The 57,671-nt window shown below is 46.0% G+C and carries 42 protein-coding genes (2 of these 42 cut by a window edge); 25 read left to right on the plus strand and 17 right to left on the minus strand.

Features of this window, described 5'->3' with window-relative positions; translation table 11 throughout:
• The 3 genes from QUA34_RS08685 to QUA34_RS08695 all read right to left on the minus strand — a co-directional run.
• On the minus strand, positions 1-1,636 hold the 5' end (the start) of the coding sequence (locus tag QUA34_RS08685; protein ID WP_333385700.1) for a diguanylate cyclase domain-containing protein. The gene continues 2,006 nt to the left of window position 1, outside the view; 1,636 of the gene's 3,642 nt are visible here — the first part of the coding sequence; it begins with the start codon at positions 1,634-1,636; its stop codon lies beyond the left edge, outside the window.
• 871 nt (positions 1,637-2,507) lie between these two features.
• Entirely contained in the window at positions 2,508-3,782 is a 1,275-nt protein-coding gene (locus QUA34_RS08690) for a bifunctional oligoribonuclease/PAP phosphatase NrnA (RefSeq protein WP_333385703.1), read from the minus strand.
• Between the two features lie 246 nt (positions 3,783-4,028).
• Positions 4,029-4,526 carry an HNH endonuclease gene (locus tag QUA34_RS08695; RefSeq protein ID WP_006633674.1) on the minus strand — a complete coding sequence of 166 codons (498 nt, stop codon included), beginning with the start codon at positions 4,524-4,526 and terminating at the stop codon, positions 4,029-4,031.
• Positions 4,527-4,871: 345 nt separating this feature from the next.
• Here QUA34_RS08695 and QUA34_RS08700 point away from each other — a divergent pair, with 345 nt between their 5' ends.
• Complete coding sequence (locus QUA34_RS08700; protein WP_333213399.1) at positions 4,872-5,336, plus strand: COP23 domain-containing protein; 465 nt, start codon at positions 4,872-4,874, stop codon at positions 5,334-5,336.
• A gap of 230 nt (positions 5,337-5,566) precedes the next feature.
• On the opposite strand, the gene QUA34_RS08705 is transcribed toward QUA34_RS08700, so the two are convergent.
• Positions 5,567-8,341, minus strand: a complete 2,775-nt coding sequence (locus QUA34_RS08705; protein ID WP_333385708.1) for an AAA-like domain-containing protein — start codon at positions 8,339-8,341, stop codon at positions 5,567-5,569.
• A 114-nt stretch (positions 8,342-8,455) separates the two neighbouring features.
• Here QUA34_RS08705 and QUA34_RS08710 point away from each other — a divergent pair, with 114 nt between their 5' ends.
• The gene (locus tag QUA34_RS08710; RefSeq protein WP_333329459.1) at positions 8,456-9,214 is read left to right on the plus strand and encodes a 5-formyltetrahydrofolate cyclo-ligase; all 759 of its coding nucleotides are present in this window, start codon (positions 8,456-8,458) and stop codon (positions 9,212-9,214) included.
• A gap of 13 nt (positions 9,215-9,227) precedes the next feature.
• On the opposite strand, the gene QUA34_RS08715 is transcribed toward QUA34_RS08710, so the two are convergent.
• Positions 9,228-9,824 (minus strand): Uma2 family endonuclease, encoded by a 597-nt coding sequence (locus tag QUA34_RS08715; protein WP_333329456.1) that lies wholly within the window; start codon positions 9,822-9,824, stop codon positions 9,228-9,230.
• A gap of 298 nt (positions 9,825-10,122) precedes the next feature.
• Positions 10,123-11,988 (minus strand): AAA-like domain-containing protein, encoded by a 1,866-nt coding sequence (locus QUA34_RS08720; RefSeq protein ID WP_333385713.1) that lies wholly within the window; start codon positions 11,986-11,988, stop codon positions 10,123-10,125.
• A 276-nt stretch (positions 11,989-12,264) separates the two neighbouring features.
• Here QUA34_RS08720 and QUA34_RS08725 point away from each other — a divergent pair, with 276 nt between their 5' ends.
• The 3 genes from QUA34_RS08725 to QUA34_RS08735 all read left to right on the plus strand — a co-directional run bounded on the left by QUA34_RS08725 (position 12,265) and on the right by QUA34_RS08735 (position 14,424).
• Complete coding sequence (locus QUA34_RS08725; protein WP_333329449.1) at positions 12,265-12,438, plus strand: hypothetical protein; 174 nt, start codon at positions 12,265-12,267, stop codon at positions 12,436-12,438.
• A 31-nt stretch (positions 12,439-12,469) separates the two neighbouring features.
• The gene (locus tag QUA34_RS08730) at positions 12,470-12,802 is read left to right on the plus strand and encodes a hypothetical protein (RefSeq protein ID WP_333329446.1); all 333 of its coding nucleotides are present in this window, start codon (positions 12,470-12,472) and stop codon (positions 12,800-12,802) included.
• 290 nt (positions 12,803-13,092) lie between these two features.
• Positions 13,093-14,424, plus strand: coding sequence for a serine hydrolase (locus tag QUA34_RS08735; RefSeq protein ID WP_333385716.1), 1,332 nt, complete (start codon positions 13,093-13,095; stop codon positions 14,422-14,424).
• An 86-nt stretch (positions 14,425-14,510) separates the two neighbouring features.
• Here the strand turns inward: QUA34_RS08735 and QUA34_RS08740 are convergent, their stop codons facing one another.
• Positions 14,511-14,882 (minus strand): DUF4342 domain-containing protein, encoded by a 372-nt coding sequence (locus QUA34_RS08740; RefSeq protein WP_333385719.1) that lies wholly within the window; start codon positions 14,880-14,882, stop codon positions 14,511-14,513.
• 391 nt (positions 14,883-15,273) lie between these two features.
• Between QUA34_RS08740 and QUA34_RS08745 the strand changes: the two genes are divergently transcribed.
• Complete coding sequence (locus QUA34_RS08745; RefSeq protein WP_333385722.1) at positions 15,274-15,465, plus strand: AraC family transcriptional regulator; 192 nt, start codon at positions 15,274-15,276, stop codon at positions 15,463-15,465.
• A gap of 227 nt (positions 15,466-15,692) precedes the next feature.
• Here the strand turns inward: QUA34_RS08745 and QUA34_RS08750 are convergent, their stop codons facing one another.
• Positions 15,693-18,284 (minus strand): DEAD/DEAH box helicase family protein, encoded by a 2,592-nt coding sequence (locus QUA34_RS08750; RefSeq protein WP_333385725.1) that lies wholly within the window; start codon positions 18,282-18,284, stop codon positions 15,693-15,695.
• 126 nt (positions 18,285-18,410) lie between these two features.
• On the opposite strand from QUA34_RS08750, the gene QUA34_RS08755 reads away from it, so the two are divergent.
• The 3 genes from QUA34_RS08755 (at position 18,411) to QUA34_RS08765 (ending at position 23,132) form a co-directional block, all read left to right on the plus strand.
• Positions 18,411-20,333, plus strand: a complete 1,923-nt coding sequence (locus tag QUA34_RS08755) for an ATP-binding cassette domain-containing protein (RefSeq protein WP_333385728.1) — start codon at positions 18,411-18,413, stop codon at positions 20,331-20,333.
• Positions 20,334-21,006: 673 nt separating this feature from the next.
• Positions 21,007-22,227, plus strand: a complete 1,221-nt coding sequence (locus QUA34_RS08760; RefSeq protein WP_333385731.1) for a hypothetical protein — start codon at positions 21,007-21,009, stop codon at positions 22,225-22,227.
• A gap of 326 nt (positions 22,228-22,553) precedes the next feature.
• Positions 22,554-23,132 carry a TIGR04376 family protein gene (locus QUA34_RS08765; RefSeq protein WP_333082689.1) on the plus strand — a complete coding sequence of 193 codons (579 nt, stop codon included), beginning with the start codon at positions 22,554-22,556 and terminating at the stop codon, positions 23,130-23,132.
• Between the two features lie 467 nt (positions 23,133-23,599).
• On the opposite strand, the gene QUA34_RS08770 is transcribed toward QUA34_RS08765, so the two are convergent.
• The 5 genes from QUA34_RS08770 to cbiD form a co-directional block, all read right to left on the minus strand.
• Complete coding sequence (locus QUA34_RS08770) at positions 23,600-24,496, minus strand: pirin family protein (RefSeq protein ID WP_333385734.1); 897 nt, start codon at positions 24,494-24,496, stop codon at positions 23,600-23,602.
• Positions 24,497-24,651: 155 nt separating this feature from the next.
• Positions 24,652-24,867, minus strand: coding sequence for a hypothetical protein (locus QUA34_RS08775; RefSeq protein WP_333076209.1), 216 nt, complete (start codon positions 24,865-24,867; stop codon positions 24,652-24,654).
• A gap of 305 nt (positions 24,868-25,172) precedes the next feature.
• Positions 25,173-31,052 (minus strand): CHAT domain-containing protein, encoded by a 5,880-nt coding sequence (locus QUA34_RS08780; protein ID WP_333385737.1) that lies wholly within the window; start codon positions 31,050-31,052, stop codon positions 25,173-25,175.
• Positions 31,053-31,765: 713 nt separating this feature from the next.
• The gene (gene guaA / locus QUA34_RS08785) at positions 31,766-33,379 is read right to left on the minus strand and encodes a glutamine-hydrolyzing GMP synthase (protein ID WP_445242808.1); all 1,614 of its coding nucleotides are present in this window, start codon (positions 33,377-33,379) and stop codon (positions 31,766-31,768) included.
• A 335-nt stretch (positions 33,380-33,714) separates the two neighbouring features.
• A complete protein-coding gene (cbiD, locus tag QUA34_RS08790) occupies positions 33,715-34,836 on the minus strand; it encodes a cobalt-precorrin-5B (C(1))-methyltransferase CbiD (protein ID WP_333330749.1) in 1,122 nt (373 codons plus the stop codon).
• A gap of 717 nt (positions 34,837-35,553) precedes the next feature.
• Between cbiD and QUA34_RS08795 the strand changes: the two genes are divergently transcribed.
• The 4 genes from QUA34_RS08795 to QUA34_RS08810 all read left to right on the plus strand — a co-directional run bounded on the left by QUA34_RS08795 (position 35,554) and on the right by QUA34_RS08810 (position 41,753).
• The gene (locus QUA34_RS08795) at positions 35,554-36,987 is read left to right on the plus strand and encodes an MFS transporter (RefSeq protein ID WP_333385740.1); all 1,434 of its coding nucleotides are present in this window, start codon (positions 35,554-35,556) and stop codon (positions 36,985-36,987) included.
• A gap of 610 nt (positions 36,988-37,597) precedes the next feature.
• Positions 37,598-38,629, plus strand: a complete 1,032-nt coding sequence (locus QUA34_RS08800; RefSeq protein WP_333330752.1) for a DUF2235 domain-containing protein — start codon at positions 37,598-37,600, stop codon at positions 38,627-38,629.
• A 75-nt stretch (positions 38,630-38,704) separates the two neighbouring features.
• The gene (locus QUA34_RS08805) at positions 38,705-40,351 is read left to right on the plus strand and encodes a peroxidase family protein (protein WP_333385743.1); all 1,647 of its coding nucleotides are present in this window, start codon (positions 38,705-38,707) and stop codon (positions 40,349-40,351) included.
• A 199-nt stretch (positions 40,352-40,550) separates the two neighbouring features.
• Complete coding sequence (locus QUA34_RS08810; RefSeq protein ID WP_333385746.1) at positions 40,551-41,753, plus strand: catalase; 1,203 nt, start codon at positions 40,551-40,553, stop codon at positions 41,751-41,753.
• Positions 41,754-41,990: 237 nt separating this feature from the next.
• Here QUA34_RS08810 and rpsD read toward each other — a convergent pair whose 3' ends face one another.
• On the minus strand, positions 41,991-42,599 hold the full coding sequence (gene rpsD / locus QUA34_RS08815) for a 30S ribosomal protein S4 (RefSeq protein ID WP_172190738.1): 609 nt from the start codon (positions 42,597-42,599) through the stop codon (positions 41,991-41,993).
• Positions 42,600-42,795: 196 nt separating this feature from the next.
• Here rpsD and QUA34_RS08820 point away from each other — a divergent pair, with 196 nt between their 5' ends.
• Positions 42,796-43,425 carry a hypothetical protein gene (locus QUA34_RS08820; protein ID WP_333330760.1) on the plus strand — a complete coding sequence of 210 codons (630 nt, stop codon included), beginning with the start codon at positions 42,796-42,798 and terminating at the stop codon, positions 43,423-43,425.
• 152 nt (positions 43,426-43,577) lie between these two features.
• On the plus strand, positions 43,578-43,925 hold the full coding sequence (locus tag QUA34_RS08825) for a rhodanese-like domain-containing protein (protein WP_333330763.1): 348 nt from the start codon (positions 43,578-43,580) through the stop codon (positions 43,923-43,925).
• 92 nt (positions 43,926-44,017) lie between these two features.
• Here the strand turns inward: QUA34_RS08825 and QUA34_RS08830 are convergent, their stop codons facing one another.
• On the minus strand, positions 44,018-45,742 hold the full coding sequence (locus tag QUA34_RS08830; protein WP_333385750.1) for an AAA-like domain-containing protein: 1,725 nt from the start codon (positions 45,740-45,742) through the stop codon (positions 44,018-44,020).
• 310 nt (positions 45,743-46,052) lie between these two features.
• On the opposite strand from QUA34_RS08830, the gene metK reads away from it, so the two are divergent.
• The 5 genes from metK to QUA34_RS08855 all read left to right on the plus strand — a co-directional run bounded on the left by metK (position 46,053) and on the right by QUA34_RS08855 (position 53,614).
• Positions 46,053-47,315 (plus strand): methionine adenosyltransferase, encoded by a 1,263-nt coding sequence (gene metK, locus QUA34_RS08835; protein WP_333330769.1) that lies wholly within the window; start codon positions 46,053-46,055, stop codon positions 47,313-47,315.
• Positions 47,316-47,522: 207 nt separating this feature from the next.
• Positions 47,523-48,698 (plus strand): family 10 glycosylhydrolase, encoded by a 1,176-nt coding sequence (locus QUA34_RS08840; protein ID WP_333385753.1) that lies wholly within the window; start codon positions 47,523-47,525, stop codon positions 48,696-48,698.
• A 459-nt stretch (positions 48,699-49,157) separates the two neighbouring features.
• Positions 49,158-51,074 carry a HEAT repeat domain-containing protein gene (locus tag QUA34_RS08845; protein ID WP_333385756.1) on the plus strand — a complete coding sequence of 639 codons (1,917 nt, stop codon included), beginning with the start codon at positions 49,158-49,160 and terminating at the stop codon, positions 51,072-51,074.
• 88 nt (positions 51,075-51,162) lie between these two features.
• Entirely contained in the window at positions 51,163-51,366 is a 204-nt protein-coding gene (locus QUA34_RS08850) for a hypothetical protein (RefSeq protein WP_333385758.1), read from the plus strand.
• Between the two features lie 283 nt (positions 51,367-51,649).
• Positions 51,650-53,614, plus strand: a complete 1,965-nt coding sequence (locus QUA34_RS08855) for an ATP-binding protein (protein WP_333330777.1) — start codon at positions 51,650-51,652, stop codon at positions 53,612-53,614.
• 316 nt (positions 53,615-53,930) lie between these two features.
• Here QUA34_RS08855 and QUA34_RS08860 read toward each other — a convergent pair whose 3' ends face one another.
• Entirely contained in the window at positions 53,931-54,116 is a 186-nt protein-coding gene (locus QUA34_RS08860) for a ribbon-helix-helix domain-containing protein (protein WP_333330572.1), read from the minus strand.
• A 209-nt stretch (positions 54,117-54,325) separates the two neighbouring features.
• Here QUA34_RS08860 and QUA34_RS08865 point away from each other — a divergent pair, with 209 nt between their 5' ends.
• From QUA34_RS08865 to QUA34_RS08875, 3 genes are all read left to right on the plus strand, one after another.
• Positions 54,326-54,808 carry a hypothetical protein gene (locus QUA34_RS08865; protein ID WP_333385763.1) on the plus strand — a complete coding sequence of 161 codons (483 nt, stop codon included), beginning with the start codon at positions 54,326-54,328 and terminating at the stop codon, positions 54,806-54,808.
• A 190-nt stretch (positions 54,809-54,998) separates the two neighbouring features.
• Complete coding sequence (locus QUA34_RS08870; protein ID WP_333330578.1) at positions 54,999-55,415, plus strand: XisH family protein; 417 nt, start codon at positions 54,999-55,001, stop codon at positions 55,413-55,415.
• Positions 55,403-55,741, plus strand: a complete 339-nt coding sequence (locus QUA34_RS08875) for a XisI protein (RefSeq protein WP_333085469.1) — start codon at positions 55,403-55,405, stop codon at positions 55,739-55,741. Before QUA34_RS08870 ends, QUA34_RS08875 begins: the two co-directional genes overlap by 13 nt.
• A gap of 138 nt (positions 55,742-55,879) precedes the next feature.
• Here QUA34_RS08875 and QUA34_RS08880 read toward each other — a convergent pair whose 3' ends face one another.
• A complete protein-coding gene (locus QUA34_RS08880) occupies positions 55,880-56,770 on the minus strand; it encodes a hypothetical protein (RefSeq protein ID WP_333385767.1) in 891 nt (296 codons plus the stop codon).
• 81 nt (positions 56,771-56,851) lie between these two features.
• Between QUA34_RS08880 and QUA34_RS08885 the strand changes: the two genes are divergently transcribed.
• Positions 56,852-57,442, plus strand: a complete 591-nt coding sequence (locus QUA34_RS08885; RefSeq protein ID WP_333330584.1) for a hypothetical protein — start codon at positions 56,852-56,854, stop codon at positions 57,440-57,442.
• Positions 57,443-57,610: 168 nt separating this feature from the next.
• Positions 57,611-57,671 carry the 5' portion of a tetratricopeptide repeat protein gene (locus QUA34_RS08890; protein ID WP_333385770.1) on the plus strand. The gene runs 2,642 nt beyond the window's last position, so only the first 61 of its 2,703 coding nucleotides appear in the window; the start codon lies at positions 57,611-57,613; its stop codon lies off the right edge, out of view.

A 57,671-nucleotide genomic window follows, 5' to 3' on the forward strand; every position in this document is an offset into this window, starting at 1 on the left:
GCTCTCCGTGAGTGAGCGCTCGTTGAACTACCCGGTGTAGCTGTTTGGCACTTTCGGGATGGTAAAGCCGCAAGTTTTCTTCATAAGTAGGTTCGCCTAGGGCCCTAGATCGTCCCAAAATCTCGAATAGTTCGGGAGACCAGGTAATTTTACCCGTAATCACGTCCCACTCCCAGTTACCGATGTGGGCAACCCGCTGGGCTTCTGACAACCGGGTTTCACTCTTTTGCAGGGCTGTTTCTGTCTGCTGGCGGTCGGTAATGTCCTTTTCGTTCACGAGCAACATCGGGTTGCCTGTTACCGGGTCGTTGGTACACCGCACGTCCATCCCATGCCAGCGAATTCCCGCCAGAGTAATCACTTGAGCCTCCGTGCTAAATACCTCACCGGACTGAAGAACTGCCATTGCTCGCTCTGCTACCTGAGAGTCAACAAAGTGACTCACAAAAGCATTATCTGTCGCAGAGCCACGGTGCAGCGCCTCCCCGTAACAGCGCAAGGCCGCCGGGTTTTGCAGCAGCGGCACACCTTCGAGGGTGTATAGCGAAACCATCAGTGTGGTGTGTCGGATTGCCTCGATCGATCGCAGGGTTTCTGGTTCGATTTGAGGAGCGGTTTCGACCTTACCCTCGACCAGGATTGCCAAACGCCCGCTATCAATCCTGATGCCAGAGCACCGACAGCCGACAGAAACAGCCTCACCGGCCGGGTAAAACGTCCACTGCTCGGACAAGGTTTGGCCTTGCTCAAACTGCTGCAGATAGCTCTGCAAGCGAATCCGAGTAGACTCTGACAACATATCCCTAAAGTTGCGGATCGCGAGTTGCTGGCGCGTCGAAGCATTCCAGAGGTACAAGGAAGCTTGGTTTGCCCACGGCATTTGCCAATCCTCAATATCAAATATCCAGATCGGGTTTTGCAACAAGTCAAAGGCTTTGAGGTGGACAATATCGCCGCTCAGGGAACAGGCCAAGTCTGGTGGTAGACAATTTTGATGACTGACTCTGGGCGCGCTTTCTGTATTGGGATCAGTTTGATTCGGTGCTGTTTCGAGTTCCGGCGGTTGATTTGGTGGCAGCACCGGGGGGTGAGATTCCAAGTGCCATATCTTCAACCCGATCTGCATTGCAACCTGTTGCAGGATCTCAAGGTCGAGAGGTTCCCACTGACGCGGACTTCGGCATTGATGAGCAATCAACAGTCCCCAAAGCTTCGGAGATTGCTGTTGTTGGCCATCTAGAAAGATTGGCGCAACTAAATTTGCCTGAACTTGGATGCGATCGAGCAATTCGACATCACAAGCTTGAAGATCACCAGCGTGAATATCAGAAATGCTGCTCGTTTGTCCCTGGCTGTAACGATCTACCCAGGTGGCTTCTAAGCAAGGATCATAAATCTGTTTTCCTAGGGTTGGCGGCCACTGAGCATCAACCGATTCTGCAAATACTACGCCATCTCTATGCGATAGGAAGCGATAAATAATTACGCGATCGGTTTGCAGCAGCACCCTGGTTTCTTCTAGCACACATTGCAAAATTGTCTCCAGAGCCACGAACTCGTTGATTTTAAGTGCAATTTCTGAAACTTTTTCTAGGCTTTTCTCTAACGACCAAGAGAAAGTCTGTTTTGTAGACATCTCCGTGTTCCTTGTTTTTTTAAGCTATTTTCTACTATCCTAACCCGCGGCAAATAAATATAATAATTTGTTTGAAATTGTAGGAATCGCTACATGGGCTTAGGAAAAAAACCATATTTATGTGAAAAGCAAAACTTTTTTTGACTGCTACAATTACTTTTTTCATATCATTTAGCCAATGGCTTAGGTTGTTGGGTATCTATTTTGATTCTTTTCAAGGTTTTTTTTACTAATTATTATCGAAACTTTCCTGCACCAACTATAACAAATTGTGATTGATTTAGCGAACAAACACTAAAATATTAAAAAATCAACCTTGCATAATTGTTAAAAAGTAAGAATTATTGTGACTTTAGTAAACTCGATAAAACTAAATTTGCTCCGCAACCTGGTTTTTTTGAGCAAAATACTTCGTTGCCTCCCTTGACAATAGTTAAAATACCCAGTTTATTTGGTGTGTATTTTGGGGACATGGGGATAAAATTTATTAGGGTTAGTCCTGGAGAAGTCAACAGGGTTTTTTAACCTCCTTACTTCGTTAAAAGTGGCATCTTGCAGGATTTTCAATAAACTTTTTATGGGCGGATTCTCCTGCCCAACCCCTACTCCCCACAAGAAAATACAGTTGTTGTGGAACAGGCCGGAAAGCCTGTTGATGGCAGAAGCGCACTAGACGTGAGTTCAAACCCTCAATAAAACTTAAAAAAGCCGGTTGACTAGAGTTAGAGTGCGGGCAGGACTGATTATCAAGTTAAGATTTTGCCCGGACTCAGAAAAAAACACGGCAACACCTGGTAGCAAGCGGAGGTCAAAAAGCGATCGCATTCCCAGGCTGTTGCTGGAATTAAGACTGCACCTAAAAACTCCAGAGTTAATGATCGTAAACAGGATTGTCTTTAGGACTAATTAAATTTAGCAATTTTTGCTTAATCTGAGCATCAAATACTTCCCATTTCAGCCTTGCATAATCGCTCTTCTCATTCCCGCCGGAAAGAAATCCCACCGGAATTTCAAAACCTCCAGCTTGACTTCTGCCGCCCCCAAAAAAGCGTCCTTGAGCATCTTGACCGAAGGCTTCTTTAATAAATTCGTCGGGGTCGAGAGTAAGTTTATTAGTTCGCAGGGAGCCAATTACCACTTCAATTTCTTCGTCTTTGTCGTGAACAATTGCGTAGACAACTGCTGTGTGTACGTTCTCTTCTGTTACTAAAAAGTCCGCCGCTTGGGGAATAGAATCCCGATCGTCATAGCGGAGGTAGCCGATGCCGGCGATCGAAAAATTGTTCTGGACAGTGCGGTGTTTGAGCGATCGCTCGATCGCGTCCATCACCCACTTAGAACGAGACGACTGTAACACTGCATTCAGCAACTGCGGGTCGTAAAACCGGCTCAAATAAGCCGCAGCTAAAAAGTCCTCTTCCTGAGCTTGTCTGAGGGCGATCGTATCCGAGCGCAAACCGTGCATCAAAGCTGTAGCACACTTGATGTGCAGACTGACGCTGGCGTCGAGAGCTAACATTCCAGACTGTAAATACTCGGCAAAAATGGTGGCTGTAGCGCGGATTTGAGGGCGCAAATCGGTAAATTCTGCGTTCATTTCCCCCTGCAAATTGTGATGATCGATGACGGCGGCGATCGGAACTCCAGCCGCTAAAATATACTGGGTTAAGTTACAAGTCGTCCCTTGATTGTCAATGAAAGCGCAGCCCTGAAACACCGACAAATCCTTAGTCTTTACTGTTTCCAGCGTCCACCGCTGCAACGGCAACCCTGTCAATTTAACTAAGGCAATATTTTCTTGGTGGCTGAGGGCGCCGGCGTAGATAATCTCGCATTGGATATCGTATTGTTCGGCAATTAATTTGTAAGTCCAAGCGCTGGAAAGTGCGTCGGGATCGGGAAAATCTTGCAGCAAGATTAACTGGCGAGTGCCTTTGTGCCGATCGAACATTTGGCGCAATTGCTCGACTTTGCGATCGTGCAATTCCTCGCGGAGACGGCTGCGGTTTTCCTCGGAAACAACTTCGGCTTTGCTGCGCCGTTTCCCAGGCGCATTCACTTCGGCTACAACCTCGCTGCTGGGCTCAAGCTCAACTTTGCGGTTGCCGGATGTTTCATCGGAATTGTTAGGGGGATGGTCTTTCATCGTTAAAAATTAACACTTTAACTATTTCAGGATTTGCGCGACATTCTATCTTAAACCCGGTTTCTTTGTAGATGCTTTGTTGTCAAAGCCCATACTTCTTACTAGAAACCCGATTTAAGAGCGTAAATTCTCTCTTTAACTGTTTAACTTTTTAACTCATGCAGAGAGTGTGCGTTCCCAGGAACGAAGCAATCTCAGGACTCAGAACTTCCGCAAAAAACCCCCGCGCTTGCGCTGACAGGGGTTTTAAAGGCCTATTACATATTTTTGCCATTCTTTGTGCATACCGCTCTTAACGTGTTTAGTGACTTCAAAATAAAGACCGCTGTGAGGTTTCCTAGGCGGATAGCGCAGCGACATTCCCGCTTCTTTTGGCGTGCGGCTGCCTTTATTGACATTGCAGCGGACACAAGCGGTGACGAGGTTTTCCCAACTGTCGCCTCCTCCGCGCGATCGGGGAATGACATGATCGAGGGTTAAATCGTCGCCCGTATAACTACAGTATTGACAAGAGTGTGCGTCCCGGTGCAAGATGTTCCGGCGGGTCAGCGGAATATCCTTATAGGGAACTCGGACGTAATGCCGCAGTCGGATCACAGTTGGTAGCGGGAAGTTTGGCGCAATAAATTTCCCGTTGTGTTCTACCTGTTCTGCTTTTCCTTTCAGCAACAAAACTACCGCCCTTCGCCAATTGGTGATGTTAAGGGGTTCGTAGGAGGCGTTCAGCACCAGAACATTGCCCATTGTTGATTATTAAAGAGAATATTTTTTTCGATGTTAACACAGGTTCCCCTTTAGGTGGGACAACCTCAGAAAGAGCGAGGGGAGCGCAAAAAACGGTGCAAAACCACTCCTTTACCCTATACCTTTGCGCTTGCGCCCCCTGTGGCTGCACCTGTTTTCTGCCTTTGGTGTTTGTCAGCGAGCTTTTTTCCCTAAGTTTTGGCTTAGATGAGGCCAGTGTGTGCGATCGCAAAAATTTGCAGAATAAACTTTATTTTTTTCTCTAAATGCCTAATCTTCCCGGCAACAAACAGTTTAACTTTTTAGACTATTAGTAACCTTAAATGAAAAAGCTTATTACTGCTCATGAAATTTCGGCTCTTAAAGTCAGCTTTTAGCGCGTCAATTATTGCCCTTGTTGCTCCGATTTTAGCAAACAGTCCAGCCTTTGCTCAAACGCCTTCATTCTTCTGTGGCGCTGCTGGCGGTCGCCCAGCTACAATTGCTGTCCAACAAGGCAAAAATATTCCCGTTATTTTGTGGCTAGCTGATAACTATTTCAATGAATCAGGAGAAGACGCGATTACTCGGTGCACCAGAGTCTCAGGAATTCTCAACAACTCACAACCGCAAGGAACTTGGGAGAATATTGTCACAGCAGGTGCATCGCCCACCGGTCAACTAATTATTTGTGCAGCTAATCCTCAAGACGGTTCCTGTAGATTATTATATCAAGTACCCAAAGGCCAAAATCCAGAACAAGCTCGACAAGAACTCTTAAGAAGAGTCACAAATCCTAATGTAAGTGTTTCGCCTGTTAAGGTAAATTGATAGTCATTAGTAGGGACATGGCAATGCCCATAGGTGTCAACTTAAGGTACAACCAATAGTCCGGCAGGGGTTGAAACCCCTGCCTCAAAGCTAAAGTCCTCTAAAAGAGGACTAATGAGTTGAGATTCTTCTCTTCAGTCCTCTTTGAGAGGACTTTCGCTATTAGACAGGGGTTTCAACCCCTGGCGGACTTGATGGATGACTAACGGACTAATGGGCATTGCCGTGTCCTACTTGCAGAGAGTTGAAACTCTGGTAAAATACTTCGGTTGAGTGGCGAAAAAATTGCAGCTTTGCTTCAGCAATTCTTCTAAACCTTCAACCTGCCTCAACCATACAGTGCCGTTGCTTCCAGCTACAGCAATTTGTTTTCCGTCTCGACTCCAACTGACACTAACAACATTCTCCTCGAACTCAAATTGAGCAACCTGCCGCCCCGCTAAATTCCACAGCCGTACAGTCTTGTCAATTCCCACTGTAGCCAGCCGTTCTCCGTCGGGGCTAAAACTAATTGATTTCGCATCAAAATGCAAGGTTTGAAATTCCTTAACTAATTCTTTTTCTGACAGATTCCACAGCCCAACTTTGCCATTCAATGTTACTGTAGCAAAGCGATACTGGTGTTGAGCCGGAGTGAAACTGATCCCAATTGCCTGAACAGGCAGTGTTTTTTTTAGCTTGCCCGACAAATTCCAAAGTCGCACTGTAGATTTGCCATCTAAAGTCGTTATGAAATCGCCCTTTGGGCTAAAATTTACGCTTCTCACTAAGCCGTTGTGACCTGGGAGTTTCTGGCTAGGTGATACTAATTGTGGCAGTTTAGACAAATCCCAAATTGCAGCATAGCTGTCTATCCCTGCCGCGGCTAATAACTTTCCTTCGGGACTAAAACTGATGCTGGTAACAGAGCCTTGGATTCCTTTCAAAGTAGAAATATTTTTACCTGATAAATTCCATATTTTAACCGTGTTATCCCTTCCGGCTGTCGCTAAAAAATTACCGTTTGGGCTAAAATTTACCATATTAACTGACCGCTGTAAAGCTTTCCATTCAGCAATTTTTTTCCCGGAAAAGTTCCACATCCTAACTGTATCGTCTATTCCTGCGGTTGCTAAAATTTGCCTAGTTGGGCTAAAAGTGACGCTGGTAACTGCACCTTTATGAGCTTGCCACTGGATCTTTATTTGCGGACTTGATGAGGCTTTTACCTCCTGTGTTTCACTAATTTCATCGAGAATTATTTGTAAGGCTAACAGCGGTCTAGTTGCTGGGTATTGTTCTAGCTTAGGTTTGTTTTCAACCAATGTTTTTAATTTTTTACCGGAGGCGATCGCCCTCAGTAAAGCTTCTGATAAAGCTTCCGTGTTTTCGGTTTTTTGAGATACCGCTAACAATAAAGCATCGCTGCCATTTTGTTCGATTTCAATACTTGCTTGTGCTAATTTAAACCGCTGGTAAGCAAGAGTTGAAAAGCCGATCGCTGCCAGTAACGATGCTGCCAGTACCGCAGAACCGATGCCGATCCACTGTTTGGCTTTTTGTTTGGCAGAGTGAGCTTCACTCAAAGCTTTTTTGGCATCACAGACAGCTTTTTTAGTTTCTAGTGTAGCTGAACGCAGCAGTTGATTTTGGTCGCTCAAAATAACTTTCTGGCTGGCTGTCAAAAATTGAAAATCTTCGTTTCTCAAACTTTTCCCTGTCGCCCAAACTAATGCTGACTGCAAATCATCTCCTCGCAACAGTTGGGAATCATCTTCACAGCTAGAATTGAGCCAGAGTTTGATGGCTTCGGAGTAAGGCGAGAGTTTTTCTAATTTTTGTTCAATTAAGTCTTGGTTAAATACAGCTTGATAAATAGGATTAGAAATTGTTAATTTTTCCCTACGCTTAACGATTAATCCGCTTAATCGTAATTCCATTTGTTCGGCACTACCATCGGGGACAATTTCAGCTTGTTCTAAAATTTGCTGATACAATCCGAGTCTCCTGACAATCCGTTGGTTTTCTCTGAAAAGCCGATCGCGAATTGTGGACAAATGTTCGGGCACATCTTGAGTTTCCCAATTCTCCACGATTTTCAAGCGCACTACTTTCTCCACCCACTCTTGAGAAGTGTGAATTTTATCTTTCTCCCCCTCTTGGCAAGCGGTGGCAGCATCTTTCTCCCCCCCTTGGCAAGGGGGGGCTGGGGGGGGTAAATTCGGGATTAATTGTGGATTTTCCAGCAGAAGTTTGCACAGCTTTTGAGTCAAAAAAGGTTGCCCGCCCGTCCAATACAAAACCTCTCTCAAAACTTCATGAGGGCTATCTGTCAGGTCTGCCAACCCTGCTGCTAGCGGTTGAGCTTCTGTTTCGTCAAAACCAGTTAATTCGATCGCCTTGCCAATATTAAAAGGGGTATTGCTGCTGGCATTTTGCTCGCGGCACAAATCCGTCGGCGATGCTACACCTAAGAGGGCCCAAGTTAGGCGATCGAACTCTGAATTGTTGGCGCGCTTGTTGTAGCACGATCGGATTAAGGCTAAAAAATCGTCGGCGGGAAAATCTAGGGCGAGAATGCTGTCGATTTCGTCAATAAAAATGACAATATTGCTGGTAATGTTGGGTAAAAGTACGGTTTCGATGAATTCGCTCAATCTTTGAACCGGGGTTAAAAAATTGCGATCGCGCCACCAAGTACGCACGTTGACAATATCCGACAGGTTAAAGTTATTTTCGAGAATGCGTAGCAAACCAGCATACCACTGTTCGGGAGTAACGCCGCGGTTGCCAATTTCCGAAATGTCGATCGCAGCACAAGCAATTCCTTCATTTCTCAGCCGCTGAATTGTCCGCACCTGCAAGCTAGATTTGCCCATTTGCCTGGAATTCAAAACATAGCAAAATTCTCCGGCTTTCAATCCGTTATAAAGGTCGTCGTCGGCTTGCCGCTTCACATAATTCGGAGCGTTATTGGTGAGACTGCCGCCGACTTGATAGTAACTGGGCTTCGTGGTAGAATTCATATAAGTTATTCGGTTGAAACCGTTACTACAAAAACAAAATCCGCCTTCGCGGACTGAAGAAGTGAGGCGGTATTAAAGCATAATTATGTATGATTAATTGTAACACAATACAGTATGAAAACTGATTGGACGGGATATAACGACGACAAAGACAAGTTAAGAGCTGAAATTTGGTCTTTGCTGAAGCAGCAAGCCGCATCTATTGGCGATGCGTTCGGTCATATTCCCAACTTTGTCGGTGCACAGGTGGCTGCCGAAAGATTGGCAACTTTACCAATATGGCAACAAGCAAAAACGATTAAGTGCAATCCAGATTCGCCACAAATTCCGGTGCGGATGCAAGCTTTGCAAGATGGGAAACGCCTGTATATGGCAGTACCGCGATTGACAGACGATCGCTGTTTTGTTGAGTTGACTGCTGAGGATTTGCAGAGACAAAATATATCTATTGCCGAAAGTGCGATCGCCCGCAAAGCACTGAGTTGCGGAAAATTGGTAAGTTTTGCAGAAATGGAGCCGATTGATTTAGTAATAGTCGGCTGCGTAGCCGCGGGTCCCAACGGTGGAAGAACCGGGAAAGGTGCAGGATTTGCGGATTTGGAATTGGCTATGTTGAAGGAATTCGGGTTAGTACAAATCGATACGCCAATTGTAACAACAGTGCATCCTTTGCAAATAGTCGCAGATTCGCGTTTACCAATGCAAGCTCACGATTGGGCGCTGAATTGGATTGTTACTGCCCAGGAGGTAATTGAAACTAATACAACTTATCCGCGTCCAATTGGGTTAGACTGGGATAGTATACGGCCGGAACAGTTGGCACAAATTCCAATTTTGCGAAAGTTTAGAGAGCAATTAACCACTAACAAATAGCTTTCAATCAAAATTAAGGCAAAAGAGAATTCACAGCGATCGCCCCAATTTCTATCCCTTCAATAATCGGTATAACAGCCGATCGCCCGAAATCTAATCTTTGACTGTAATCTGGCTGCTCAACTTCAGCAATTGGTTGAGAGTACACCTCAACCTGTTCTTCCACAAGATTCACAATCCAATAAATGGAAATTCCAGCGCGGGCATAAATCCGTTTTTTGACAGTGCGATCGCGTTGAAGCGTCGTATCGGATACTTCAATAATCAGGGCAATATCTTCCGCACCCGGATGCCGATCGAGATACTGTCGCGTATCTCCTCGGACAACCACTAGATCAGGTTCAGGTTCGCTATTGGATAGCGTGATGGGTTCTTGAGAATCGACATACCAACCAGGGGGTAAAATATTCTCTAAAGCTGTTCTGACAAGACGAGTTGTTGCTCGATGCGGTGGATTTTTTGGCATTTTGAAAACCAGCCAACCTTCCAGCAATTCTACAGAGTCATCATCCGTGAGAATACCAGCTTGAATTATCGCATGATACTGCTCGATGCTCAAGCGGAAAATCAGATCGTTCGGAATTGCTGCAACACTTTCGACGGGCGACATAACTGTATAGCCGAGTTAATTGTTGTCTTATTTTAGTTTTTATTTAACGAACCGTGAAGACGCGTTACGCGAAGCGGCGCGTAAGCGCTAGGACGCGAAGTAAGAAAGAAAAAAAGGAAGAAGGTAACTTCATAATATATCTACTTTGTGGTGAACACGCGCCATGCAATGAAAGCTGTAAAAGCTAGATAACCAAATACGGCTATCCAATCTAGCCAATTATCGGAAGTTATCAAAAAAATATCGTTCATGGCTATCATTCACCTGATTATTACTTACCGCAGTTACTGACCAAATTTTACCCGATCGCGCTCAAGTGCGATCGAAAATATTGTCGATACAGTTCGCACCTCGGAATGCACTCGTTCCCCTGCAATCTCACCAACCCCAAACTGTCCAACTTAAAAGCCTGCATTGCCTTTAATTGCACCGGAGAGTCCGCAGCCACAATCTCTCTCATCCCCTGCGCCAACTCAGGATATTCTTCCAAATTCCACAACTGCCGGCGCAAATGGTCGCTGTAAATTCCCGCATCTGCGATCGCAGTTTCTTTTAATTCATCGAGTGTCAAATTCGATCGCGAAATGTGATATAATGCAACTCGCACTAAATACGGATGTCCGCCGACAATTGCCATTAATTCTTCAACTTCTGCATTAGACCAATTTAAGTTGTGGCGCGCTGATAAATCTTGTATTTGCTGAGAGTTGAATTCGGGCAAATCTACGGGCAGTCCGACGTTGAAAGGCGATTGATTGATGTTCATTGGGATGTAAACTTCGGTGGAGTGAACTACAATTAATCGCAGTTTTTTCCAGATGTCGCGCCGCTTGGATTCTTCGTGCCACGCCCGCAGCAGTCCTAAAAAGTCTTCGGCAATGTCGGGATATTGAAAAACGCGATCGATCTCGTCTAATCCTAAAATTAAAGGACTATCGATTTGTGGTAAAATGTATTTTTCAAAGTAATCTTTGCAGTTGACTTTGCTGCCAAATATCTCGTCCCAATAATCATCTAATTGATTGGGTAAGTGCAACTCGCGGCCGACGTAAGCGCAAAACCACTTTAAGAATTTATCTAAGTTGGCGAATACGGCTTTATCTACTAACTGAAAAGTTAGTGGCACTGTGCAATACCCTTGACGGGCTCCGTGATGCAAAATTCTTGCCATCAAGGAAGTTTTGCCCATTTGTCTTGGTGCTTTGATTCTAATTAAGGCGCTGGGCTGCACAATAGTTTGATAACAGCGTTCTTCGATGGGCGGGCGTTCTACATAAAATTGAGAAGCGACATCCACTTGTCCTCCCGGTAATTCCGGTTCAGCGGCGGGTAGAGGTATTTCGTCGCTGCTAATTTCTAATAGCTGTTTTTGTGTTAAACTTTCCGTTTCTTCGGTAACTGGTGCGGGTTCTTCTGCTAGTAAATTCAGGACTTCTTCGATAATAATTGGAGTGTCGGCGGTGGTTTTCCATTCCCTCTGTTTGATGCGGTACAGATAGCCCCGCAAGTCGTGATTTAGAGGCGCATTCAGCGGAAAACCGACGCGGATGGGGAGAATTATTGGTTTCTTGTCAGGGCGGGAGTCTTGCAGTTCTTTTGCTTGCTGAACTTGATATGTTAGCAGTTCGCTTTGATTTCCCGTTGGTGGCAACAGTAGCAGCAAATAATCGCATTCTTGGAGGAATGAATTAATGCGATCGAACCAATTATCTCCTAATCTAATGTTATTTTCTGCTGTAAAAACTGTATGCCCGATCGCGCTTAAAGCCATTTCCAACTGTTTTCCTAACTCGCGATCGGGTTCGGCGCTGCGATAACTGACAAATACTTTAACAATTCTGTTGCTGGCTGTATCTTCCCCTGCCGGCGAATTGTCCAGCTCGTCTAAATTTGTCGGTTCCTCAAGTTTAGCCGATCGATGGTCGCTAGCAGCCAGAGTCATCTCAAAAGCCGCGAACAACTGGCGAATTTTACTCAAATCCGCACCTTCTCTACCCTGCTTAATTTTGCTGACTGTATCCGCACCGACGCCAGATTCAGCCTCGATTTCAGTCAGAGTACCTCTAATGTTATATCGGTCAGACCATTCTTGGAGCGCCTCGTTAAGTTTCTTTAAGCCAGAGGCAGTGAGAATGCGACCGCGATCGCGTGTTGACTTGAGCACTTCGCTTGCAGTGAAAGGGGAACGAATCTAGAAATTTTAACCCCTTAAGTTCCTATTTTGGGCGATTTTAAGGAAGATAATCAGCCAGCCGGAATTTAAGGAATTTTACTTGGGGAGGTTTTTTTGGCGCTCGACTCCTCAAACTCTGTCCTGATAACGGCTTCAACAGTTGAATATATTTGATGAGAAAAAGTTTTTCTTAACTCCCCAATCTCCGCCGCTACTCACCACTTAACTTTTTAGAGTAGATACACCAAGCAAAAAAGGAGCAGCCAAATGAGCAAAATCTTACACAGACTGGCAATGGCCGCTTTGGGAACCGCCGCCATTTTCACAATTAATACACTTAATAATTTAACAGAAGCATCAGCCGCTGGTAAATTTGACGAACCAGAAATTTATCAAAACACAGTTTTTCCACTTGGTATACCGGGCCAGTTGCATAAATAGGCAAATTCATTCATTTAATTAAGGAGAAATTATGAAGTCTACACTGTGTTCGCCGCAACCTATAGCTACCAAATTTGACTCCGTTGATGCTGAGGCGATCGATGCCTGCACTGCAATTGCATGGATGGAATTGGTAGCATTAGATGCCAGCGCTCTCACGGGGGATGATTGGCTGGCTTTGTGCGATGATATAGATAGCGGGGAAATCTACCGCTGCTGGTTTTTGTGGCGAGATCGCGAAGTTAGCGGTAATTGGGAAGCTTACGATCCTTTGAGCGATCGCCGATTTGTTGCGAAAGGAAAAGTTTTTCTCAAAGCTGCGATCGACTCACTCGAAGATGCTAGAAATCGGGAAGTCGCCTAACTTGAATTCATCTCATGTGAATAAAATTTGTGCCTACAAAACAAGAATTCTGCCCAGAGAATTCGCGACAGTACAAACTTTCGTCCGCCTGCGCGAGACAAGAAGAAAAAGGGGTAATAGAACCGGATCTGATATCAGTCCCGGAAACGCAATACTCTCAAAGCAAATAAAAAACTTACGGCTGCGGGCAAGATTTGACTGTATGATGCTATGTGCTTCGTCTCGAAAGCGGTTGATCAGGTTTTTTCAGCCGCTTTCTCGTTGCAGCCGTAAACTCTTTCTCTTCAAACATGACTCTAAAACTGCGATGGCTGTTGCCGGCCGCCCTTAGTCTTTTCTCGATCGCCCTGCCCGCAAAAGCTGATACACTAACATCTTGGCACTTCGATCCCAAGGAAAACCAACTCAATTTAACCACAGATTCAGGAGTGCAGCCGGAAGTTAAACTCATTGCTAATCCCACCCGCTTAGTAATTGATTTGCCGGGAATAGTCTTGGAGTATCCCGAAAGTCCTCAAAGCTACAATTCAGCTATTCAACAGATTAGAGTCGGGCAGTTTGACACGGAAACTACCAGGTTAGTGATACAATTAACTCCCGGTTATAAGTTAGACCCGCAAAAAGTCCGAGTCATTAGAGAATCTGCCACGCGCTGGTCGTTTCAGTTGCCAAATCCAGAGCAAATAGCGGGGAACGAGTCTTTTATACCAACAGCTATTACCCGGATAGAACAAACAACAGCTCAAGTTACGCCCTCTGTTTCGCCGGGAAATCAGAGAAACTATTCGGCTGATTTGGGGCTGTCAACAGGCTCGGAAATGACAGCCATCAAGCCTCAAATCGAAAGTGCGATCGAACAGTATAGATCCCTGAGCGCCGGAATGTTTTTTCTGGATTTAGATACAGGAAACTATTTGGATATCAAAGGCGATCGAGTATTTCCGGCCGCGAGTACCATCAAATTACCTATTCTGATAGCCTTTTATCAAGATGTAGACGCAGGCAAAGTTAGCCTAGACGAAACATTAGTTATGAAGTCCGACTTAGTAGCCAGCGGTTCTGGAACTATGCAAGACGAACCAAATGGCACTCGGTTTAGCATCAGAGAAACCGTAGATAAAATGATTACCATCAGCGACAATACAGCCACCAACATGATTATTGAACGTTTGGGGGGAATTGCTAAACTCAACGAGCGTTTTCGCAGTTGGGGATTAACGGACACCAGAATTCGCAATTGGCTGGGCGATTTTCAAGGAACAAATACCACAAGTTCTGTGGATATGGTAAAGTTGCTGGCGATGCTATCTCGCGATAAATTAGTTTCTGAATCGAGTCGGGAACAAGCATTAGAATTACTGCGGCACACAACAACTAGAACCCTGTTGCCTTCAGGCTTGGGGCCGGGAGCAGTAATAGCCGACAAAACCGGAGATATCGGCTTTGTGGTTGGCGATGCCGGAATTATTGATATGCCCAACGGTAAGCGTTATTTAGCGGCAATATTTGTCAAACGTCCTTACAATGACCCGATTGTGAGAGATTTTGTGCGTCGGATTTCGCGGATTGTTTACAATTATTTAGACCAACCTGCGGCGAAACTACCGGATAATTTGCGTTGAGCAGACAAGTCGGCGATTGAAATCGCTACTAAACAAACAAAGTCCGCCTTCGCGGACTTGAAGAGAAGATTTTTAATGAGTAATGACTATTCTTGGCGCTCGATGGCTACAGTCAAATGAGCCACAACTGCTCCCACTGTAGCAAGTACAGCAGCAATTGGAAAGACGACTGATCCTGCAACGCCGCCTACCAATCCCGCCATCAGCGGAAAGTCTGCCAAAGTCCGCCCTTGCGAGTTTTTGATGACGAGGCGGCGGAGTTTTCCTTGCTGTATTAGTTCTTTTACTTTACCAATTAGGCTGTCGCCGCTAATCTTAAATTCTTCCACTCTGACTTTTTCCTCTGTTGCAAATTCTGAAGCGTATAAAGGAGTTTCAACTGTTGGGTTGGCTGAATTTCCTGCCGCTGCTGTTTCGTCTTGTAGAATTGTTACTTGTTGTTCTTTTTGTAAGTTCATTTTGTGTAAGGGCGGGTGAAAACCAGCCGTTTAATTTCTATACTCTTATCTTCGGCGATCGCACTTGGGAATGACAGGCAAGGAAACCCTACAATCTGCATTCGTACTTTCCACCCCTGCCTTTTTACTCAAAACTTTATTTTTGTCTGGTTAGATCGGGGCGGGCTTATGTATTCCTGAAGATAGAGAAGATATTGTTGAAACAACCCGTCTCTAGATATAAGTAAGGTGCGTCCTGCTAGCCCTGTCAAAGTGGCTGCTGTGTGTTGGATTTTTAAGTTGGACACCAAGCGAACTAAAGTCAGGGAAAATTATTAAAATTAAAATTTTATATTTCTACAATGACTTCAAAAGTGATTGCTATCTAGGCACAATCGACCTATGTCTTGCAATGCCAGTTCCCAAAAGCATCCCAGAGATAGCATCGCATTGGCAAAGCACAATAAAATCAGAAACGCCAACCGAGTACATCAACGAACATCTGAATCAAGATATTAAGCTTGCAGATTTAGCTCAATTGCTGGGCATGAGTCAATTTCATTTCAGTCATCTGTTGAAGCAGTTTATAGGCACATCTCCCTAAGAATATTCGATCGCGCAACGGGTAAAACGGGAGAAGCAGTTGTTGAAATAAAAAGAGCGATTGATTAAGGAAGCGCGATCGCGGCTATTTGACATAGATAGTTTGAGCAGTAGAGAGAATTTCTTGACGGCGAATCGGGTTGAAACTGCGATCAATCGCCCGTTTACTAATTATAGCCTTTTTCAGGTAGCTGAGGTACAGAAAAATCCTAGAAACTAATTACCGTGCTATTGAACTTGTAGATCTTTCAATTTTATTTTGAGGAGCCGATCTTTGATGTTTTGGAGTGATACACCTTTCTCAGTATAGACTTGTAGGGCTTTGACCTGTAAAGATTCCTCTGTGCTACCACTGGCAGAATTTCGGACTCGCCCAAGTGCTATTGAAGCATCCTGAAACAACTTAACGACTTCTTGATGAGAAATATAATAAATTTCCTCAATATGAGGAATTGACAATTTGTGTATACCAGTGCGTGGAGAAATCACCACAGTGAAGCACGGTACAAATGAAGGAATTAGCTGATCCGATCTCACTCGCTCTTCATGCCTGCGTGCTTGGGTAACTGTATCTAGAGAAATTCCACCATCAGCGCTTTCGTTAGTTTTTGCCTCAAACACCAACGCACACCAGCTACCAAAAATCCATAGTCCATCCGGAGCACCGTCATCTGTCCATTGATGAGTATTAGCACCAAGCATTTGTCCAAGTAAATATAAACCTCTCTCGAAGATTTTAGCCTCCTTATTTTCGATACTTTGTTCAACCTTAGATACTTCTTTTGCGTAGTTGCTACCTACAATCTTCCACTTTTCAAGCAACCTGAATATGATTGAGAACCACTCTTGTGTGGGCAAGTTTTTATAATTATTGTCAACAGCCTTTCCAGAAAGCTGAGAACGTATTTTGTCAAGCCAAGTAATATTTTGTGAAGTAGCTGAAGCTTTTTCTAAATTTGAAATAGCTACAAATTTAAAGGTCTCAATATTAGAATGATTCCAAGCTAAGAAAGCAGAGGTTGCACTTTGATGATACCAGAAGGCTCGATAGGGTTTAAGGTCTTCTCCGCCTTCTAAAGCTTCTAACACCTTAGTAGCCAAGTTGAGAGCATCTTCATGTTGTCCCTTCCATGAAGCATACACATAATCAACTTCATAAGGCATCGATTTCTTAAGCGCTTCTGCTGTAGAGTCTGAAATTTTTGAAAAAGAATCACGCCGCTTACGTATATCTTGTTCTGCTTGCTGCCAATCTGGTAAACGTTTCAAAAGCGTTTCCGCAAGTTCCACAAAATCTGCTGTTTCATGGTCTGTAGAATTGTCTAGCCCGAACGCAATTTCGGCTTGAAGTTCAGGATGTATACCTTGAGTAAAAGAAGTAGTACAGCATCGCTGTGTCAACTTGTCTCCAAGAACTACGACTACTGAGTAATCACTCTCATCGCGAGTACACCTACCTAGTGCTTGAGTGATTCTAGTGCGAATACGGTTATGTAGCTGAGAAGAAGCGCCAAGACCTGTTCGCATATACATTTCTTGTAGCCCTGAAGCTGATGGCTCTCCATCCAGGATCATGAATCTGCAATCATCGCCTGGTAAATCAATTCCATCATAACGAGTAGCCAAAAGTAATACAGATGGTTTTGATTCTTTAGTAAATGCCTCCAAATTTTGTTCGATTTGAGCTGACTTAATAAGTGTGTGTGATTGTGGTAACTTTTCCTCCCATCCCTCAAGTGTTTTGTTGTCCGGGACAAGGACAAGAGCGCGGTCAATCTCTTTGAGCATCGCAATTGCCGTATCCATTGGTTGTTGATTATCTGATAGACCTGGAAATAGAATTAGTCGTCTTCCTGTACTTCTTCTATTCCATTCTTCTGGTATTGGTAATCGAGCAATTTTTTTAACTCCGAATACTCTTTCTATATCTCCATCTTCTCCTAGCGTAGCTGACATATAGATACGTTGTTTTGCGTCTGAAAATGGAGGATGAGTTTGAGTAGGTGGAATTAGAGGACGAACCTCAATCTTTCTGGGAGATATGTAAAGTGAGCAAGCTTCGAGATGAGACGATAATAGGCCCCAGGAATGCCTTAGATCGTCATATTCCGATACAAAGCTTCCCATTATCTTAGTAATTTGATTTATATATTTATGAGAAGCAATCAGAGAAATTAAATCTACTGAATATTCGTCAAACCGACTACTTCCACCTCTTTCAATTTTGTCATTCATGTAGTCAGGAATAACTGACTCAAGTGTTCTATATATAGACATATACAAGTCCTTATGCTTAGTCCGATCAATAGAAAGTGTCCAGAGATCGGCAATGTAGTTATCTGCGGCGTGTGCGTCATCACAAATAATTACTTCAGGATTATTAATACGGGGATTAGTATTAAATACTCCACTATATGTAGTTAAAGCAATTGCCTTACCTTGCTGATATTCATAAAATAATGCTGGATTGTATCCGCTTTGAGAGCCAACGAGTAAAGCAGTTTTTATGCCATAGCGACGAGCCTGTTCATTAACCTGAAAGCAAAGTTGTTTCGTTGGACATAAAAATACGATGCGCTCTTTAAAGGCTCGCCGACGATACTCGGCAATTAGAAGACCAACTAAAGTTTTACCTGTGCCTGTAGGTAACTCAATAGCTAAGTCTTTATTCTGAAGATGTTTCTGATAGTATACTTCTAGAACTTTATCTTGGTGAGAATATAAATACTTTATCGATGGGTCACGTTCAAGATCCCGAAACATGAGAACAATAGACTCCGGTTTAGGGGCTTCAGATGTTGATGTGCGGAACTTAACCATTTAATTCCCTGTATTTAGTAATTTACATACATTTTACCGCAGACAAGGAACGACAGACCATATCGATGCAGCCGGACTCGATCGAACTTGCGTTAAACTAAGTCAGGTAAATGACTTTCTATACAGATGACTATTTTTACTCTGCGATCGATCAAAAAAGACTTCGGCATCAAGGAACTCTTGACAGATGCCAGCTTCAGCCTGGATGAAGGCGATAAAGTCGGACTCATCGGCACCAACGGTTCCGGCAAATCAACCCTGCTGAAAATGATTGCGGGTTTGGAGTCGATCGACTCTGGCGATCGCTGGGTCAATCCAGGGTCTACAATTGTCTATCTCCCCCAGCAGCCGGATTTAGACGAAAATCACACTGTCTTAGAGCAAGTATTTGCCGACAGTGGCGAACAAATGGCTTTGGTGCGCGAATACGAGGAAATTTCCGCTCAACTCTCCCACGGCAAAGGCGATACAGACAAGTTGATGGCGCGTCTGTCTGCGGTATCTGAACGCATTGATGAGGTGGATGCGTGGGACTTGGAAACGAAAGCGAAATTGATTTTGACCAAGTTGGGGATTGAGGATTTTGATGCGAAAATTGCCGATTTGTCCGGCGGCTACCGCAAGCGAATTGCCTTAGCAACGGCTTTGTTGTCCGAGCCCGATGTGTTGCTGATGGATGAACCGACAAACCACTTGGATGCGCTATCTGTGGAGTGGTTGCAGAATTATTTGAATGGCTATCGCGGTGCTTTGCTGTTGATTACGCACGATCGCTATTTTCTCGATCGCGTTACCAATCGCATCCTAGAGATCGATCGCGGCGACCTTTACAATTATGCTGGCAATTACGCTTATTACTTGGAGAAAAAAGCCCTAGCTGAAGAATCCGCCGCCAGCACTGTTCGCAAACACGCGGGTGTATTGCGGCGCGAATTGGAATGGCTCAAACGCGGGCCGAAAGCGCGGAGTACCAAGCAAAAAGCTCGGATCGATCGCATTAAAGATATGCGAGCCCAGGAGTTTAAAACAGCCAACGGCAAAGTCGAAATTGCCACAGCGGGCCGCAGAATTGGTAAGAAGGTGATTGAGTTATTGAATATCTGTAAAGCTTACGGCGATCGCACTTTAATTAAAGATTTTACCTACAATTTCACACCCGAAGACCGGATTGGAATTATTGGTAGCAACGGTGCGGGAAAATCGACGCTGATGGATATTATCACCGGACGCATTCAGCCGGATTCGGGTACAGTCGAAATTGGCACAACCATTCATATCGGTTATTTTGACCAGCATTCAGAGGATTTGACGCCCAACGAAGACCAGCGAGTTATTGAATACTTGAAAAGTGTGGCCGAGTTGGTGCAAACGGCGGATGGGGAAATCATTACCGCTTCTCAAATGTTGGAAAAGTTTCTGTTTCCACCGAACCAACAGTATGCACCGATTAACAAACTTTCTGGCGGGGAGAAGCGCCGGTTATTTCTGTTGAAAGTGCTGATGAGTGCGCCGAACGTGCTGATTTTGGACGAACCGACAAACGACCTAGACGTGCAGACTTTGGCGGTTTTGGAGGATTATCTCGAAGATTTTAACGGCTGCGTGATTGTGGTGTCCCACGATCGCTATTTTCTCGATCGCACGATCGACATGGTTTTCGCCTTGGAACCGGGCGGTAATTTGCGTTTGTATCCCGGCAATTATTCGGTGTATTTAGACTACAAGAAAGCCGAAGAAGCCAAGGAAATCAAAGGGCAAAAGGACAAAGAAAAACTTACACGCACCGTTGAAGCTAACAATTCAAAATCCCAAACTTCCACTCAAAAAACTACTAAAGCTTCCTTCAATGAGAAGCGGGAATACGAACAATTAGAAAGTCAAATTCCGCAGATGGAAGCTGAGAAACAAGAGATTGAAAAGAGGTTGTCTAACAATGCTCCCAGCGGGTTTGCAGAGGTGAAGAAGTTATCGGATCGTTTGGCTCAGTTGACGCAGCAGATCGATCGGGCGACTGAGCGCTGGTTGGAATTGGCCGAACGGGTGGGTTAATTTAGGTTGTCCGAGTGTTGTGTTTAGCTCCTGCTCACAAGGACAGGAGCTAGATGAATTATGACTGAAAAAAATTCATGTTGAAACGAATATATTGACAAACTTAAAAATTTTTTATATTACAAATAGTATTGTAATATATTAGGAAAAATGCTTATTTAACCGACGATTGGGCAACCTTTGACAATTTATTACCTAAGTGTGATGAAGCTATGGTAGTATTAAAGTTATAAAATCGGTTGCTTGTTACTACAGTAAAGCAAACTGACCAACAAACTTAAGACCGATAAAAGTCTGAAATCCTTGTCAAAGCTGCAAGGCGATCGGAAACAGCGACAAAAAACCCGTTTTTTTTGCGATCGCCCCAAGTAAAGCTGTGTGTCAAAAACTGCGAAGGCCCGGAGGGTGGGGTTGACAAAAGCAGTAGAATATGCAGTAAAAGTCAGGGTAAGCAAATAAGACTGGCAGCAGAAAACAGGGGCGAAAAGTCCCAAAACAGGTAAAACAAAAGTCGATCGGGCAAAGTAAGTTGGCCGAGGACTAAAAATATGGTGATGAGTGAGATACAATTGACCTGTTCTGAGCCAAGAATTGTCAACATCACAAGTATCCTGTAGAAGTCTGATAGTTGAGAATCTCAGGGTTGTCGAGGAGCGGGAGCAAACAGAAAACTATGCCTCAAAAAGTAATCGCCAAACAGATGTCTTTGGAATCAGGGTCAGATCCGATCGCCGTGGTTGCGACAGTCGAAACAGTGCCAGCCGAAGCAGTGGCAGTAGAGTCCTACGCCGATCAGTTGATGGACGAACTGTTTGAAGGAGTCGATCGAGCATTCGACGGCAGCGGCGGACTGCCATCCGAGCCCGTGCAGCCAGAATTCGTGGCGCTCAAGTCGATCTCGGTACCTCAAATAGTTTTGTCGCAGTTGCCCCCCCCCCAGCCGCAGCGGGACGAAAAAGACGTAGAAGCGATCGCCCGCCAAGTCGCCCTAGAAACAGCCAAAAAACAGCAGTCCAAACAATCATTCGACAGAATGCTACTGGGAGCAGCATTTGGGTCGCTGCTGCTAGTCATGGGGTTATGGCTCGCAAGCAGGTCGGGACTCGTGCGCTTGCCCGCCGCCCCCGCACCAGAGGCACCCGCAGCAAGTGGCAAAACAGCACCAGATACCCCGTTTGTGGAATACGTGCAGCGCTCGCTAGAAGCGATCGAACAAAAAAAAGCACCCCAAGCTAACCCCCAACTTGCAGGAGTTCCCGCAGCCCCCACCCCAGGGACGCTGCCGAGCATTCCCATTTCCGGCGCGCCGCCGGCAACTGCAGGTCTTTCGACCGCAGTCAACCGCATTGCTAATGCCCTCGAACAAGCTGCCTCACAGCCGGGAGCACCAGCACCCCAAGTTGTAGTCATCCCTCCCCCCGCTCAGGTGACAGTGGCTCCGGCTGCTCCGGTAGCTGCGGCTCCCGCTGCTCCTCAAACCAGCGCAGTTTCCCCCTCACCTGCTGCTCCAGCCTCCGGTCGTGCGATCGCCGCTGCGGGAAATCGAGATCCCCTCGCCGCTTCCCCTTCCCCCTCGGAGTCTCCCCAGCCAAAGATTTTGGCTCGCGAAACCGAACCGGCACCAGCGCCTGCAGCCCAGCAATCCGCGCCCGCGCCGGAGCAATCCGCACCGGCCGTCAGCAGCGCCCCAACTTCCGCGCACACGCTGGTTGGGATTTTGGAGTTGGGCGATCGATCGGCTGCTTTGTTTGAAGTAGACGGCGTAGCCCGCAGAATTTATGTGGGCGAAAGCATCGGCGCTAGCGGTTGGACGCTGGCAGAAATCAAAAATCAAGAAGCTGTGATTCGCAAGGGAGGAGATGTGCGATCGGTTTTTGTCGGCCAAAAGTTCTAATCAGTCATCAATTATGAGTCATTAGTCATTAGTTATGAGTTAGATCATCGGTAATCGGTAATGGGCAGCGATCGGGCTGTATATCACGAGCAGTGAAAACAGTTATAATATAGGAACCGCCAAGACGTTCTTAATTGCTGAAACCATTGCTATTATTGCTTCTTGATTCTATCCGTTAAATCGCTTCCCCAATTCGTTACCGAACTTTCTTCTGCTATAACTAACAACTCAGGATCAATAATCGATCGCCAGTGACTAAGAACCAATGACTAATAACTAATGACAATGACTAATGACAATGACTAATGACTGAGGAATTATAAAAAATGGGCTTATTTGATGATTTCAGCCGCTTTCTAGAAACCAGATTAGAAGAATTTTTGCGTAGCAATCCCCATCTGGAATTGCAGGCAATAGAAGAACAACTGAAGGAACAAGAAGAAGACACTCTGCGGCTGATTCTCGATATCCAAAAACAAGAGAAAAAACTGCAAGCCGAAATTCTCTCCGCCGCCCAAGAAATTCAGCGCTGGAACGATCGCATCAACAAAGCTAAAGCTGCTCAAAGGCTCGATTTAGCTCAAGCAGCCCAAGAGCGGCAAGCAGCTTTGCTGCGTCAGGGAAATCAGCGCTGGGGTCAAATGCAAGGCTGCAAAGAACGGATTGAAAAAGCAAAAGAACTGTACCGCCAAATTCAAGTACGGCGAAAAGAAGTTCGAGCAAAAGCCGCAGAAGCTGCAACTCGAACTACCACCACTAAAACAGAGCCAAATTGGGATACAAAGGGTTGGAATCAGAGTTCAAATTATAATAGTTTTAATGCGGCCGATCCTTTAGAAGAAAAGTTTCAACGCTGGGAAGCAGACGAAGAACTCGATCGAATGAAGCGGAATATAGGCCGATAGTTACGAAAGCCTCCCCATCCTGTAGGGACGGGTTCAGCCGGAACTCGGATTCCTAATGCAAATATTCGTCAACCCCCCATAGGGTGCGGTATGGCGATCGCTCAATCCGACTTGATATAATTACCCTCCTAAAATTCTAGGGACAATTAATCATATCAAATCCGTTAGCATCGGAATAGTAAATTAGAGTTCACTGTTCACTGTTCACCGCGTCAACCGTCAACCGTCAACCGTCAACATCATTCCGGTGTAACCGGAAATGATATCAATCATCCCTACAATATTCTCACCTAATTAGTTGGCGTTGCAGATTTATGGTAGAAACAAAAGGTCTAATCAAGTAAAAAAATCTATGATTTTTCCTGGCTGTCAATCCACCAATCTGACGGGGTGACAACCCCCTCATGTGCAAAAGACAGATTCTGAATCAAAAAACTGTTTTTTAATTTAAATATCGCTGCGGTTATTCACAACGGTTGCTCGGCTTGAGAAGGTGGCTCTTCTGGCAGCGGAATAAACTCTGTCTCTTGAGGAACCTGACCAAACCGCCCCTCTCTCCAATCGAGTTTAGCTTGCTCAATGCGCGAGTGCCGACTCGAAACAAAATTCCACCACTTATGGCGCTCACCAACAGGTTCACCGCCAATCACAATACAACGAGCCTTGCCTGAAGCAGAAATGTTTACTTCAGTGCCGGAAGTGAGAACTGCCAACCGATGTTGTTCCAGAGGCACTCCATCGATAACAAGCCCCTCTGTTACGCTGTAAACCGCCTGTTCGCTGTAATGGCCCGGTAAGGTAAATTCTCTTTCAGCAGTCAGTTGTACGTCCAGATAAATCATGGGTGAAAATATTTGAACTGGGGAAGTGCGACCATAGGCCTCACCCGCAATTAGGGTGAACGAAACTCCTGCATCCTCCCAAACAGGCAGTTCAGTTGCCGGATGATGCCGAAACCAGGGGTCGGTTTCTTCGTATTCATCGGGAAGTGCTATCCAGGTTTGGATGCCATGCAGGATGGCTTCTTTGCTGCGTTCGTCGTCAGGCGTGCGTTCGGAGTGGACAATGCCTCGCCCTGCTGTCATCCAATTCACCGCACCGGGACGGATTTCTTGAACGCTGCCCACACTATCGCGATGCAGCAAAACCCCTTCAAAGAGGTAGGTGACGGTTGCTAAGTTGATGTGCGGATGGGGTCTGACATCCACGCCCCGGCCGGGTGGAAACACCGCAGGGCCCAGATGATCAAAAAAGATGAACGGGCCTACCAGCGCTAGAACGTCTGAGGGAAGCAAGCGACGGGCTTGGAATCCACCTAAATCTTGAATGTGTGGCTCAATGAGATGCTGGATGGTATCCGTCATAATGTTTATGAATTTGGGAACGCTAATCGTCTATCTCAAAAGTGCATTATACAAAAAGCTATCCTGGTAGAGGGCGATCGCAATATCAGTGACTGGTCTAAACTTTCCCCATCGAAAGCTCTTTTAGAGTGTCGAGTTCTCAACGAGCTTTCTGCTTACGAGATGATGGAGAGTTCATCACTGACTTGAATCCGACCTTTGACCAGGGAGCGAATCAGACGATCGAGTGAGCCACGTTCTTCTTCACTGATGGACTCATCAAGGATGGCGGCCATCATGCCGTAGCGGTCAGCCTTGGTAACGCGGTGGGTATCGGTGACAGTGGCAATTAATTCGTTGATAGCGCCGGGGAGAAGATTAACTGGAGACATGAAATTGTTTTGAACTCGACACCTTAATCATCTCGTGGTTTCTTCTAAGAGCAAGTGATGGTGCTAGTTTTTTTCCGTGATAATACTGAAAATATTGGGTGAACCAAGTCCGTGTTACCAGTGATTGAAGTCACAACATTGAAACCAATGCAGCGGTGGAACAATTACAACCCACCTTCAGCCCTTTGACTATCACACCGTAATAATTTTCGTCTTACACGAGTCTGAACTTCCTGCTGTGCAAAAGTTTCAGACCTTCATAGGAAGAACTACCTCTTGACGACAGGAAAATCTGCTTTTCCCGGTTAACGTTTCTCTGCTTCGCCAATGAGGGTAAAAGCGGCCCAATCTACAGGATTAGGATGTTTTACCAATGTCACCAGCATGGCTTTCCGCAGCGCTTGGGCAATATCAGGCGTTAGTTGCATCTGCCGATAAAATTCCGCCATCAAGTCGGCTGTTGATTCATCAGATACTGACCACAGAGAAACTACAACACTCGGAACGCCTGCTGCAATAAACGAGCGTGATAAACCAATGATGCCATCACCTGTAATACGACCGCGACCCGTATTGCAAGCACTCAAAACGACGAGTTCGGCATTCAACCTCAAATTGAAAATTTCGCTAGCAGTGAGTAAACCACTGTCATCCTTGCTTGGGGCAAGTGCGATGACTCCAGGTACCCCCAATCCCTCCACGTCATCCAGGATGCCGTGAGTTGCTAAATGCACGATGCGAGATCGCTCTATTTGCTGTAAAACTGCTACTTTTGTCGCTTTGTCGCCTGTAAGCGGTTCAGCATTCAAAAGTTGAGCGATCGCGATCGCTTCGGTTTCAGAGTGTGGGAGTGATGACAGTTGTTGAGGAGGTTGGTTCGTCGTAAAGGCAACACTTGGCATGGTAGGATTCCCAACGACTAGCGCACCTTTTCCGGAAGCAAGCTGTTGCTGTTTCTTGGTTAAAGACAGCACTTGAATTGAAGGTGCTGTTAAAATAGTATGTTTTTCTATCAAGTAGTTTCCCGAACTATCTTGCAACGCGGCAAAGGGAACTAAGAACAAAGATTCATGAGGAATAAAGGTAATTCGCGACGCTGGATCTTGAGGTAGAAGGTCAGCAATTGGTTCGATCAGTAGTTGATAAAGCTCTTGCAATGACGGGTTTAAAAATCGTTGCTCGACAATAGGCCGGGTTGGCGTGGGATTTGTAGCTGGTTGGGAGCGCTGCTTGTTTCGCAGGCAACTGGGGATGAAGCAACGACCTTCAGTAATCAAGGCTTTTAATGAAGTTTTTTCCTCAACCAAACCTTTCAAAGTGATGCGACGAAAGTCAAATTTTCCGGTCGGCTGCATTACCCAGATATAAAGTTCTGAATCTTGCAGCTTTCTTTGACCATCAGCTTCTCTAACTTCTTTGATAATCGAGTAAGAAACTAAAGTAGAATTTTGTTCTTTAGCAATTTGCTGAATTTCCTGGATGTTGAGGGGTTTTATTTGACTTTCCGATGACTTTAGGGTAGCCTGGGCTGACTGGGAAGAAAAACGGTTGGTCAATAATCTAACAAAAGCTTGCGCCCGTCCCCGCTCTGTTATTTCTAGCGCTTTCTTATGCTGATTTTGATTAGCAAGCACTTCTTGCAACGTACTATAACTTGTTTCTTGGGTTTCAAAAATTGAAACTAAATTGAGGTCGTTATTTTCTAAATCTGACCGCAGAGATTCCCAAATTTCAATGGCTGAAAATAAAGCTTTGATAGCTTCTGCTGGTTGCTTTGCTTTGTATAAAGCGTCACCTAAATTTGTGAGTGCGCGACCTTCAGCGTGGCGATCGCTCAGTTCTCTGGCAATGACTAAACTTTGTTGGTGAGACTCAATCGCTTGACTATAATTTTTGACAGCATAGTAAGCAATTCCTAAATTCTCTAGAGCACGACCTTGAACGAAGCGATCGCCCAGTGCTGACGCGATCGCTAAACTTTGCTTCTGATCATCAATTGCTTTGGCATAATCGGTTAGGGAATAGTGTACTAATCCCAAATTGCTCAAAGCAAGAGCTTCGCCTCGGCGATCGCGCTGCTGTTTAGCGATCGCTAAACTTTGCTCTTGATATTCAACTGCCTTTTTATACTCTTTTTGAGCATAGTAAAGTAATCCCAAATTTCTCAGAACACTCGCCTCTAAATCAGCCGATTTTAGGGCATGCGCTACTTCCAAACTTTGCTGGTAGTATTCGATTGCTTTTTTATAATTGCCAATCGCGCCGTAAGCAGCTCCCAAACCAATAAAAGCTTGTCCCTTGCCCAATAAATCGTCCCTGGATTCAGCTTGTGCTAAGCGCTGCTGGTGATAAGAAATTGCTTTTTCATAATCTCCAATCGCGTAGTAAGTCGCGCCTAGATTGTTGAGCGCGTAGCCTTCCCTAGCGCGATCGCGGGAGAGTCTCGCCAGCTCTAAATTCTGCTGGTAGCAGGCGATCGCTTTGCTGTAGTCTTTTGGCGCAGTCTGGAGAGGCAATCCTGGTTGCTGCCCCAGTAATTGTTCCTCAGTTAAGCATTGAGCGGTACTCGGTGTCAGGCTTGCTAAGTTTTGAGGTTCGCGATTTCGATCGCCATTAAGCTGGCTCAATTGTTGAGCGGCAAGGGCATTAGGATTTCCTCGCTGTGTATTAGAGACTTGCACTGAGACAGGTACAGTGGCTGCTGCAGTTGGTATTGCATCTGAGTTTGCAAGCGTTGGTACCAGTGATGTGGTGGTTGGGAGACGTAATGGTTCTGGCACGCCCCTTTCTGCAGGCAGCGTGGGAGTTAACCCAGGAGAAGGAAATTCTAATGGTTCTAGCACGCCGATTTCTGGCGGCAGGGTGGGAGCTAACCCAGATGAAGGAGTATCAGGATTATCTGGTTGTGAAACACCTAAGCCTAGAGGTGCGATCGCAGGGAATTGAATCGCAGGTGGTGCGAGTGCTGCGAGTGCTGGTGGTTCTGGCGGTAGTGTGGGAGCATACCCACCACTCCCAGAGCCGAAACCTACCCAAATATCTAATCGTGGACTGCCCAAAACAAGGGTAGGAGCGGTCAGAGATATTAATCGGCTGCCACTGGTATCAATGCTGTTGGGGTCATTGCTGCTAGTAGCGAGGCGAATCCTACCCTCATAGGTCAGGATAGTACCCGGAGCGATCGCGTTCCCAGCTTGTAAAGTGATGTTTCCATCTGGTAGGCCAATCTCAGCTACAGAGCTGAGGAAGCTGTTTTTGGCATTAATACTGTCACCAGAGGTGAGCAAACTGATGTTGCCTCCTCCAGAAAGGATAGAACCCGCTACAGTGATGTCTTCGTTGGAGCGGAGTACAATATTACCGCCAACCCCTGCGCTTGTACTCGAATCTATTCTGTCTCCGGTGGCGCTAAGACTGGATTCGGCTTGAAGGAGAATCGCGCTACCCCCAGAAGTTATGTTGCCTACAGTAGTTAAACGACCCGCCCTAATCTCAATATTGCCACCCCTCCCTTGGGCAGATGTAGAATTTAAAGCGCCAATATTAAGCGTGGTTCCCCCAAGTGGCTCATTCCGAAAACCAATCGCGCTATCCCCGGAAATAATATCTCTGACACTAACATCGTATCCTTCAATCTCGATTACGCCACCTTTCCCCGTGCTGGAACTAGAATTTATTACCCCACTGACGTTGAGGTCGCCTTGAAATAAGATCGAGCCACCTCCAGAAATGACATTTCCAAGAGTTACAGGCCCTGTATTTACTTCGATCTCGCCTCCAACTCCACCGCTATAGCTGGAATTTAGGGTACTATTGCCAGCGTTAAAGCTGCGGGCTTCGCTCAACACAGAAATACGACCGCCACCGGAGGTTATATTACCAGTGACAATGTCACCCTCATAATTACCCACAGCAGTTTTGAGTTCGATCGCGCCTCCCACTCCTCTGTTAGAACTCGAATCAAAATTTCTGGCGCTGATGCTGCTGTTGTTCTCGCTGAGACTATTGAGGCCGATATTGCCACCGTTTGAAGTAATGTTGCCGGCTGCAATGCTACCAAATGCCAAAAGCCCGACATCCCCACCTGCACTGCCGCTGCCAGAGTTGAGATCGCCGACGCCGATCGCACCTGCTTGACTGCTGAGGGTAATATTGCCACCGCTAGAGAGAATATTTCCCGTTGCTATATTGCCGTAAGCATTGAGAGAGATGTTACCCCCTCCGCTGCCACCCTTCGCGTTCAGCGTCTCGGCGCCGATGTTGATCGCACCTCGATTGCTAAGCAAGCTGATCTCGCCTGCTGTGATTCCGCTAGTGTCGATGCTGCCGGCACTGATGTTGCCTTCTCCATAAAGGGTGACTTTGCCTCCGTTTCCCAGGAAGCTAGAGGTTGTAATTCCACCGGTGGCGATCGCGTTTGTCCCATATAGGAAAATTGACCCACCGTTACCGATTATCGAGGAAGCGTTCAAGGTGTTGGCGCTCGTATTGATGCTTCCCCCCGCGCTGTAGAGGGTAATATTGCCGGCATTGCTCGTTGTTAAAGTTGAAGTATTCAGGTTTTCCGCTGCGATGTCCCCGGACGCTACCAGCGCGATATCTCCGCCATTTGAAGTAATGGATGCTGCTTGAATGCTGTTTGCCGCGCCTAAAAAAACTGAACCTGCGATCGCGATATTGCCAACTTGAATGTTGGCAGGCGAATAACTGGCGGGTGCTAGAGTGCTTTCTCCAGTGAGGGGAGTGGGTAGGTTGCCAGCAGTAAAAACCAACTGCGGTCGATCGCTAGATGCGGAAGTGATAGCGAGATCGCCGGCTGCGATCGCGCCTTCGGCTTGCACTCCCAGAGAAGCGCCTGCGTAATTACCAAAAGAGACGTTTCCGCCTGAGACGATCGTAGAACCGCCTGAGCTTGTGAAGTTGCCGGGGCTACCTTGAAGTGTGGCAATTGAGAAATCGCTGCCAGCTCTGAATAGGGCATCACCGGATACAGTACCGTTACTGGTAAGTGTGATGCGGCCGTCAGCACTCAGTAAGCTTTGGGAGTGATTGCGCGTCTGGATGTCTATTTGGCGATCGCCCTGCACGGTTAGGTTTCCACCCACATCAGTAACAAAAGAGTTAGCCACGCTGTCGCGAATGCGGACAATTTCCCCCGCTTGCAATTTCAAGTCACCGGTTGTTTGTAGTTGCCTGTTTGTTAGGGTCAGGTTACGCGCCGCTGACACAGTAGCCGTTTGAGCAGACACTGCTAAATTTTGGTTGGCACCTGTTGCCTGAGTGTCGGCAATTGCCACATCGCCAGCTTCTACCCGCAAGTCTGAATTCGTTAGCTGTACGCTGCCGTCGCTGTTAACTGTAACGCCTGTAGCGTTGCTGCTACCCCCTGTCAGCAGTTGGGACAGGGTGAGGGGACTCAACGGCACAGAAGCAGAACCTAGATTAGAAGAGGGGGAAATTTCTAAACTCAGCAAATGCCCTGCTTGAGAAATGCGGACTAAGTTTTCTCCGGGCACTGATGCGATCGCAATTTGCCCGGAAGGTGCTGACAAAGTACCGGGGCTGAGAACTGTTCCGCCTACTAAAGCTAGCGTTTGCCCGTTAGGTACGCTCAGTTGACCGAAATTTGCGATCGCCCCTGGCTGAGCTGTACCAAAATTTAAAATGCTTGGCGTTCCTATCAGCATAGCGTATTCATTAACGCCAACTGCCTGAAACCAATTGTTGCCAAATCCGATTCCGGTTGCTGTCGTTGCCAAAAATGAACCAGGCACGTTCAGTTGAGCGTTGGAACCAAAAACAATCCCCGCCGGATTCATCAAAAATAAGTTAGAACTACCGCCTATTACTTGAATTAAACCGTTAATATAAGAAGCATCGCCACCCACAACTCGCCCTAAAATATTGCGAATATTTGGATCAGAAATAAAGTTAACAATTTGACCGTCTGTGAGTCCAAACTGCTGAAAGCTATGAAAGAGATTAGTGCCGTCTTTTGAGCGCTGTCCGCCGTTGATGTTAAATTGATTGCCGGAGGCATTAACAGCAGTTCCTGTGCCATCGGGAGACGGAGTAATTTGCTGTCCTGTAGCCGCAGGTGAGAATAGTAATAAACCTAAAGATACCACCCAAGTATAAGTCAAAAGTTGCTGTTGATATCTTTGAGTTATTCTTGTTGTAATCATTAGACTTCTCCCTGATTTTTTTTGCTGAACACGCTTAAATTATAATAAAACTTTTTCCTCAAAAAACATGAGTCGAGTTTAATCTCAGCAGGTTAAAAAGTGCGCTCATAGCTCAACTGGCGAACGTTTACAGAACCCATTTGAGATATAAGCGGCTGCAAGCCCGATCGGCATCAGCCTAATAACAATAGTCGGGAGAGTTTTTAGTTCCTAGTCTGAAACCCTTGATTTTTCCTTGGTAGTTCGATTGCCGAATCGCCTTGAAAGCGATATTCTACGGTTGGTTATCAAAAACTGTCCAAAGTCTTGTAATAAAACAAAGATTAACCTTGGCACTTGCATCAACTAGAGTTCTCTAAAAATTACTGACGAGGATTTTGCACGTCTATATCCAAGCATTTACCCGTTCTCTTCCCCTACCTTGCCACAACCGGAAAAAACAAAGATTCGAGGATGATCCACTCTTCGTCTGTGAGGCTGGTAGAGTATGGCATAACTACTTCTTGATACGAATTTTGCAGTCACTTTACTTCAATACAGTAAAAAATGTCAAATGGGTTCTATAAAAGCGATCGCCCTTCCCACCTCCCCACTCCCCCATCCCCTGAAGCCCGTAAAGCGTAGCTATCCCAGAGGGAATCCCCCTTTTATCCAAAATCAAAATAAGTAGACAGACAAAAAATTAGTCCGCCTACTTAATCCCTAACTAGAAATCACTCCCACTCGATCGTTCCCGGCGGCTTAGAAGTAATATCGTAAACCACCCGGTTCACCCCCTTAACCTCATTCACAATCCGGTTCGATATCAGTTCCAACAAATCGTAAGGAACCCGCGCCCAATCAGCCGTCATCCCGTCTTCACTCTTAATAAATCGCAGAACGATCGGGTAAGCATAAGTGCGCTGATCGCCCATCACGCCTACACTGCGAATCGGCAGCAAAACTGCAAAAGCTTGCCAAAGTTCACCGTACAATCCGTGCCGGTTAATTTCTTGGCGAACAATGAAGTCAGCATCCCGCAAAATATTTAGTCTCTCGGAGGTAACTTCTCCGATAATCCGAATCGCCAATCCCGGGCCTGGGAAAGGTTGTCGGTTCACGATTTCTTCGGGAAGCCCGATCGATCGGCCGACTTTTCGCACCTCATCCTTAAACAGTTTTCGCAGCGGTTCAATCAGCTTAAATCGCAAATCTTTCGGCAAACCGCCGACGTTGTGGTGGCTTTTAATTTTAACAGCAACTCGTTCGCCGCTTTTCGGGTCTGCATTAGTGTCAGCCGACTCAATCACATCAGGATAAAGAGTACCTTGGGCGAGGTAGTCGAAGGGGCCCAGACGCTTCGATTCTTCTTCAAATACGTTGATAAATTCGTGACCGATCCGCTTGCGTTTTACTTCAGGATCGGTAATCCCTTCAAGTTGAGCTAAAAAGCGTTCGCGAGCATTAACATACTCAACGTCAATGTGGAATTGCTCTTTAAATAATTTTACCAACCGTTCTGGTTCATACTTCCGCATAAACCCTTGGTCGATAAACATACAGGTAAGTTGGTCGCCGATCGCCTTGTGCAGCAAGAAAGCCAAAGTAGAAGAATCTACACCGCCGGATAGAGCCAGCAAAACTCGTTTATCCCCCACTTGTGCGCGAATTTCGCGAATCGATTCCTCAACAAAAGTAGCTGTCGTCCAAGTCGGTTCGCACTCGCAAATGTGGTAAACAAAATTGCGAATTAAAGCTATTCCCCCGATCGAGTGAACTACTTCTGGGTGAAACTGAACACCGTACAAATTTTTCTCGTGGTGAGCAACAGCAGCACACGGAGTATTGTCCGTGTGAGCGAGGATCTCAAAACCCGTCGGCAGTTGAGTACACGAGTCTCCGTGGCTCATCCACATCGTGCTGCCCTCTTCGACATTTGTCAGCAAATCCGTAGGATCGTCAATAAATAGCGATGCCTTGCCGTATTCCGCTAATTTCGATCGCTCAACCGTGCCTCCGAGCTGCTTGACCATCAACTGCATCCCGTAGCACACTCCCAACACCGGTATTCCCAAATTCCAAATTTCTGGGTCGCAGTGGGGTGCTTTTTCATCGTATACAGAACTCGGGCCTCCTGAAAGAATAATTCCTTTAGGATTGATAGCTTTTAACTGTTCAGCAGTAGTGCGGTAAGAAATAACTTCTGAATATACTTGAGTTTCGCGAATTCGACGAGCAATCAGTTCGGAATATTGCGAACCGAAGTCGAGAATCACGATGATCTGGCGATCAATCTGCTGCATTAAAGAGTTTGTGAGAACGGATTCAGTTTCTATTTTAGTAGTCACGGTTATTGCGTAATTGCTAAGTGATAATTGGGCAGAAAGTAGCGGACGTATCTGTCGCGGTCTCAGTACAATTCTAAGGAAGGCGAGGAACCATTGGTCGCTAGGAATAAATCTTATTTATACTAGATTGCAGTCAGCGATGTTAGTCTATTAATCGGGTACAAGGCAAGCATAGATTTACTTCGCTCCTTACCCTAATTAATTGAATTCTTGCTTCAGAAATAACTTCCAGAAGCAACCTAGTATAATTAAGGTCTAGGGACAGAGAATTATTACTTGTTAAATATTCTCCCTGACCGATGTTTTAAACAGAATTCAGGGGTATTCACACTACATTAACAAATTTGGGTCAAAAATGTATCTCCTATTTCACTTTTAACAATAATTTTGCGATCGCGCCCGAACATCACCGAGCCCACGGGGATGTGCAAGTTAGTGTGAGTAAAAATGCAATCCGATGACCGCAAGTCTATTTGTCGGGCGATGTCGCCGTAAATTTGATCGACCCAATTGCTGCCAGTTTGGGCGTCCAAAGCCCGCAATTGCCCGAGAGCATCTTCGGCTGTCGCTGCGGCAAAAATTGCGGAACACGCATCGGCAGGCATTCCAGCTTTAGCACAGTAAGCTGTGAGAATTTCCCTGCGCCCGTCAGCGAGGTGGTGGTGAGTGTGAAAAATTCCCGCCGCTAATTTCATCAGTTTCCCATGATAGCCAAACAGCAAAATTGACTGCACGCCCTGATATCCTGCTTCTACCAGCAGCGGGCCGAGCCAGTTAGCGGTTTTGACTAGCCTCTCAGGATTAATCCCCAGTTGTCGCGCCAAATCCAAACCGTTTTCGCCGATGCAGAAAACCAAACAGTCAAACAGTTCGGCTTTTTGTTGCAGTTGTTCGCGGTAAAGTTCCAACTGTCCAGGGGCACTGAGGGGTTGAGAAATGCCAGTTGTACCCAGCAGCGAAAGTCCTTCTACCACGCCGAAAGCTTCGTTAGAAGTCCGGGTGGCTAGTTGCCGCCCAGACGGCAGAATCAGGGTGACAGTAATTTTTTCTCCCCCTGCGAGTTCTCGGCTCAGATTCGATCGCAACAGCCGCATTGCGTAATCATAGATTGCCGCTCCTCCACCTGCTTTATGATGTCCAATTCCCTCCCCGCCAACAATCTGTATTTGTTCCCCCTCTCCTTCTCTCCGCAATTCCACCATTGCCCAAACGGGGGTATTGCGAGTCAGATCGAGATTGTCCCCCGGATCGGAGCGAGTCACACCTAAAGCGGTACCAGTTTTGAGTACAGACGCCTGTTCGATCGGAATTTCTACCGTTATTGGCGGTTCCAGTAAATTTACTGATACGCTATCTAGAGAGTGAATACCCTCACGCAAGCACCGCAAAGCTGCAAGTGCGGCCGCACAGGCAAATACTGGCAGTGTATACCCGGATAAAGGTTGAGTTTTGGTCACAATCTAATGCAGAAATCCGTAAATTTGCTGAGAATCGACATCACACCTTAGCAGTGATATCTCTCAAACGTTTAAGTTTAATTCTAGGGTTTGCTATTATCTGCAGTTAGCGTAATTTTTGTCAAGTAATAATTTTGTCCTAGCAGTTCCCGATCTCAGCCACAATTTTTTTGAGGTGCGGTAGCGGAACCCTCGTAGAGGATCGCCAATAACCCACTCCGAAGCCTTGCGAGCACCTGCGGGGGATTTCCATAAACAACCCGGAATCTCGATCGCCAGCGCTAGGACTGAACCAACGGATTCCAGGAATTAGGTACAAATCGTCCTTCAGCAATATTCGGCAAGTCGATCGTCCTTCATTCTATAGATTTAGCTAGCCGTAAAGGTGCCAGAGGCGAGTCGAGGATCGGGCGCTAAATTGCTTGGGCCTTTGGGGGACGTGTTTGAGGCGGAATTTGAGCAATTTTTGGCAGGCAAAATGCTGGGATCGCTTCTTTGTTAAGCCCTACAACCTACTTTTTTACAATTACCCAATTTATATCTCCCAAGCGGTTGATGTCCTAGCGATTGCCAGTCATTTATATTGATATGAATTACCCGGACGTGCCAGTCCTACTTTCGAGCTAGCCTCTTGAAGGTGGGGCTGGTTTTATCTAACCCTATTACTTCAATTCTCCAATCTAAAATCTAAAATCTACAATCTAAAATCGATTGACTATGGTTGAACCAGTTGCAGAGTTAAATGAACCTCTATCTCTTCAGACTCCAGAAATAGTAGACCCGAAAATATTTCAGCTCGTTCTCTCTGCAAAAACAGCTCTCAAAATTTCTAAAAAAGACGTTCGATCGACCCTGAAAGCCTCAACTTTAGACGGCGTTTTCGCGGCTGTCTTCGAGTCGGCGACTGGCGGCGTGCTGCTGAGCAACTTCTTGCTGCAACTCGGGGCGAGCAGCGTGGAAATAGGTATATTCTCGGCTATTCCGATGGTGGTAAATCTCCTGCAACCATTAGGAGCCTACATCGCAGATCAGACAACCAGCCGCCACTGGTACAACCTATTTGTATTCGGCGTGTCGCGGCTGCTGTGGCTGGTGCTGGCGGTGGCAATTGTTTGGGGTTCCCAGCACGCAGACCTCCACCAACTGCTGCAATGGACACTGGTAACAGTCGTAGCAGCTAGCGTGCTGGCAGCTTTTGCCAATTCTAGCTGGTTCAGTTGGATGGCTACTGTGGTGCCTCAGCGCTTGCGGGGACGCTATTTTGGCTTTCGCAACAGTGCTGTCAGCCTCATCACTTTGCTGGGAGTGCCGTTGATGGGATTGGGAGTTTCAACTTGGGACGGCGGTCCAATTTTGGGCTACGGTATTGTTTTATTGGTGGGTGTTTTGGCGGGAATGATTAGTTTGGGGTGTCAATGCTTCATGGTTGATGTGAATCCCCAGGTCTACAAAAAAGATGCACAGAAAGATCGACTTACAGAGAAAAAAGCAAAGCAAATAACAGATTTTGTGCCTTCTGTGCTGAAAGATTCTAATTTTTTAATGTTTATTCTGTACTTCAGTGTGTGGACATTTGCTGTTAATCTCAGCGCGCCTTTTTTTAATATCTACCTGCTGAAAGATTTAAGCTTGGATGTGAGTTTAGTAACGGTTTACACCAGCTTAAGTTCCGGGGCAAATCTACTGCTGCTGATGTTTTGGGGTAAGTTGGCCGATCGCTGGGGAAATCGCCCTCTGCTAATGGCGGTGGGGCTGGTGGTGGCGGTAACGCCTTTGCTGTGGTTGGGTACGGGCAATTACCCGTTTTCGGTGTGGGTGTGGCTGCCGCTGCTGCACTTGTTGGGGGGAACGACTTTAGGGGCGATCGCCCTGTGTAGTAACAATATTCAAATGGAGATAGCGTCGATCGAGCAACCTTCGACTTATTTTGCGATCGCCGCAGCGGTTTCGGGATTAGCTGGGGCTTTGGGAACTACCGCCGGCGGCTTTCTTGCCGAACTTCCGGGCATGAGTTTGGGATCACTGTTTGCCCTCTCGGCTGCTGTGCGGCTGGTAGGCTTGCTGCCTTTGGTTTTGGTGCGAGAACCTCGTAGCCAGTCGCTGCGGTCGATCGTCCCCACTTTTGGACGTTTCAAATTTAACCGGGGCTAGGAAATTTTCGCACAAATTTACTGATCGAGAAACCAGAAAAGCCCACCGCAGAAAATCTGAGAGCGGCTAAAACAAATTTTAATCCAAAACATAGTCCAAAGCTGCCACTTGTTCGTCCCCTACGTCACCATTATCTTGCAGCTAAATGACAAATAGATCAGATATAGCTGTTCTAAAAACTGACCTGGCATAGCGTAAATGTGTTTAAATGTTTCTTAGCTAGGGCGTCGGAGCGCTACTTCTGTTAGGAGAATCGAGCATTTTTCCCTAACCAAAGCTACTATTTCACACTCTGAATTTTTTACGTTTTAGCAGAAACGAGCATTTTCTCCGAACCAAACCTACGGTTTAACGCTCTAAGTTTTGAAGTTAAGAAATATAAATAAGATTCACATTTTAATACAATAAACTCGACTAGATGGTATTTTGGGACTAATATCCGGAGAATCGAAATAGCTAAAGATTGCCCAGCCAGATAACAATAGGGTCGAGCAAGAAATTAGGAGCGATCGCCTGACGCGATACAAAAACGGGAATTGGCAATTCTCTTGTAACCGATTACTAATGACACCTCGCTATCCAATTTCAGATTCAAAGAGAGAATTTAAAAATGAAACGTTTAATCGTTTGCTGTGATGGAACTTGGAACAAACTAGATACTCAGTGCCCAACTAATGTGGTTAGGCTTGCCCAGGCCGTGAAACGGACAGCCAGTGACGGGGTTCCGCAGATCGTGTTTTATGACGAGGGAATTGGAGTAGACAGTAACAAGATTGTGGGCGGAGTCACTGGGCTGGGAATCGATAAAAATATACAAGATGCCTATCGTTTTCTTTCTTTCAACTACGATCAGGGTGACGAAATCTATCTATTCGGGTTCAGTCGCGGTGCTTACACAGTCAGGAGTCTAGCGGGGATGATCTATTGCTCCGGTCTCCTATCCCGCCGTAACGTTACCATGGCATCACAAGCTTACGAGCTTTACCGTAAGCGAGAGATTTCACCAAAGCATCCGGAAGCAAAGAGTTTCCGCGAAAATTACGGCAAAGATAAGGGCGATCGCGTCCCGATTACCTTGCTTGGTTGTTTCGACACCGTTGGAGCCCTTGGTATTCCTCTTGTACCCGCCTTGAAGAAGTTTGAGGGACAGATCAAAACAAGGTACAAATTCCACGACACCACTTTAAATAAGGATATTGAGAATGCGTTGCACGCCGTTGCGATCGACGAAATTCGCGAAGTCTTTGATGTTACCCTGATGAAGAAAAATCCTGATGCCCCGACCCAGAAGCTTCGTCAAGTTTGGTTTCCAGGCGAGCATGGCTGCATCGGCGGTGGTACGCCAGAATACCGCGGGTTATCAGATGCTGTCTTAAAGTGGATGTTGGATCAAATCAGTGACCTTGAATTGAAGCTGGAATTCGAGCCAGAGGCTATTGAGGATATCAAGCCTGATTATAAGGCTTCATTTCAAAACAATCCTGGGTTCTTCAAATTTGCAGGAATCAAGTGGCGCGAGGTGGGGGAGACCCTTGAGGATCTTCATGAAAGCGCGATCGAGCGATTGAAAAAACGCCAAGACTATCGGCCTAAAAACCTGCAAAAGATTCTCTCCAAAGTAATTGAAAATATAGAAAAATAATCAAACTTTATCAATCTCTCAGAACCGAACATAAGAAGACGATCTAATCTACCACAATCGAAAGGAAAAGCAATCATGACAAGAGATACATCTAGAGATGGATTCAGCAACAAAGCTTTAGCATATACGTTGACTCATTTCAAACCAATTTGGGATTTAGTTCAAAGTTACGAGCCTCTGAAACGTAAACTAAACAAATTTTTTCTCAATAGTATCATTTACAAACTTCCCACTCGCCCGCTTCCCTATAGCTTAATGGGCTTAGATCCCAAAATTCCAGGGACAGATATTCCCAAGAAAACTGATACCTACATCTCTTGGGATTCACTTACAGACAAGACTTATACTGGGCGACATTTACCTCCCGACCCAGAATTTAACAAAGAAGGGAATTTACCACCACTGGAAAAAGTAAAGACCTTATTCCAAAAAAGAGATGGAAAAACCATTTATTCAGAAAAATCGACCCTGCTTTTTCCCTATTGGGTGCAGTGGTTTACAGATAGTTTTCTCCGGATAGATCAGCAAAACCGCTTCAAAAATACCTCCAACCATCAGATTGATATGTGTAATGTTTACGGGTTGACCCGCAAACAAACAAATATGCTCAGAGCTTTCAAAGATGGTAAATTTAAAACTCAAAAACTCAAGCGCCAAGATGGCGTAGAAGAAGAGTATCCACTCTTTTATTATGCCGATCCTGAGCAGGGTATTGTCGATCCTCAATTTGAAGGTCTTCATGCACCCCTTAATGATGAGAAAAGACAACCCCCCGAAAAGAAAAGCAAGCTATTTGCAATGGGAGTTGAACGGGCAAACGTCCAAATTGGCTATGTCATGCTCAACACTTTATGTATCAGGGAGCATAATCGAATTTGTGATGTTTTGTCCAAAAGCTATCCGCAATGGGACGATGAGAGGCTCTTCCAAACCGCGAGAAATATTCTCATGGTGATTGTTCTCAATATCATTATGGAAGAGTACATTTTCCACATTACGCCCTATAATTTTAGGTTCTTTGCCGATCCTGAAGCTTTTACCAAGGAAAGCTGGTATCGAGAAAATTGGATGGCGATTGAGTTTAGTTTTGTCTATCGCTGGCATAGTGCGGTTCCGGAAACCTTTATCTATGACGGTAAAGAACAATCCATGTACGATTCCCTCTGGAATAATCAGATGTTAATCGATAAAGGGTTGGGTGCATTGATGGAAGAAACTTGTTCCCAACCAGGCACTAGAATTGGTTTGTTTAACACACCTGATTTTAAGATCGCGGGAACACCCTATACATTTATTGATGCTACCGAACTAGCATCTGTTAAACTCGGACGGCAGGCGCAGTTAGCCAGTTATAACGATTACCGCGAAATGTGTGGTTATCCCAGGGTGACTGATTTCAATCAAATTACGGGTGACGAATACGCTCAACAGAAATTAAAAGAGTTGTACGGTCATGTTGATAAGATTGAATTATTTGTGGGATTGTACGCTGAAGATGTCCGCCAAAATTCAGCAATTCCGCCTTTAGTAGCACGGATAATTGGCATTGATGCTTTCTCCCAAGCTTTAACTAATCCTTTGTTATCGCCTAAAGTCTTCAATAAGGAAACTTTTTCTGAGGTTGGTTGGGAAATTATCCAAAATACCAAAACAGTCTCTGATTTAGTGAATCGTAATGTTCCTCCAAGCGATCCTAAGTACAAAGTCTCCTTCGATCTTTAAGTTGTAGCTGACAACTAAGACTCAAGGTAGTGGGGGGCGCAAACACACCTGCGCCCTCAAAAATGAGGAAGAAAAAGGCGATATTTTCGCAAGCGATCGGCTACTGCAATTCGGAAGCAATTGCACCAGCATTTATACTGTTTAACAGATGCAACGGTTTGTGTAGAGCCTTTTTTAGCGATTAACCGAAGGTTATGTTATGAGCAAGAAGTTATTTACCGAATATCCCGAACAGGACGAACGCAAATATTACGATCTTTTGGTTGAGCAGGCCAAGCTTCGGATGGATAATCTTTACGGGGATAAGGAGCGGGCGCTGCGAGATACTCACGCCAAAGCTCATGCCTGCGTTAAAGGAACTCTGGAAATTTTTGACTTTGATGAGGAAGCGATTAAACGGGAATTGGGCAAACGCGCTTCGTTAAGTTCTTCGCGACTCAATGCTATTTCCCTTAAGCAAGGTTTGCTAGCAAAACCCAAAGAATATCCTGTTTGGTTGCGATTTGCTAACGGGGCTACCAAAGTATACCCTGATTACCAAAAAGATTCGCGCTCAATATCAGTGAAAGTGATGGGGGTGGAAGGGGAACGACTCACGCAAAGCCACGAGTCAAAAACCCAGGACATCATTGTTCACAATTCAGAGCTATTTGTGAGCCAAACCATCAAAGACTACTACGGCTTTTTTTCTGCTCTGGTTGAATCACCAGAGGCATTGAAAAAGTGGCTAATACGACATCCCAGACACTTTCTAGCGGTCTCGACGCTTACTGGTAGCCGGACTCCGAAGAGTTTGCTAACAGCCAAATATTGGAGCGGTTCACCCTCTGCTTTGGGTCTCTATCCCGATTTCGATCCCTCCCAGCCTGGTGTAGTTCCTGTCGAATATCCTGCTGTAATTAAGTATGGGTTTACTCCGGTTTCATCCAAACCACCGCACGAGATAATTCCAGAACAATCTCGACCGGGAATTCCTAAATTTCCCTTTGTCGATCGTGCTAAAGCCTTGGGTTTAGATCCCAATAAACCAGACAATTATTACCGGGACGATCTAATTCAAGCCTTAGCGAAACCTGATGCCCAATACTGGTGGGAGTTTGGCATCCAGTTCCAAACCAGCCTAAAAATGCCGATCGACGATGGCATCAATGTCTGGAAGGAAAAGGATTCACCCTTCTTGAGAGTAGGTCGTCTCACCGTCAAGCATCAGATTATTGATTATGAAAAACAATCGGATTTCAACGAAAACCTGAGATATTCTCCCTGGAACGGCTTAGCAGTTCATCGTCCTGTAGGTGCGATCAATCGCATACGCGGTGTTGTTTACCCCGTTGTAGCGAATTATCGCCTTCAAAAGCGAGGTCTTGTCCACCAAGAACCAACCGGAGAAGAAACTTTTTAAGGGAATAATTTTTGTCGGGGACATCCCACCGGAAACGATATTAACAAGCGAAACCTTCAAAAAATCCCATCCCTTTTTAGGGGGTGGGAATGTTGAAAATTATTAATTTTTAGTGATTCAGTCCTTAGTCCTCATTATTCAGTAGCAATTAATCAATAACTGGGTTCGTACCCAATTATTAATTATTCTGCTAGCAACCAACTGATGACTAATGACCAACGACTGATGACTAATAAATTAAGCTTGCCGTGAGTAGTATTCCACCACTAGCAGTTCGTTAATCTGTAGAGCAATCCACTCGCGTTCGATAACGCCGTTAACTTTGCCAACCAGTTTTTGCTTATCAAATTCCAAGTGATTCGGCAAGTGAGCCAAGCCTGGGTCTTTGAGATTAGCTTCTACCATTGTGCGCGAGCGCTCTCTATTTTTCACAGCAACCACATCACCAGGCTTGCACTGATAGCTGGCGATATTGACTTCACGGTCATTGACAGTTATGTGACCGTGATTTACCAATTGTCTAGCGGACGGAATGGTTGGAGCCATTCCCATCCGAAACACAGTATTGTCCAAGCGCATTTCCAAAAATTGCAGTAACACTTGACCTGTGGAGCCCGTGACACGGCGGGCTTTGCGGACGTAACGGAGCAGTTGGCGTTCCGTCACACCGTAATTGAAACGGAGTTTTTGCTTTTCTTGCAAACGAACCGCATACTCAGAGAGCTTTTTGCGGTTTTGACCGTGCTGTCCAGGCGGATAATCTCGTCTGGGGGTTTTGCGGGTTAGACCCGGCAACTCTTTCAGGCGACGGACGATTCTCAATCGGGGGCCTCGATATCGAGACATTTATTTTCCTCTCTAATATCTGTATGCAATTTTATGCAGACTCTATATTATATGTTGGTAACGGTCAAAATTCAAATAAAGATCGATAAAAAAACGATCGACCGCAGCGCGAGCCATAATGTGAGGTAAATTCTGAAGGAAAAGCCGATCGCTCGATCGCCCCAATCAGCCAAAAGAACTCACTACTCGATCTGCCATGCACAACCGCAATTTTTCCCGCACTTCTTCCCCAAAGCCAGCACCGACAGGCTCAAACCCTACCGCGCGCTGGATATTAGCTCTCGGCACGCAGCTAGCAGCACTCGGTTTGTTGGCAACAGCACTGCCAATCTCACCAGCATCAGCCATCACTATTAGAATCCCTCGCTCTAGGAATCCCTATCGCGTCTGCGCCCTAGAACTAATCGAAGCCGGAGTGGGGGCAGAGGCAGCAGCCGCCGCTTGTGCTGACGCCCTCCGCCCCCGCGACATATCTAAATGCGCCCTCCAAATCAACCGCAAAACCAATATTTCGGGTGTCGAAGCGCTCTCTAGCTGTCGGCGGGTGAGGCGTCCCAAAGAATTGGCTACTTGCGTAGTGAATATTAACGGCAAAAGTCGAACTCAACCTGCTGATCCCCTGGTAGTGCTCGATGGATGCCGCCGCAGTTTATTACCACAACAGTTTTCTGAATGCGTAGTCGGTTTGAGCGGCAGGCTCGACTTTCCCACTGACAGGTTAATCGCCACTTGTCTTGACCCCAGAGACAGCGTGAGCCAGTTGGACGGACGCCCTGCACCGACGCCTCCTGTGGAGCTAATTTCACCGCCTTCGCCCCCCAATTAATTTGTCAGTTGTTAGTTGTCAGTGGTCAGTTGTTAGTTGTTATTTGTTAGTTGTTATTTGTTATTCCACAGCTATTAGCTACTGCCAATCGCCAACTGCCAACTGCCAACTGCCAACTGCCAACTGCCAACTGACTACTTTTTTATAATCAAATGTCAGAAATTTTTGCTCAAATTACAGTCGAAGAATTAGCTCGTCAATTAGCAGAAACCAATGCTGAGAAATTGCAGCTTGTAGACGTGCGGGAACCTTACGAAATTGAACTCGCGGCGCTGCCGGGATTTGTAGCTTTTCCGCTGAGCGAGTTTGCCGAATGGTCTGGTGCAATTGACGCTAGACTCGATCGCGACACCGAAACCCTAGTTCTGTGCCACCACGGAGTGCGATCGGCTCAAATGTGCCACTGGTTAGCCACTCAAGGATTTACTAACGTTAAAAATATCGTTGGCGGCATCGATGCTTACTCAATGGTGGTGGATCGAACCGTCCCCCGCTATTAACATCACATCCAGTTCTTAACTATCGTTTTCTTCAGAGTCCGCGCGGGCGGACTTTGTATCTGTATAAGCGAAATATATTTCCCCCGAATTACCTAATTAACAGCAGCCAATCGAAAATTTAAAAGCTTACTCATAGTGAGCCGATCGCGCCCCTGCCTTTTCGAGTCATAAAGAGCCTCATCAGCCGCCATTAGCAGCGTTATCGCATCATTTTCCTCGCTCGGAACAACGCTGGCAATTCCGAAACTAATCGTTACCACAGAATTAGGTAGACCGTCAAGACTCTGCGGGTTAAAAAGAATATTCAAATCTTTCACTTTCGCTCTAATTTGTTCGGCAACAACCACAGCCGCCGACGCATCAGTTTCAGGTAAAATCACAGCAAACTCCTCGCCCCCGTAGCGAGCAGCTACATCAGCAGGCCGCGGGAGCGATCGGCGAATTGTCTGAGCTACCGATCGCAAACACTCATCTCCTGCTTGATGTCCGTAGGTATCATTATATATTTTGAAATAATCGAGGTCGCACAAAATTAAAGATATCGGAGACCCCTCGCGAGCCATATGTTTCCATTCCGTTCGCAAGCAACTATCAAAATACCGTCTGTTGCCAATTTGAGTAAGTTCGTCCACATTCACCAAAGCTTGCAATCTTTGATTTTCTTGCTGCAACTCCTCAAAACGAACCACCAATAACTTGTCCTGGCACAAATTTTGCCCTTGAAAATACAGGCGATATAATTCGCAAGACAAACTACAGTTATTTCCCTCTAATTTGACCAATCCCATGCTCTCTAACTGATAAGCCATCAAAGGTTCAAGGTGAATGCTATTTTTAGCAGCGACAACTTGTTGGAAGGCGGAGGCGAGTTCGGGCTGCTGTTGAATGGCGATCGACTGATTTTGCAAGTAGTCGCTATAAATTCCGCTGTGAGTAGGAGCTGCTGTTAAAAGTTCTGCCAACTTGGCTAGCCCCAGTTCCTGCCCTGGTTCATCCCGATCGACTGAGAGGCGATTTTGTTGCAAAATTGCCAGGTGATACAGCGCTAAATGCACTAAATAAGGATGCCCGCCTACCATGTTCATTAATTGCTCGATCGGATCGCTATTGCTCCAGTTCAGTCCGTGTCTGCACGCCAAATCTTGAACTTGTTCAGCAGTAAATTCTGAGAGTTTCATCGGCATTCCTACATTAAATGGAGATTGATTAAGCCTCAAAGCAATATAAATTTCGGTCGAATGAATGACAACAATGCGGAGTTTTTGCCAAGTTGTGCTAGCGCGAGCTTGTTCATACCAAAAACGGATAATAGAAAGAAAATCTTGAGCAATGTTAGTGCGTTCAAATATGCGATTTATTTCGTTAATCACCAAGATAATGGGACTATCAATTAGTTCGAGCAAATAGTTTTCAAAGTAAATTGTGCAGCTTACCTTGCTGCCCATATCTTCATCCCAGAATTCATCAATATTTGGTTCGAGTTTGAGTTGCCGAGCGACATTGACACAAAGCCAGCGTAAAAATTTATCTAAACTAGCAAAAACCGCTGCGTCGGCTTGCTGAAAGTCTACAGTTACTGTGCGGTATCCACGATCGACTGCCGCGTGCATTATCCGCAGCATCAGCGAACTTTTGCCCATTTTTTTGGGAGCTTTAATGCGAACAAGGCCTCCGGGTTTGCTAATTTCTGCACAGACCAACGCTTCGGCCCCTGAGCGCTCAATATAAAATGGAGAGTCAAGCGGTATGGGGCCGCCGGGAAAATCTAGGTCGGCAACTGTTTGGATCGAGTTTGGTGATTTTTGGAGTCCAGCCATAGTCATTGTGCAAGGCGATACCCTGACTGTATCTTACTGTGCGTCAACCTTTGTCAGGTTAGGAAGTAGACGAGCGGTGTCCAAGATCGATCGACAATCCTACAAAATCTAAGTTTTTAGGGACTTCCCGGAACTGACTTTGCTATAGTAGTGTCACTTTACCCAGTCTCAAACCCTGCTTCAACACGGCTCTGCAGACCGACAAAAATTCGACGGTAGCCCAGACGCGCTCATTCTTGGCTACCGGAAAAATAACTCGTCGGTCGTCAATGTCGCGCAGGAAGAGCCCCCATCAAAGGAGAAATAATCATTGTCACGTCGCTACCTGTTTACCTCTGAATCGGTCACTGAAGGCCATCCTGATAAAATCTGCGATCAAATTTCAGATACGATTTTAGATGCCTTACTGACTGAAGACCCCAAAAGCCGCGTCGCAGCCGAAGTTGTCGTCAACACCGGCTTAATGCTGCTGACGGGCGAAATTACCACTAAAGCTCAGGTAAATTACATAGAATTAGCCCGGAAAAAAATAGCCGATATTGGCTACATCCACGCTGACAACGGCTTTTCGGCCAATAGTTGCTCAGTGTTGGTGGCTCTTGATTCTCAGTCTCCCGATATTGCTCAAGGGGTGAATACAGCCCACGAAAGCCGGGAACAATCGAGTGAAGAGGAATTAGACGCCATCGGAGCCGGCGACCAAGGTTTGATGTTCGGCTTTGCTTGCAACGAAACGCCGGAAATGATGCCTCTGCCGATCAGTTTAGCGCACCGGATTTGCCGTCAACTGGCCGCAGTCCGCAAAACCGGTCAGTTATCTTACCTGCGTCCCGACGGCAAAAGCCAAGTTACAGTCATCTATGAGGACGGCAAACCCGTTGGCATAGATACGATTTTAATTTCTACGCAGCACACCGAAACGATCGGCGACATCACAGACACAGCCGCAGTTCAAGCCAAGATCAAAGAAGACCTTTGGACTGCTATCGTCCAACCTGTGTTTGCCGATATTAGCGTGAAGCCGGATGCAGAAACTCGCTTCCTTGTCAACCCTACCGGCAAATTTGTGGTCGGCGGGCCTCAAGGAGATTCGGGTTTGACGGGCCGCAAAATTATTGTGGATACCTACGGCGGCTATTCCCGTCACGGCGGCGGCGCTTTTTCTGGGAAAGACCCCACCAAGGTAGACCGCAGCGCGGCTTATGCTTGTCGCTACGTTGCTAAAAATATCGTAGCTGCTGGTTTGGCCGAAAAGTGCGAAGTGCAGTTGAGTTATGCGATCGGCGTTGCGCGGCCGGTTAGCATGATGATCGAAACTTTTGGCACTGGAAAAGTTGATGACGATCGCCTTTTGGAAGTTGTGAAGCAGCATTTTGAACTGCGTCCTGCGGGAATCATTCAGGCATTTAACTTGCAGAATTTGCCTGCTGAAAGAGGCGGCCGTTTCTATCAAGATGTGGCGGCTTACGGTCACTTCGGACGCACTGATTTAGATTTGCCTTGGGAGGAAACTGATAAGGCGGAACTTTTGAAAGCAGCTTTGAGCCAGCAGTTGTCTGCTGTTGCTGGATAGTACAATTTTGGGGCGTGTACTGCGCCCCTTATCCATAAATAATATCGGGTGCTATCAATGAATGTAGGGTGCGTACTCCGCACCTTATTCATAAATAATATCGGGTGTTCTTCGGCGCATCTTATCCATAAATAATACCGGGTGCTACCAATCAATAATAACGTAGCGGGTTCAGTGCCCACCTTCAAAGAAAAAAAGACTAAATAAATGCGCTTTTTCACACCTTTCCAATCAGCAATTCGCAGTTTTGCCTCTTCCCTCCAACAGCGGTTGGCGACGACTGGATTTTCTGCACCAAATCCAGCAACGCTGCCCAGTTCGTTTGCAACTAACAATCCTGGTGGAATTCGCGGCGTTTGGATAACCACCACTGACTCCAAAGTTCTAACATCAAAAGAGCGAACTGCTGAGGCAATGGACTTTCTCGCCGATACGGGATTTAATACCGTTTTTCCTATAATTTGGAGCCAGGGTTATACGGCTTATCCTTCTCAGATAATGCGAGAAAACTTTGGGGTGGAAATTGACTCGCGCTATCAAGGTCGCGACCCTTTAGCGGAAATATGTGTTGAAGCCAAGAGAGTTGGTTTAAAAGTGATTCCTTGTTTTGAATACGGATTTGTGAGTTCTTACAATCGCAAGGGCGGTCATTTGCTGGCGAAAAAACCTGAGTGGATTGCCCGTGATGCCAGCGGCAATTTACTTAAGAAAAATAACTTTGACTGGATGAATTCTCTTGACCCGGAAGTGCAAGACTTTGTGCTGGGGTTGATGCTGGAAGTTGCTAAGAATTATCCGGTAAACGGCGTTCAAGGAGACGATCGCATTGCGTTTCCCGTAGAAGGCGGTTACGACGAAAAAACGGTTAAACGCTATCGAGAAGAATGCGGGAGAGCCGCACCATCGGATTGTAAAGAACAACATTGGGTGCAGTGGCGCGCTGATATTATTACTGGCTTTGTGGCTCGTTTATACCGAGAAGTGAAAGCGATTAATCCTGATTTGTTGCTATCGATGTCGCCGAGTCCTTATGACTGGGGGCTGGTGGAATATTTGCAAGATTCTAAAGCTTGGGTTGACAAAAATTTGGTGGATCTGCTTCACCCGCAGTTTTATCGCCGCGATTTTAATGCTTACAAACAATTGGTCGATAAAATGATGTCGGGACAGCTTAGCGGGCAGCAAGTAAAGTGCGTGTCGCCCGGTATTTTGTTGACGAATCGAGGCAGCAAATATAGCATAACTCCCGAACTGTTGTTGCAAGTAATTGCTTACAACCGCTCTTGCGGCATTCAAGGAGAAGTGATGTTTTTTTACGAAGGTTTGCGAGATAACGATAACGCTTTGGCTAAGGTTTTGAAAAAAGGGCCCTATGCTCGTTGAGAGATTGTCCCGCCATCAATCTGTTTTCGGTTGGCTGCGGTCAACTGCGCCGATCGCTATTCCAAACCAAGTTGGTATAAAATAAGATGTGGCACCATTCTCCATAAGCTTTGATTAACAGGCAAGATGCCTATTCCACAAAGGGTGAGTTTTCTTGTGGAACAGCTATCTTGCCTGTTGCTGACAATGGTGCAAGATGTGAGGATAAAATGATATAGCAGAGTTAGGCTATCTCAAAACCCAGCAATGCGAAGCAGCAAGCGCTACTAATTGTCAAGGTGATTGCCCCAACAAACCCAATAATTAATAATTGGGGAGTTGCAAAAATAGTGGAATAAGACATATTTTAGAAGTGGGTGCAAGCTTTTTTTTAGAAGTAGCGTTTTGTAGACACCATATTTTTTAAAGACAGTTTAAAAGAGCAATCTCAACCGCTCGCCAAAATATTAGGATAAATCAGTGACCTCAGCAGCAAGCCTCATCGAACAGCTACCCCAGCTCAGCGATGCTCAATTCCATCAAAAATATTTGAAACAAAAACAAGGGATGCGAACCTTGGCGACTATATTGCCGCAAGTAGAACAGCAAAGTCTGGCGTTGCGGGCAGTAAAATTAGCTCTAAAAGTAAATTTAAAACTCGGCTCGAAGCTAGCAGGAACGGTAAAGCCAGAATTTCAAATAGCCACAATAAAATTAATCGACAAAATCCCCACTTCGCCGCTGCTCAAAATTCAACTGCTGGCCCTCACAAGTTCAGATATGGCAATTCCGATGCTGGTGGCCGCATTGAACCACAAAGAAAGTGCAGTGCGCCTGGATGGGATTCGAGCGATCGGGAAAATAGGCTCCGAAGCAGCAGTAATTGAATTAGCCCGATCGCTCGAATCCAAAGATTCCCAAATCCAAGCTTGGGCCGCTTGGGCTTTAGGAGAAATTGACTCGAAATTAGCCGCCGTAGCACTGCTCAAAGCCATCAAACACCCAGAGTCGAGGGTGCGCGCCTGGGCTGTTTGGGCTTTGGGCAAAATTAACCCGAAAACAGCCGTCCCCGCGCTGCTCAAAGCCCTCAAACACCAAGACTCCGAGGTTCGCTGGCGGGCTGCCGTCAACTGCGGGAAAATCGCCGTCTCTGAGGTAGTTCCCGGGCTGCTGAATGCCCTCAGAGACGAAAATCACATCGTCCGGGCTAGGGCCGCGGCGGCTTTGGGGAAAATCGGCGATTGTGAGGCAGTACCCGGCTTAGTAGAATTGCTTCACGACGATCCCGACTCCTATGCAGTTTCTTTGAGGGCCGCCGAGGCCTTGGGACAAATTGGCACGGAAACGGCTGTAGCCGGGCTGGTGCAAGCCCTCAACCATGAGGACTCAGACGTGCGCGGCAGTGCAGTTTCTGCCTTGGGGGAAATCAGCAGCGAGGTGGCTATGGTGGCCGTAATCGGGTCGCTCTCGGATCGAGATATTTTCGTGCGTGGCAGGGCGGCGGTTGCCCTGGGGAACATCAATACAGAGGGAGATGCTAAATTGCCCAAAATGGTGGTCGCGGGACTGGCGAGCGCAATTGGCGACACCGAATCTTATGTGCGGTGGAGAGTTGCTGCTGCTTTGGGGGAAATTGGGACAGAGGAAGCTGTGGCAGGTTTGGTGCGGTTGCTGGGGGACGAAAATTCTGGAGTGCGCCAAAAGGCTGTTAAATCCCTCGGTCAAATGGGCTCAACGGCTGCTATTGTTGCTCTGGAAACAGCTTTAAATCGCGAATTTGCTGACGTTCGGGCGCTGGCTGTCCAATACTTGGCGGATGTCAACACTGAGGCAGAAACAGTTGATTTTGATCCCTCAGTCTCTGCAGATTTGTCGGGTGAAAAATTGCCGAAAATCCTGATTGCTTCGCAAGTAGAAGCCAGCGAATACATTGTCGATCGCGCTGTGGGGCGCCAGATCAAATACCTGATATCGATCGGCAGTCCGGGTGTGCCCGAACCCAAAACTTTTCATCAAATCCCGAACCGAATGTGTCTGGAGTTTAACGACCTCGACACCCCCGTTGACGACCCCGATCAAATCTTGCCTAGCCTTGAGGATGTACTGAAAATTATTGACTTCGCCCTCAAAATTTCGTCGCAGAGAGGCAGTTTGCTGATCTGCTGCCAAAGTGGGATCAGCCGTTCAACTGCCACAGCTTTGATTGTTTGTGCTGCGCTGTTGGGTCGCGGCAAGGAACGGGAAGCTTGGGCGGTTGTGCTTGCCGCCAGACCCCAAGCCAAGCCGAATCGCTGGATGGTACACTTGGCCGATGAAGCTTTGGGTAGAGACGGTAAGCTAGCACTGGCGATCGAATTGACTACCGCAACTCCAGAACTCGCAATCGCCAACAGTTGACCTGCAGAAAGCGGGTTTCTTTTCGCAAGCCCTACAGTTATACTCAACTAACGACACTTCACCTCAGACTTGTCTTTGCGGGGCAACGATGCCAAAAGTCGATCGCCAGGGTGCAAAAGTTCGATCGGCTGCTGCATTTGTGACATTCTGTGCTAGGAAGTTGTCGGATGCTCAACAAAAACCGTTAAGCAATCGTCGCATTGCTGGCAGCCAAAGTCCAAAGCGAAGGAATCGGGTGCATTGTCAACAGACAATATCAGCTTTGGGCTACTCACAGGCAAAACAGGTCTGAGAGAATTTTCTGCCTGTAACATTCCACGCAGGGATAATTCACTGCGGGGATAAAGTTTTATTTTTTTTTGCCTGCTGCAGACTTTTACGAGTCGAAAAAGTAATTTGGCAACAGTCCTCAACAGCCTAATTATCTCTTAGACATCAACCGAATTTAAGTTTCTCCTCTGACTCGACCAGAGTTTCAGATGCTTTTTCGCAGATGTCTACCGTCAAATAGACAAGATTTTCCGTTTGGAGAACTTAAGATCGTGATAGATTTTAACAGAATACAGGGGTTGCATATGTCAAAAATTAACTTGCTAAAAAAAACAGGACATGAAGCAAGTTTCTCGGTTGCCGTTTGGGAAGACCAGGGGGAATTGAATCCAGACTTAGAACCATTTAACCCGCCGAAAAAAAACGTGAAAACGCGAAAGGTTAACCAAAAAAATACCAATTTAGGTAAACAGATGCCAGTTTTTATTTCCGGAGAAGTGGCTTCTATAGAGACCGTGAAGAAAAAAAAAGCCAACCATGATTTTGTAGAAACATTATCCTTAAAAGTTAGCAAAAGTTTGCCATCTAAAATTGGCGGTTTGCCTATCCATCAAAAAATTGGCTACGGGTATTTGCTGGCAATAGGAATCGGCTTTCTTGGCTCGCTGAGCGGACTGGTGATTGCCGATTACTACCAAGGACAAGGATTAAAGCAATTCAATGATGCTCATCTACAAGCGCAATTGCTCGGCAATTTTAAAGATGCAGCGCTGGCGGCCCAATTGCAGGGTTCACAGCTAGATTCTTTTGTAGATAATTCAACCAAGCTAAAACAGCAAGAAGAGCAGTTGGTTAAGAGTATTGTTAAGGCGAAAAATCTGCGGTTGCGTATAGAAAAGTTTGTAGACAGCCAGCCCGCTTGGCTGGCAGCAAAACCGGAAGTTCTCAAGTTTTTGCTGCAAGATTGCACAAAAAAATTAGAAGCATACGCCGATACTCTCCAGTCAACCTTGCAGACAATCCAGCAATCGCAACTATCGCCTCGGGAGATAGAGTCTGCCAGAAAATTGCTCGCCATCGAAAGTGGAGAAGGTGTAAAACAGCTCAACAACAGCCTTGAGGAATTGAGCAAAATCCTCGATATTGCCCAGCAGCAAGAAGGCCAAGGTGGTGAAGTGATGGAAGACGCCCAAGGAATGGAAAAAGCCATAATTATTATTAGTATGCTGCTGTCGGTAGTGGTGGCTGGAATGGTGGCTTACCGGACGAGTCGGGCGATCGCCAAACCTGTGATCAGCGTCACTAAGGTGGCCGAACAAGTAGCCGCCGAGTCTAATTTTGACTTGCGAGCCCCCGTCACGGCACAAGGCGAAATAGGCTCTCTGGCTGTCTCTCTCAATCACCTAATCGAGCGGGTTTCGGAACATACAAAAGAATTGAAACAAGCTAAGGAAGCCGCCGTCACCGCTAACACTGCTAAAAGCCAGTTTTTAGCAAATATGAGCCACGAATTGCGGACGCCTTTAAATGCGATTATCGGCTACAGTCAACTACTTTCAGAAGATGCCCAGGATGCGGGATTTGATGAGTTTGTACCCGACTTGCACAAGATTCAGACAGCCGGCACGCACCTGCTATCTTTGATTAACGATATTCTTGATTTGTCAAAAATTGAAGCGGGGGGTATGAAACTCGAAATCCAGGAGTTTGACATCGAATCCCTGGTTGACAATGTTGCGAGTGCCGCGAAACCGTTAGTAGAGAAAAATGGCAATGTTTTGGAGATTGAGTGCGATCGAACTGTGGGCATAATGCACGCAGATTTCAAAAAAGTCCGGCAGGTTTTGATGCACCTGCTGAGTAATGCTGCGAAGTTCACCAAAAACGGCAGAGTGAAACTGAGTGTCAGGCGCATTGAAGGCAGTGGCAAATTGAATACAGCAGGGCGATCGGCGATTGACGATTCAATGGCTGCCGATGAAACTCATTCTGCGGCGATCGCTTGTCCCCTGCTGAATGTTCAAGAGTCGGATTGGATTTGTTTATCTGTTAAAGATAGCGGAATTGGAATGTCGGAAGAACAACAGCACAAATTGTTTGAAGCTTTTGTACAAGCTGACTGTTCATCAACGCGACCGTACGATGGCGCGGGATTGGGGCTGACACTTAGCCGCTACTACTGTCAGATGATGGGCGGGGAAATTTTGGTAGAAAGCGAAGAGGGAAAAGGGTCTATTTTCACTGTCCGTATACCAGCAGGAAACGGGTGATGTAATTTTTGGGCGAGAGATGTAGAGGGGTAGGCAGAGGGGCGAAAATGTATGTTTCAAACCTCTGGCTTTATGTCGAAATGCTTTAGTCTTGTCAGTGGGGGGCGATCGCACTCTGTTAATTCTAATTGGTTATTTTGCCAATTCAAACAGCACAAACCGCTTGCTGCTGAACTCCAACCTAAGTCTATGCCGATAAATTTCATATAGTTCTGGACGCAGGGGTGGTCAGAAACCGGGTTTTTTTTACGGAAAGACGCGTTACGGCCGGCAAAAACCGCAAAAAACCCGCTTTCTTTGGCTTGGATGCGTCCACTCAACTTTTATCTTGTTTCTCATCGGATGGTGGGGACTGTTTTTGCATTTGTTTTTGACGTTCTCTGACAGCTTGTTCCAAAATGAATGCTGACAAGCCGCTGATTGAACGGCGTTCCTCATTTGCCCACTCTTGAAGTAGGTCATAAATTCCTTCTGCTATGGAGGTTGATATGCGTTTAGCCATTAGAGGGTAATTGTTTCTTATTTAAGCCGATCGTCATTGTCGAGTATTTTATACAATTTTGTCTAATATGCAGCAAACTGTTGCAATGTGCTGCATTATGCGCTATATTCTTAGAGAGTCAAAAGCCAGCGCTGAACTTCCTACGGCCCGCGCTGGCTGATGGTTCCCCAAATACAAGGAGACAGTCCAAATAAAAGGAGACTATTTCTATGGTAAAGCCTGTGAGCGACGGCAGCGAATATAACCGCGGCTATCAACAAGCTTTGAATGATTTTGGCATCACGCAACTGCTGTCGGGTATCCGCAGCTACTCTGATGAGGATTTTGATGCCGATCGCGCGCGCATGACTGGGCCAGAGATCGAAAGCTTTGCGGTGTTTCTGATTCTGCGCGTCGGGGCGAATCTGAAAGGAAGTACGATCGCCCGCTACCTCAACACTCTCAGAAAAGCAAATTCTCCGACGATCGCCGATCGCCCCGCGATCGAACTCAACCCAAATTCGCGAGGGAAAACACCTGAAAAGTCAAAGGGGGGCGATCACAATTCTTGGGCGATCGTCCGAATTTTACCCAATGCTGAACACTATACAATTGCGCGTTTTGTCAATCGCCAAGATGCGGACGATCGGCGGAGGGCTTTGTGTCGGTTTATTCCAGGGGGAGTGTTTGAGGTTGTGTGCGATCGTACCTAACCAATAAACACTTCTGGACGGTGACAATTGTAGTCCCTCAGCAATTGAAATCGCTTTTGACCTCTTACTCGTGTGGCGAAGCGCCCCTGGAATGCGAGTAAGAAGTCAAACTACACAAACTCTCGTCCCAGCAGAGTGGGACTGAAGAGTGCTCGCTGCTATCATAATACCTAGATACTGTAAAAAAGCGATGGCTGCCAAAGACCGATTCCATGATGCTGTTAAACAAGCTCTCTTGAAGGAGAAGTGGGTAATTACGGCAGATCCGCTGATCCTCAAGATAGATCAGGTGAAGTTTGAGATCGATTTAGCAGCAGAGAAAGTCTTTGCCGCTGAAAAGGCTGGACAAAAGATTGCTGTTGAAATCAAAAGTTTTTTGAATCCATCAGCGGTGACAGACTTTCATTCAGCGTTAGGACAGTTTTTGAACTACCGCTTAGGATTGCAAATGACCGAACCAGACAGAACTCTATATCTGGCAATTCCTCTCGATATATTTGAATCCTTTTTTCAAGAACGATTCACTCAGGAAGCTGTCCGACAGTATCAAGTGAAGTTAATCGTCTACGAACCGATGCAGGAGGTAATCATCGAATGGAAAGAATAGAGCAGTACCGCCAATTTATCCGCCAGTTGCTAACCACTCATGCCACACCAGAGCAAAATTCAGAATTGGATGTTGAATGTCAGCTTGTGTTCGATACAGAACAAGATCATTACCAAATTTTAGACGTGGGTTGGGAGGGATACAAGCGGATTTATAACTGTTTCATTCACTTAGATATCAAGGATGGTAAAATCTGGATTCAACGCAATATGACAGAAGCCGATCTTGGGCAAGAATTAGTCGAGATGGGAGTACCCAAAGAGGATATTATTTTAGGGTTGCATCCACCTTACAAGCGTCCATATACTGGCTATGGAGTTGCTTAGGAAATGCGTAAGGTTCCCCGGAGTTGAAAAACCTGTTGAAATCGAAATAATCAATGTCTGACGCACGCTATAAGTTAATTTAACTGTCTAACGATTAGCATCGAGACTATTTTGGCATCCAATCAACCAGCCCCGACTTTATTTAGAAGGTTGAGAAGGTTGGGGACTTACAATTAACAATTGATCGCCGGATTGACTTTGTTGAATAGCCATCACTGGCGGGCGAACTTTAGGGTCTTTTTGCTGTTCTTTTGTTAAAGCCGGAAACAGATAAATCCAGTTTCCTCTCTCCAAAAGGAACCGCCAAACTCTAGGTTCTTTGGGATTATTGATATCAGTATAATCTCTTTTGCTCAAATCAGCCAATAGACCTGCATCGCCGATCGCCTTAAATCCTTTAGGGTCTAGTCGGAGTGTTGGATCGTCGAGTTTTCTGCCTAAAGCAATGTTGTCTTGTTTGGCGATTAAGGCAACGGCGGGTAAAGACGAATTTTCCCCGGCATCGCGTCGGGCATCGGCAATACCTTGGTGGTATGCTGACCAAAACAACACTAGCAATACCCAACCGACGATGATAATTTCGTCAACGAGCGATCGCAATAATTTTATCGAGTTATATCTATTGACATTAAATTGTTGCCAAGATTTCAGGATGCGGTAAATCCACCTGAATCTTCTGCCGTAAGGATAGGAAAGCGACCGTGTAATTATGCCATTGATTTTAGCAGCAACTGTCTTGTTTATACTATTCACCAGCCACAAACTGAGGTAAATCGCCAGGGCTGTCAGCAGAAGGGCGATCGCACTTTTGAATATGCTTGTTCCGCCAGCAAAAAACACCTGAAGCGGCACCATAAAAAACGATTCGACGGGTAAATCGAGAGTCGTTACCTCTAGCTGAAAGAAGGAAAAATAAGACCAGCGATAAATCCAGCCCGTGAAAAACAGGGCAGCACCAAGCAAGCCAAAAACACTGGCCAAGTTGCCTAAAATATTCGATTCGGGGGTAGATTCTGGAGTTGGCAGCACGGATTTACCCTCAAGGGACTGAAGTATGGGTTTATAATGGTAGCGGGTTAACGCTTACCCTTGAAAGGAGTTTAAGGAAGTATGAAACGCAGAACACTTTCTTTTCTAGTTGTAGCACTTTTTACAGTAACGGCGAGTATGGCTGGACGAGTTAATGCCACCAGTCAGGAAATCCAGAAACGCAATTTGCCATCCGTACAAGCACAGGCTAACGCCAGCCAGCCCATACCCGTGGCGTTGCCGACGCAAGCGGAAATTGTGATGAAAGGAGGCGAAAAAAGAGATGGTAGAGTTGTAGAGATTGATGAGAAAGGGCAAAAATTATGGATACAGGGATCGAGGGAAAAGCGATCGCTCCCCTTGAGTCAAATTGATAAAATAGTATTTCCCAATAATGCGGTGGTTTATCGAACTAATGGGCTGCAGTTTATTCGGGGCGACACCCCAGTAGATACAAATACTCAAGCGAAATGGAACGGTATTCCGATCGGCGATTTTCGTCTGATAGATGCTGTCAAAGGTCAAGCTGAGGTAAAATTGAGGTCGCCTGTTGTGAATCGGGGGCAATTGCGGGCAATTTTGGCAGTTGCAAAAGATCGGCAATTTGTAGTTGATGAAATGAAATTCGAGCCGCAGAAAAAGACGGTGACTATTTTAGTAACTCCTTATTGATAGTGTTGGGGGTTTAAAACAGCGCCGTCCCCCGTTGTTTGGGAGCGACCGCGAGGGGATTACCATATCTGATGACTTTGATGAACCATTAGAAGATTTTCAGGATTATATGTAATGAGACTTCTGATGCCTCTCCTATTTAATGGAATTTGGTGAATTCTAAAAAAAATGAAACGAATTATTAGGAATATTTTGGTTGTATGTGTGTGTTTAACTCCTCTGACTGTAC

Source organism: Microcoleus sp. POL10_C6 (assembly GCF_036701585.1).
In the GTDB taxonomy this organism is placed as follows: domain Bacteria; phylum Cyanobacteriota; class Cyanobacteriia; order Cyanobacteriales; family Microcoleaceae; genus Microcoleus.

Excerpts from the sequence above, each read along its gene's own strand:
- QUA34_RS08690 (WP_333385703.1), bottom strand. The coding sequence starts at position 3,782 with ATGAAAGACCATCCCCCTAACAATTCCGATGAAACATCCGGCAACCGC.
- QUA34_RS08695 (WP_006633674.1), bottom strand. The coding sequence starts at position 4,526 with ATGGGCAATGTTCTGGTGCTGAACGCCTCCTACGAACCCCTTAACATC.
- QUA34_RS08700 (WP_333213399.1), top strand. The coding sequence starts at position 4,872 with ATGAAATTTCGGCTCTTAAAGTCAGCTTTTAGCGCGTCAATTATTGCC.
- QUA34_RS08705 (WP_333385708.1), bottom strand. The coding sequence starts at position 8,341 with ATGAATTCTACCACGAAGCCCAGTTACTATCAAGTCGGCGGCAGTCTC.
- QUA34_RS08710 (WP_333329459.1), top strand. The coding sequence starts at position 8,456 with ATGAAAACTGATTGGACGGGATATAACGACGACAAAGACAAGTTAAGA.
- QUA34_RS08715 (WP_333329456.1), bottom strand. The coding sequence starts at position 9,824 with ATGTCGCCCGTCGAAAGTGTTGCAGCAATTCCGAACGATCTGATTTTC.
- QUA34_RS08725 (WP_333329449.1), top strand. The coding sequence starts at position 12,265 with ATGAGCAAAATCTTACACAGACTGGCAATGGCCGCTTTGGGAACCGCC.
- QUA34_RS08730 (WP_333329446.1), top strand. The coding sequence starts at position 12,470 with ATGAAGTCTACACTGTGTTCGCCGCAACCTATAGCTACCAAATTTGAC.
- QUA34_RS08735 (WP_333385716.1), top strand. The coding sequence starts at position 13,093 with ATGACTCTAAAACTGCGATGGCTGTTGCCGGCCGCCCTTAGTCTTTTC.
- QUA34_RS08740 (WP_333385719.1), bottom strand. The coding sequence starts at position 14,882 with ATGAACTTACAAAAAGAACAACAAGTAACAATTCTACAAGACGAAACA.
- QUA34_RS08745 (WP_333385722.1), top strand. The coding sequence starts at position 15,274 with ATGCCAGTTCCCAAAAGCATCCCAGAGATAGCATCGCATTGGCAAAGC.
- QUA34_RS08750 (WP_333385725.1), bottom strand. The coding sequence starts at position 18,284 with ATGGTTAAGTTCCGCACATCAACATCTGAAGCCCCTAAACCGGAGTCT.
- QUA34_RS08755 (WP_333385728.1), top strand. The coding sequence starts at position 18,411 with ATGACTATTTTTACTCTGCGATCGATCAAAAAAGACTTCGGCATCAAG.
- QUA34_RS08760 (WP_333385731.1), top strand. The coding sequence starts at position 21,007 with ATGCCTCAAAAAGTAATCGCCAAACAGATGTCTTTGGAATCAGGGTCA.
- QUA34_RS08765 (WP_333082689.1), top strand. The coding sequence starts at position 22,554 with ATGGGCTTATTTGATGATTTCAGCCGCTTTCTAGAAACCAGATTAGAA.
- QUA34_RS08770 (WP_333385734.1), bottom strand. The coding sequence starts at position 24,496 with ATGACGGATACCATCCAGCATCTCATTGAGCCACACATTCAAGATTTA.
- QUA34_RS08775 (WP_333076209.1), bottom strand. The coding sequence starts at position 24,867 with ATGTCTCCAGTTAATCTTCTCCCCGGCGCTATCAACGAATTAATTGCC.
- QUA34_RS08780 (WP_333385737.1), bottom strand. The coding sequence starts at position 31,052 with ATGATTACAACAAGAATAACTCAAAGATATCAACAGCAACTTTTGACT.
- QUA34_RS08795 (WP_333385740.1), top strand. The coding sequence starts at position 35,554 with ATGGTTGAACCAGTTGCAGAGTTAAATGAACCTCTATCTCTTCAGACT.
- QUA34_RS08800 (WP_333330752.1), top strand. The coding sequence starts at position 37,598 with ATGAAACGTTTAATCGTTTGCTGTGATGGAACTTGGAACAAACTAGAT.
- QUA34_RS08805 (WP_333385743.1), top strand. The coding sequence starts at position 38,705 with ATGACAAGAGATACATCTAGAGATGGATTCAGCAACAAAGCTTTAGCA.
- QUA34_RS08810 (WP_333385746.1), top strand. The coding sequence starts at position 40,551 with ATGAGCAAGAAGTTATTTACCGAATATCCCGAACAGGACGAACGCAAA.
- rpsD (WP_172190738.1), bottom strand. The coding sequence starts at position 42,599 with ATGTCTCGATATCGAGGCCCCCGATTGAGAATCGTCCGTCGCCTGAAA.
- QUA34_RS08820 (WP_333330760.1), top strand. The coding sequence starts at position 42,796 with ATGCACAACCGCAATTTTTCCCGCACTTCTTCCCCAAAGCCAGCACCG.
- QUA34_RS08825 (WP_333330763.1), top strand. The coding sequence starts at position 43,578 with ATGTCAGAAATTTTTGCTCAAATTACAGTCGAAGAATTAGCTCGTCAA.
- QUA34_RS08830 (WP_333385750.1), bottom strand. The coding sequence starts at position 45,742 with ATGGCTGGACTCCAAAAATCACCAAACTCGATCCAAACAGTTGCCGAC.
- QUA34_RS08840 (WP_333385753.1), top strand. The coding sequence starts at position 47,523 with ATGCGCTTTTTCACACCTTTCCAATCAGCAATTCGCAGTTTTGCCTCT.
- QUA34_RS08850 (WP_333385758.1), top strand. The coding sequence starts at position 51,163 with ATGCCAAAAGTCGATCGCCAGGGTGCAAAAGTTCGATCGGCTGCTGCA.
- QUA34_RS08855 (WP_333330777.1), top strand. The coding sequence starts at position 51,650 with ATGTCAAAAATTAACTTGCTAAAAAAAACAGGACATGAAGCAAGTTTC.
- QUA34_RS08860 (WP_333330572.1), bottom strand. The coding sequence starts at position 54,116 with ATGGCTAAACGCATATCAACCTCCATAGCAGAAGGAATTTATGACCTA.
- QUA34_RS08865 (WP_333385763.1), top strand. The coding sequence starts at position 54,326 with ATGGTAAAGCCTGTGAGCGACGGCAGCGAATATAACCGCGGCTATCAA.
- QUA34_RS08870 (WP_333330578.1), top strand. The coding sequence starts at position 54,999 with ATGGCTGCCAAAGACCGATTCCATGATGCTGTTAAACAAGCTCTCTTG.
- QUA34_RS08875 (WP_333085469.1), top strand. The coding sequence starts at position 55,403 with ATGGAAAGAATAGAGCAGTACCGCCAATTTATCCGCCAGTTGCTAACC.
- QUA34_RS08885 (WP_333330584.1), top strand. The coding sequence starts at position 56,852 with ATGAAACGCAGAACACTTTCTTTTCTAGTTGTAGCACTTTTTACAGTA.